This window comes from Streptomyces sp. NPDC012888, assembly GCF_042900645.1.
Lineage (GTDB): Bacteria > Actinomycetota > Actinomycetes > Streptomycetales > Streptomycetaceae > Streptomyces.
Window position 1 is genome coordinate 168,607 of sequence record NZ_JBIBBM010000013.1, and the last position, 57,671, is coordinate 226,277.

45 protein-coding genes and 4 pseudogenes (2 of these 49 only partly in view) are annotated in these 57,671 nt (G+C 73.1%); 28 read left to right on the top strand and 21 right to left on the bottom strand.

All coding sequences use genetic code 11. The features are described from left to right. The 4 genes and pseudogenes from ACFY61_RS22985 to ACFY61_RS23000 all read right to left on the bottom strand — a co-directional run. Positions 1-46, bottom strand: partial view of a YcaO-like family protein gene (locus tag ACFY61_RS22985; protein ID WP_389474617.1) — the start only. Its footprint begins 1,130 nt before the window's first position; the window shows 46 of its 1,176 coding nt (coding positions 1-46); the start codon lies at positions 44-46; its stop codon lies off the left edge, out of view. Between the two features lie 343 nt (positions 47-389). Next, positions 390-809: pseudogene (locus ACFY61_RS22990) on the bottom strand (ABC transporter transmembrane domain-containing protein); the annotation flags it as partial. A gap of 374 nt (positions 810-1,183) precedes the next feature. Further along, entirely contained in the window at positions 1,184-2,326 is a 1,143-nt protein-coding gene (locus tag ACFY61_RS22995; protein WP_389474618.1) for an ABC transporter substrate-binding protein, read from the bottom strand. A gap of 120 nt (positions 2,327-2,446) precedes the next feature. Then, a complete protein-coding gene (locus ACFY61_RS23000; protein ID WP_389474619.1) occupies positions 2,447-5,113 on the bottom strand; it encodes a SpoIIE family protein phosphatase in 2,667 nt (888 codons plus the stop codon). A 389-nt stretch (positions 5,114-5,502) separates the two neighbouring features. On the opposite strand from ACFY61_RS23000, the gene ACFY61_RS23005 reads away from it, so the two are divergent. The 4 genes and pseudogenes from ACFY61_RS23005 to ACFY61_RS23020 all read left to right on the top strand — a co-directional run bounded on the left by ACFY61_RS23005 (position 5,503) and on the right by ACFY61_RS23020 (position 11,085). Next, positions 5,503-7,719, top strand: coding sequence for a SpoIIE family protein phosphatase (locus tag ACFY61_RS23005; protein WP_389474621.1), 2,217 nt, complete (start codon positions 5,503-5,505; stop codon positions 7,717-7,719). A gap of 264 nt (positions 7,720-7,983) precedes the next feature. After that, complete coding sequence (gene panD / locus ACFY61_RS23010; protein ID WP_389474623.1) at positions 7,984-8,412, top strand: aspartate 1-decarboxylase; 429 nt, start codon at positions 7,984-7,986, stop codon at positions 8,410-8,412. Further along, a pseudogene (locus ACFY61_RS23015) lies at positions 8,409-9,026 on the top strand (aspartate/glutamate racemase family protein); the annotation flags it as partial. The gene panD and the pseudogene ACFY61_RS23015, both read left to right, overlap by 4 nt. Before the next feature lie 811 nt (positions 9,027-9,837). Beyond that, complete coding sequence (locus ACFY61_RS23020) at positions 9,838-11,085, top strand: transglycosylase family protein (RefSeq protein WP_389474624.1); 1,248 nt, start codon at positions 9,838-9,840, stop codon at positions 11,083-11,085. A gap of 54 nt (positions 11,086-11,139) precedes the next feature. Here the strand turns inward: ACFY61_RS23020 and ACFY61_RS23025 are convergent. Continuing rightward, a pseudogene (locus ACFY61_RS23025) lies at positions 11,140-11,919 on the bottom strand (DMT family transporter); the annotation flags it as partial. A gap of 251 nt (positions 11,920-12,170) precedes the next feature. Here ACFY61_RS23025 and ACFY61_RS23030 point away from each other — a divergent pair. From ACFY61_RS23030 to ACFY61_RS23040, 3 genes are all read left to right on the top strand, one after another. After that, positions 12,171-13,667, top strand: a complete 1,497-nt coding sequence (locus tag ACFY61_RS23030) for an SDR family NAD(P)-dependent oxidoreductase (RefSeq protein ID WP_389474626.1) — start codon at positions 12,171-12,173, stop codon at positions 13,665-13,667. Between the two features lie 473 nt (positions 13,668-14,140). Then, the gene (locus ACFY61_RS23035; RefSeq protein ID WP_389474628.1) at positions 14,141-14,311 is read left to right on the top strand and encodes a hypothetical protein; all 171 of its coding nucleotides are present in this window, start codon (positions 14,141-14,143) and stop codon (positions 14,309-14,311) included. A 145-nt stretch (positions 14,312-14,456) separates the two neighbouring features. Beyond that, positions 14,457-15,464: an SDR family oxidoreductase gene (locus ACFY61_RS23040; protein ID WP_389474630.1), complete on the top strand. Its 1,008-nt coding sequence runs from the start codon at positions 14,457-14,459 to the stop codon at positions 15,462-15,464. On the opposite strand, the gene ACFY61_RS23045 is transcribed toward ACFY61_RS23040, so the two are convergent. Then, positions 15,453-16,886, bottom strand: a complete 1,434-nt coding sequence (locus tag ACFY61_RS23045; protein WP_389474631.1) for a lipase maturation factor family protein — start codon at positions 16,884-16,886, stop codon at positions 15,453-15,455. The two genes, ACFY61_RS23040 and ACFY61_RS23045, sit on opposite strands and share 12 nt — an antisense overlap. A gap of 146 nt (positions 16,887-17,032) precedes the next feature. Here ACFY61_RS23045 and ACFY61_RS23050 point away from each other — a divergent pair, with 146 nt between their 5' ends. The 6 genes from ACFY61_RS23050 to ACFY61_RS23075 all read left to right on the top strand — a co-directional run bounded on the left by ACFY61_RS23050 (position 17,033) and on the right by ACFY61_RS23075 (position 24,309). Further along, positions 17,033-18,352 (top strand): DUF6777 domain-containing protein, encoded by a 1,320-nt coding sequence (locus ACFY61_RS23050; protein WP_389474633.1) that lies wholly within the window; start codon positions 17,033-17,035, stop codon positions 18,350-18,352. A 7-nt stretch (positions 18,353-18,359) separates the two neighbouring features. Continuing rightward, on the top strand, positions 18,360-20,423 hold the full coding sequence (locus ACFY61_RS23055; protein ID WP_389474635.1) for a SpoIIE family protein phosphatase: 2,064 nt from the start codon (positions 18,360-18,362) through the stop codon (positions 20,421-20,423). A gap of 47 nt (positions 20,424-20,470) precedes the next feature. Next, positions 20,471-21,322 carry an Fpg/Nei family DNA glycosylase gene (locus tag ACFY61_RS23060; RefSeq protein WP_389474637.1) on the top strand — a complete coding sequence of 284 codons (852 nt, stop codon included), beginning with the start codon at positions 20,471-20,473 and terminating at the stop codon, positions 21,320-21,322. A 26-nt stretch (positions 21,323-21,348) separates the two neighbouring features. After that, complete coding sequence (locus ACFY61_RS23065) at positions 21,349-21,747, top strand: hypothetical protein (RefSeq protein WP_389474639.1); 399 nt, start codon at positions 21,349-21,351, stop codon at positions 21,745-21,747. Between the two features lie 453 nt (positions 21,748-22,200). After that, positions 22,201-23,859 (top strand): cell wall-binding repeat-containing protein, encoded by a 1,659-nt coding sequence (locus tag ACFY61_RS23070; RefSeq protein ID WP_389474640.1) that lies wholly within the window; start codon positions 22,201-22,203, stop codon positions 23,857-23,859. 126 nt (positions 23,860-23,985) lie between these two features. Further along, a complete protein-coding gene (locus ACFY61_RS23075; RefSeq protein WP_389474642.1) occupies positions 23,986-24,309 on the top strand; it encodes a hypothetical protein in 324 nt (107 codons plus the stop codon). Between the two features lie 303 nt (positions 24,310-24,612). On the opposite strand, the gene ACFY61_RS23080 is transcribed toward ACFY61_RS23075, so the two are convergent. Both ACFY61_RS23080 and ACFY61_RS23085 read right to left on the bottom strand, forming a co-directional pair. Then, positions 24,613-25,083 (bottom strand): hypothetical protein, encoded by a 471-nt coding sequence (locus ACFY61_RS23080; RefSeq protein WP_389474703.1) that lies wholly within the window; start codon positions 25,081-25,083, stop codon positions 24,613-24,615. Positions 25,084-25,300: 217 nt separating this feature from the next. Continuing rightward, positions 25,301-25,840, bottom strand: a complete 540-nt coding sequence (locus tag ACFY61_RS23085; protein ID WP_389474643.1) for a sigma-70 family RNA polymerase sigma factor — start codon at positions 25,838-25,840, stop codon at positions 25,301-25,303. Positions 25,841-26,096: 256 nt separating this feature from the next. On the opposite strand from ACFY61_RS23085, the gene ACFY61_RS23090 reads away from it, so the two are divergent. Next, on the top strand, positions 26,097-27,335 hold the full coding sequence (locus ACFY61_RS23090) for a CapA family protein (RefSeq protein ID WP_389474645.1): 1,239 nt from the start codon (positions 26,097-26,099) through the stop codon (positions 27,333-27,335). A gap of 122 nt (positions 27,336-27,457) precedes the next feature. Continuing rightward, positions 27,458-30,778 (top strand): bifunctional lysylphosphatidylglycerol synthetase/lysine--tRNA ligase LysX, encoded by a 3,321-nt coding sequence (gene lysX / locus ACFY61_RS23095; protein WP_389474646.1) that lies wholly within the window; start codon positions 27,458-27,460, stop codon positions 30,776-30,778. Between the two features lie 42 nt (positions 30,779-30,820). Here lysX and ACFY61_RS23100 read toward each other — a convergent pair whose 3' ends face one another. Next, positions 30,821-31,243, bottom strand: a complete 423-nt coding sequence (locus ACFY61_RS23100; RefSeq protein ID WP_389474648.1) for a YjbQ family protein — start codon at positions 31,241-31,243, stop codon at positions 30,821-30,823. 140 nt (positions 31,244-31,383) lie between these two features. Here ACFY61_RS23100 and ACFY61_RS23105 point away from each other — a divergent pair, with 140 nt between their 5' ends. Beyond that, a complete protein-coding gene (locus ACFY61_RS23105; protein WP_389474650.1) occupies positions 31,384-32,322 on the top strand; it encodes a polysaccharide deacetylase family protein in 939 nt (312 codons plus the stop codon). Between the two features lie 148 nt (positions 32,323-32,470). Here the strand turns inward: ACFY61_RS23105 and ACFY61_RS23110 are convergent, their stop codons facing one another. Beyond that, positions 32,471-33,133 carry a class F sortase gene (locus ACFY61_RS23110; RefSeq protein WP_389474652.1) on the bottom strand — a complete coding sequence of 221 codons (663 nt, stop codon included), beginning with the start codon at positions 33,131-33,133 and terminating at the stop codon, positions 32,471-32,473. Positions 33,134-33,477: 344 nt separating this feature from the next. On the opposite strand from ACFY61_RS23110, the gene ACFY61_RS23115 reads away from it, so the two are divergent. Further along, positions 33,478-33,984 (top strand): hypothetical protein, encoded by a 507-nt coding sequence (locus tag ACFY61_RS23115; protein ID WP_389474654.1) that lies wholly within the window; start codon positions 33,478-33,480, stop codon positions 33,982-33,984. Positions 33,985-34,110: 126 nt separating this feature from the next. Here the strand turns inward: ACFY61_RS23115 and ACFY61_RS23120 are convergent, their stop codons facing one another. The 3 genes from ACFY61_RS23120 to ACFY61_RS23130 form a co-directional block, all read right to left on the bottom strand. Then, positions 34,111-34,878, bottom strand: coding sequence for a hypothetical protein (locus ACFY61_RS23120; protein ID WP_389474655.1), 768 nt, complete (start codon positions 34,876-34,878; stop codon positions 34,111-34,113). A gap of 181 nt (positions 34,879-35,059) precedes the next feature. Then, entirely contained in the window at positions 35,060-35,830 is a 771-nt protein-coding gene (locus tag ACFY61_RS23125; protein WP_389474656.1) for a hypothetical protein, read from the bottom strand. A gap of 37 nt (positions 35,831-35,867) precedes the next feature. After that, entirely contained in the window at positions 35,868-36,023 is a 156-nt protein-coding gene (locus ACFY61_RS23130; protein ID WP_389474658.1) for a hypothetical protein, read from the bottom strand. Positions 36,024-36,902: 879 nt separating this feature from the next. On the opposite strand from ACFY61_RS23130, the gene ACFY61_RS23135 reads away from it, so the two are divergent. Further along, on the top strand, positions 36,903-37,724 hold the full coding sequence (locus ACFY61_RS23135; protein ID WP_389474660.1) for an SAM-dependent methyltransferase: 822 nt from the start codon (positions 36,903-36,905) through the stop codon (positions 37,722-37,724). 161 nt (positions 37,725-37,885) lie between these two features. Further along, positions 37,886-40,021: a putative bifunctional diguanylate cyclase/phosphodiesterase gene (locus tag ACFY61_RS23140; protein ID WP_389474705.1), complete on the top strand. Its 2,136-nt coding sequence runs from the start codon at positions 37,886-37,888 to the stop codon at positions 40,019-40,021. A 14-nt stretch (positions 40,022-40,035) separates the two neighbouring features. Here the strand turns inward: ACFY61_RS23140 and ACFY61_RS23145 are convergent, their stop codons facing one another. After that, a complete protein-coding gene (locus ACFY61_RS23145; RefSeq protein ID WP_389474662.1) occupies positions 40,036-40,485 on the bottom strand; it encodes a hypothetical protein in 450 nt (149 codons plus the stop codon). Positions 40,486-40,757: 272 nt separating this feature from the next. On the opposite strand from ACFY61_RS23145, the gene ACFY61_RS23150 reads away from it, so the two are divergent. Continuing rightward, a complete protein-coding gene (locus tag ACFY61_RS23150) occupies positions 40,758-42,011 on the top strand; it encodes a serine hydrolase domain-containing protein (RefSeq protein ID WP_389474664.1) in 1,254 nt (417 codons plus the stop codon). Here ACFY61_RS23150 and ACFY61_RS23155 read toward each other — a convergent pair. Beyond that, positions 41,997-42,890 carry a LysR family transcriptional regulator gene (locus tag ACFY61_RS23155; RefSeq protein ID WP_389474666.1) on the bottom strand — a complete coding sequence of 298 codons (894 nt, stop codon included), beginning with the start codon at positions 42,888-42,890 and terminating at the stop codon, positions 41,997-41,999. The two genes, ACFY61_RS23150 and ACFY61_RS23155, sit on opposite strands and share 15 nt — an antisense overlap. A gap of 72 nt (positions 42,891-42,962) precedes the next feature. Here ACFY61_RS23155 and ACFY61_RS23160 point away from each other — a divergent pair, with 72 nt between their 5' ends. The 4 genes from ACFY61_RS23160 (at position 42,963) to ACFY61_RS23175 (ending at position 47,060) form a co-directional block, all read left to right on the top strand. Beyond that, complete coding sequence (locus tag ACFY61_RS23160) at positions 42,963-43,649, top strand: succinate dehydrogenase (RefSeq protein WP_389474668.1); 687 nt, start codon at positions 42,963-42,965, stop codon at positions 43,647-43,649. A 2-nt stretch (positions 43,650-43,651) separates the two neighbouring features. After that, complete coding sequence (locus tag ACFY61_RS23165; protein WP_389474670.1) at positions 43,652-45,604, top strand: fumarate reductase/succinate dehydrogenase flavoprotein subunit; 1,953 nt, start codon at positions 43,652-43,654, stop codon at positions 45,602-45,604. Continuing rightward, complete coding sequence (locus ACFY61_RS23170; protein ID WP_389474672.1) at positions 45,601-46,344, top strand: succinate dehydrogenase/fumarate reductase iron-sulfur subunit; 744 nt, start codon at positions 45,601-45,603, stop codon at positions 46,342-46,344. The genes ACFY61_RS23165 and ACFY61_RS23170 overlap by 4 nt, the downstream gene beginning before the upstream one ends. Positions 46,345-46,427: 83 nt before the next feature. Then, positions 46,428-47,060, top strand: coding sequence for a hypothetical protein (locus ACFY61_RS23175; protein ID WP_389474673.1), 633 nt, complete (start codon positions 46,428-46,430; stop codon positions 47,058-47,060). Positions 47,061-47,177: 117 nt separating this feature from the next. Here the strand turns inward: ACFY61_RS23175 and ACFY61_RS23180 are convergent, their stop codons facing one another. Continuing rightward, a complete protein-coding gene (locus ACFY61_RS23180) occupies positions 47,178-49,592 on the bottom strand; it encodes an ATP-binding cassette domain-containing protein (protein WP_389474675.1) in 2,415 nt (804 codons plus the stop codon). Positions 49,593-49,602: 10 nt separating this feature from the next. Then, entirely contained in the window at positions 49,603-50,724 is a 1,122-nt protein-coding gene (locus ACFY61_RS23185; RefSeq protein ID WP_389474707.1) for an MsnO8 family LLM class oxidoreductase, read from the bottom strand. A 65-nt stretch (positions 50,725-50,789) separates the two neighbouring features. Between ACFY61_RS23185 and ACFY61_RS23190 the strand changes: the two genes are divergently transcribed. Continuing rightward, positions 50,790-51,290 (top strand): hypothetical protein, encoded by a 501-nt coding sequence (locus tag ACFY61_RS23190; RefSeq protein ID WP_389474677.1) that lies wholly within the window; start codon positions 50,790-50,792, stop codon positions 51,288-51,290. 91 nt (positions 51,291-51,381) lie between these two features. On the opposite strand, the gene ACFY61_RS23195 is transcribed toward ACFY61_RS23190, so the two are convergent. Then, positions 51,382-51,597, bottom strand: a complete 216-nt coding sequence (locus ACFY61_RS23195; RefSeq protein WP_389474678.1) for a dodecin — start codon at positions 51,595-51,597, stop codon at positions 51,382-51,384. Between the two features lie 174 nt (positions 51,598-51,771). On the opposite strand from ACFY61_RS23195, the gene ACFY61_RS23200 reads away from it, so the two are divergent. From ACFY61_RS23200 to ACFY61_RS23210, 3 genes and pseudogenes are all read left to right on the top strand, one after another. Then, positions 51,772-53,037 carry an extracellular solute-binding protein gene (locus tag ACFY61_RS23200; RefSeq protein WP_389474679.1) on the top strand — a complete coding sequence of 422 codons (1,266 nt, stop codon included), beginning with the start codon at positions 51,772-51,774 and terminating at the stop codon, positions 53,035-53,037. A gap of 265 nt (positions 53,038-53,302) precedes the next feature. Beyond that, positions 53,303-54,076 carry a GNAT family N-acetyltransferase gene (locus ACFY61_RS23205; protein WP_389474681.1) on the top strand — a complete coding sequence of 258 codons (774 nt, stop codon included), beginning with the start codon at positions 53,303-53,305 and terminating at the stop codon, positions 54,074-54,076. Further along, positions 54,073-54,603, top strand: a pseudogene (locus ACFY61_RS23210) (lysophospholipid acyltransferase family protein); the annotation flags it as partial. The gene ACFY61_RS23205 and the pseudogene ACFY61_RS23210, both read left to right, overlap by 4 nt. Before the next feature lie 272 nt (positions 54,604-54,875). Here the strand turns inward: ACFY61_RS23210 and egtD are convergent. The 3 genes in view from egtD to egtB are tightly spaced (each overlapping or abutting the next) and all read right to left on the bottom strand, a layout consistent with a single transcriptional unit that may run on beyond the window. Further along, positions 54,876-55,859 (bottom strand): L-histidine N(alpha)-methyltransferase, encoded by a 984-nt coding sequence (gene egtD, locus ACFY61_RS23215; protein WP_389474683.1) that lies wholly within the window; start codon positions 55,857-55,859, stop codon positions 54,876-54,878. Next, positions 55,856-56,617: an ergothioneine biosynthesis protein EgtC gene (gene egtC, locus ACFY61_RS23220; protein ID WP_389474684.1), complete on the bottom strand. Its 762-nt coding sequence runs from the start codon at positions 56,615-56,617 to the stop codon at positions 55,856-55,858. The genes egtD and egtC overlap by 4 nt, the downstream gene beginning before the upstream one ends. Beyond that, on the bottom strand, positions 56,617-57,671 hold the 3' portion of the coding sequence (egtB, locus tag ACFY61_RS23225; RefSeq protein ID WP_389474708.1) for an ergothioneine biosynthesis protein EgtB. It continues 208 nt past the right edge of the window; 1,055 of the gene's 1,263 nt are visible here — the last part of the coding sequence; the start codon falls outside the window, past its right edge; it ends in the stop codon at positions 56,617-56,619. Before egtB ends, egtC begins: the two co-directional genes overlap by 1 nt.

Sequence of the window (57,671 nt, forward strand, 5' to 3'; positions counted from 1 at the left end):
TGCCGCGCCGGTAGCCCTTGCCCGTGCGGGCGTTGGTCGCGAGCACCGTTCGAATCCCCCCTGGCTGTGCCGTCGTGCGACGTCTGCGACGCGTGAAGCGGAATGAGAGGCGCGGGGCGGCGTCCCGGTCTATGCCCTGAGGCAGGACGGCGCCCCGCGCCCGGTTCATGTCGGCGGTGCCGATCAGGTGTGGTGGGCGACGCTCACCACGGTCTCGTCCTCGATGTCCTCGACCTCGAAGACCTCAGCCAGCTCCTCGTTGGAGTACGGCATGCTGCACCTCCCTTCCTCCGGTCGGAGGTCCCCCGTTCGGGTCCCTGTTCGACACTCTGCCCACCGATCGCCACTCTTGCAACCAGATTGCAATTGCATGTCAGGTTCAGCAGAAGGAACGCGCCGAAGACCCGCTCCAGGCCGGTGGACATCTCCCCGACCGCAGCCTGGGAGCGCTCGGCGGCCTCCCCGATCCGCGGCATCACCAGGGCGGCGCCCGCGCCGACGACCGCCACCACACCGAGTGTGACGCCGAGCAGGACGACATCCAGGAAGGCCATCACCACGACCGCCGCAATCAGCGTCAACGTCCCGGTCGCGGCGTTGACCACAGCCTGGGTGCTGACCGCCCGCAACAGCGTCGTGTCGGAAGTCACCCGGGACATCAGATCGCCCGGCTGCATCCGGTCCACCGCCGTGAGCCGCAGCCGCAGCAGCCGCCCGATGAGGCTGCGGCGGGCGGCCAGGACCACCGACTCCGCCGTCCGCTCCAGCACGTAGGCGCCGAACGCCTCGGCCACCGTGCTCAGTAGCAGCCACGTCGGCGCGTCGTGACGGCCGCTTTCACGTGGAGCTCCCAGCGTCGGCGACAGTGTGATGTGGCGCTTGATACCGCTGGTCGGCGACATGAACTGCGTATCGGCGCAGGTCAGTTGCAACTGTGCTCCGATCTTGGTCGGGGTAATCTCGTCACCCCCCGAGGCGAGGGACAGCAGCTCGTCGATGACAAGCCGACAGGCGGCTACGGCGTCCTCCCGGGCCCGCTGTCGCGCCTGCTTGCGCACCTCTGCGGACACCCCGATGGGCGGGCGGGTGGCTGGTACGCAGGGCCGGACAGCGGCCGCGAGTGCCGTGGCCACCGGTGTGAGGCCCGGACGGGCGGGTCGCGCCTGGCCAGGAGCCCCCGCCCTCAGCTCGAGACGGCCTCGGCCCAGCCGCGGTTGACGGTCTCTCTGGCCTTCTCCGTCTGCGCCTCCGTCGGAAACGTCGGCGTGCCCTCGACCGTCGGCAGTTTCTCCGCGGCGGCCTTGTCGAGGGTGCCGTCCTTCTCCATGGCGTCCATGAGGACGGGGCGTGCATAGGCGCCGAGCCGGAGGTTCTGGCCCTCCGGGCTGAAGACGTACTCCTGCCACAGACGTGCCGCCGCGGGGTGCGGAGCGTCTTTGTTCACCCCGTTCGCGTAGTACTGAGCGAAGCTGCCGTCGAAGGGGATGGCGGTCCGCCAGTCGACGTCCGTGCCATTCTCGCGGAATTCGTCGGCGTATCCGAGGTTGAGGAAGTCCCAATCGATGCTGATCGGGGTCTGGCCCTTCGCGATCGTGGTCGGGGTGGATTCGACCGGGATGAAGTTGCCGTTCTCGCTGAGCTCGGCGAAGAAGTCGATGCCGGGCTGGACGTCGTCGAAGGAACCCCCGTTCGCCAGGGCCGCCGCGTAGACCCCGGCGAACGCGGAGCCTGACTTGGTGGGGTTGCCGTTGAGCGCGACCTTGCCCTTGTACTCGGGCTTGCGCAGGTCGGCGAAGGTCGCGGGGCAGGTCTTGACGCGCTTGGCGTCACAGCCGATCGAGATGTAACCGCCGTAGTTGTTGTACCAGCGGGCCCGGTCGTCCTTCTGTTCCTTGGGGATCTCGTCGTACGCGGCGACCTCGTACGGAGCCAGCAGGCCCTGCCGTGCCGCGGACTGCGCGAACGAGCCCCCCACGTCGATCACATCGGGGGCGCGGCCTTCGCCCCTGTGCTCCTTCAGGGCGTTGATCTCGTCCTGGCTGGTACCTTCCGGGTTCTCCACGATGACCTTGATCCCGTACTTCTTCTCGAAGCCGTCGATCAGTGCGCCGTAGTTGGCCCAGTCGCTCGGGAGCGCGATCGTGTTGAGCGAGCCCTCCTTCTTCGCCGCTGTGGTCAGTGATGCCATGCCGCCGGCGTCCGCGGCGGAGGTGGCCACCGCGGGTGCACTGGGCGCGGTGGTGGGCTTGTCTCCGCATGCGCCGAGGGGTGCCGCGAGGACGAGGCAGGCGGCGACGAAGGCTGTTCGGAGACGAGGTGCGGGCACAAAGGCTCCAACGGGCGGTCGCGTACTGATCGAGACCAGCGTACGTTCGGCGGCCTCGGCAGCGCAGTCCCAGACGGTGGTGTCCGCTGTCTTCCCTGCGGCTGCCGTACCGGCGCGTTCTCAGAACCCCTCGTCGTCCCACCCGGCCAGGAGCGCCTCCCCGAGATCCATCGCGGGTGGTGCGACCCCGTCGTGGAGGGCCTGCCCGCTCCAGATGATCTTGCCGCGGGCGGTGTAGCGGGTGCCCCAGCGCTCGGCGAACTGCGCGACGAGGAACAGGCCGCGACCGCCCTCGTCGGTGGCCTCGGCCCGGCGCAGGTGCGGGGAGGTGCTGGACCCGTCGGAGACCTCGCAGATCAGGCTGCGGTCGTACAGCAGCCTCACCCGGATGGGCTCGGTGCCGTAGCGGATGGCGTTGGTCAGCAGCTCGCTGAGGATGAGTTCCGTGGTAAAGGCGATGTCCTCCAGGCCCCAGTCCGCCAGTCGGCGGGCGCAGGCGTTGCGCACCCGGGACACCGCCGCGGGGTCGGGGGGTACGTCCCACTCGGCGATCCGCGCGGGGTCCAGTCGGCGGGTGCGCGCCACCAGCAGGGCGACGTCGTCGCTGGGCCTGGTGGGCAGCATCGCGTCGATCGCCACGGTGCAGGTTTCCTCCGGGGTGCGGGCGGGCCCGGCCAGAGCGGCGCCCAGCGCTGCCAGGCCCGCGTCCGGATCACGGTCGCGGCTCTCGATCAGCCCGTCGGTGAAGAGTGCCAGCCGGGAGCCTTCGGGCAGGGTGACCGTCATGGTCTCCATGGGCAGGCCCTCGCCCAGGCCCAGCGGGGGGGAGACCGGCACCTCGGGGAAGGACACGGTTCCGTCGGGAAGGATCAGAGCGGGGCCAGGATGCCCGGCCGTGGCGGCCGTCACCTGCCCCGAGACGGGATCGTAGAGGGCACACAGGCAGGTGGCTCCGGTGATCCCCTGCCACTCCTGCTCGTCGGTGTCAATGTGGGCGACGAGCTCGTCCAGGTGGCTCAGGAGTTCGTCCGGCGGCAGGTCGAGGGTGGAGAAGTTGTACACGGCGGTGCGCAGGCGGCCCATGGTGGCGGCGGCGTGGAGACCGTGGCCGACGACGTCGCCGACCACCAGGGCCACTCGGGCGCCGGGCAGCGGGATGACATCGAACCAGTCACCGCCCACACCGGCCTGGGCGGCCAGATAGCGGTGCGCGACCTCAACGGCGGACTGCTCCGGTACGCCCCGGGGCAACAGACTGCGCTGCAGGGTGACGGCCATGGTGTGCTCGCGGGTGTAGCGGCGGGCATTGTCGACGGACAGCGCCGCCCGGGCGGTCAGCTCCTCGGCGAAGGACACGTCCTCCTCGTCGAACGGCGGGGAGTCCTGCCCCCGCCAGTAGCCGGCCATCCCCAGCACCACGCCCCGGGCCCGCAGGGGCACGGCGATCAAGGAGTGGATGCCGCGGTCCAGGATCTGCAGGGCGTTGGCCGGGTCCTGGGTCCGCCAGCCGTGGGTGGCGCGCAGGTCCGCCTCCAGGACCGCGCGGCTGCCGGCCAGCCCGGCGGCCATGGGGCTGGTGGGAACGAACCGGATCAGCTGGCCGACGGGGTAGAGGGGGTGGTCGCCCTGAAGGCCGACGCGGGCGGTGCGGCGCATCTCGGTGGTTGCTTCGGGCGGCTCCTCGCCGCGCAGCACCGGGTCCAGCAGGTCGACGGTGACGACGTCGGCGAACCGTGGGACCGCCACCTCCGCCAGTTCCTCCGCGGTGCGCTCCACGTTCAGCGTCGTTCCGACCTGCATCCCCGCGTCGTAGAGCAACTTCAGCCGCTCGCGGGCCACCTCGGCCCTGCCGGAGAGCGCCCGCAGCTCGGTGGTGTCCCGCAGCGTGACGACGGTCCCGGCCTGCCCGTAGGGCGCGGTGGGCCGGATGTTCACCGCCAGCAGCCGATCGGCTGCCATGTGCAGCTCGTCGGTCGCGGAACGGCCCGATGCGATCGGATCGGCGATCCCCTCTTCCAGACCAAGGTCCGTGACGGGGAGCCCTTCCGCGTCCACCGGCAGGTCCAGCAGCCGCCGCGCCTCGTCATTGGCCAGCAGCAGCCGTCCGCCGCCGCCGACGATCAGTACGCCCTCTCGCACCGCGTGCAGCACCGCGTCGTGGTGCTCGTACATCCTCGTCATCTCGGCCGGTCCCAGGCCATGCGTCCGGCGCAGCAGCCGACGGCTCACCAGAGCGGTTCCGCCCGCGGACAGGGCGAGCACCGCGGCTGCACTGCCGAGGACGACCGGCAGCTGCCGGTTCACCATGCCCTGCACGTTCTGCACCGTGACCGGGGAGGAGACGATGGCGATGACGCGGCCCTCGGAGTCCTTGACGGGGACCACCGAGACCACGGACTGCCCCAGGGACCCTTCGAAGGTCTCGGTGAAGGATTGGCCGGCCACCGCCTTGGAGAAGGGGCCGACGACGTGCTTCCCGATCTGCCGTGGGTCGCTGTGGGCGAGGGTGACCCCGGAGAGTGTGTACACGTTGATGCCGTCCACCCCGGCGATCTTCCGGGCCGCCTCGGCGCTCGGCTGTAGCACCGCGCTCGGATGGGGGCTGCGCAGGGCCGCGACGATTCCCGGAGATTCCGCGAACGTTCCGGCGGCGGCGAGCGTACGGTGCCGGGCGTCCACCATGCCGGCGCTCCGGGCTTGGACCACGAGCGCCACCACCGCGGCGGCGACGAGCAGCACCACGACCGCCAGCTGCAGGAGGAACACCTCGCCGGCCACGCTGCGCACGCTCAGAAGGGAGGACAGACGCTGCGGCCGCCGCGCCTCTCCCTCGGGGTGCTGGGCGTGCTCCTGACGCTCCTGGTGGCTTCCTGGGCGGGGACGCCGAGAGGAAGAGGAAGAGCTCGTGGTCGAGCCGAGCAGCCGACGTCGGACGCGTCCAAGTAGGTCGCTCATACTCCATCTTCTAACGTCCATGGGCCGTCGGCAGCGGGGAGCGACGGTCGCCGAGCCGGCGATTCGGGCCCTTCCGCGGAGCGAGGGTGTGGCGCGGCGCGTGGGGGCGCGGGCGGGATCCGGGCCGCAGCCGCGCCGATGGGAATCCCACGCCCCCACGCCGTGCGAGAAGTCATGCTGGTCCAGAAAAATGGAGGGGTGGACGGTACGAGTTCAACGACGTGCCGGCCGCCGTTACCGCCCTGCTGCGCCGAGCCGGCCACCGGCGGCCGGGGCGTTTCTCTGGCTCGATCCTCGCCGCGGCGCACTTCGCGCCGCGGAATGCCCATGGTGTCCGGATAATGGATGGAACGGCGAGTGGAAGGGGACATCCCGTGCCATCGGCTCGGCCGGGGGGCGAGAAGATCCACGGCCCGTTCTGGTCCGAGCCAGGGACGCTGCTCGAGCACGTGCCCGTGGCCGTCTTCGGCCTCGATGACGGGGACCTCGTCTGTTACTGGGGGCCCGGCGCGCGGGACCTCTTCGGATACGACGCCACCGCCGTCCTGTCGAGGCCCGGCGCCGTTCTCTTCGCCGACGGCCCCCGGGACGCCCCCGATCCGTGCGCCCGGCTGACCGAGCGAGGCCGGACCCAGGGTTACTGGAGGGGGCGGCTGCCGGCCCGGCATCGTGACAGCACCGTCTTCGACTGCGGCTTCCGGGCCTTCTCCGTGACCGGATCCGGCGGACCCTCGGTGGTGATGGTCCTGGCGAGCCGTAGTGACGAGCTCGATCGGGTCAAGACCAACCTCGCCTTCCTCGACGCCCTCTTCGAGACCTGCCCCATCGGTCTGGTCATGCTCGACCAGGACCTCCGGTACGTCCATCTCAACCAGGCGCTCGCCGACATGGACGGTCTGCCGATCGAGGCCCACCTCGGGCGGCGCATGGACGAAATCATGATCATGTCCGACGATGGTGAATACCAGCGCATGCTCCGCGGCGTCGCCCTGGGCGGAGCACCGGTCGTGGGGACCCTGGTGGGCATGCGTCCGCGGGGGCATCCGGACCGTGACCAGGTGCGGTCGGTGAGTTTCTTCCCCCTCAGCCAGGCGGTCGGCTCGCGCCCCGGAGTGGGCGGGCTGATGTTGGACGTGACCGACCGGGAACAGGCCATCCTGGAAGCCACCGCCAGCCGTCGACGGCTGGATCTGCTGGACGGGGCCTCCACTCGCATCGGGACCACCCTGGACGTGAACGTCACCGCCCAGGAACTGGTCGACGCTGCAATGCCGGACTTCTGCGACGGCGCCGTGGTCGAAGTCGTGGAGTGGATGGACGAGGCAGAGGTCTTTGACCCGGCGCGACCGCTGTTCACCCGCAGAATCGCCTCCGGGACGATCCTGCCCCCTCCGGCCACCGAACTCGTGAGTGGGGTGGAGACGGTGCGGTATCCGCCCGGCTCCGTCATCCACGACATGCTGAGGACCGGTCGCGCCATCTCCGCCGTGGTGAACGAGGAGTTCCTGGCCCGGACCGTCCTCATCGAGTCACGCGCACGGCTCTTCGCCGAGAGTGGGTTGGCCTGCGTCCTCGTTGCCCCGCTCATCGCCAGGGGTACGGTCCAGGGAATCGCCATGTTCGGCCGCTCCACGGGCCGGCCGGCCTTCACCCGGGACGATGTCAGCCTGGCCGGTGAGATCGCCTCACGGGCTGCGATCTGCCTGGACAACGCCCGTCTGTACAGCCGCGTCCAGGACATCGCCCTCACTCTGCAGCGGGCGTTGTTGCCCAGCGCGTTGGCGACCAGCCCGTACGTGGACGTGGCCCACCGGTACGTACCCGGCAGTCGGATCACCGAGGTCGGCGGCGACTGGTACGACGTGATCAGCCTGCCCGACGGTCGAGTCGTTCTCGTGGTGGGCGACGTGATGGGGCACGGTGTGTCGGCCGCCGCCGCCATGGGCCGCCTTCGTATCACCACCAAGGCTCTGGCCAGGCACGACAGCGAGCCCGACGACCTCCTCACCGAGCTCGACGCATGCGCCCAGGAGGCCGGCATCGAGCTGGCGACGTGCCTGTACATCGTCTACGACCCGAAGAGCGGAGTAGCCCGCATCGCCAGCGCCGGCCACCCCCCGCCCCTGGTACTCCGGCCGGACGGCACAGTGGAGACCATCGACGACGTCCTGGGAGTCCCTCTCGGCGTCGGCGGCTGTCCTTTCCGGACGATCGAGATCGAACTTCCCGGGAACGCGAGTCTCGCCCTGTATACCGACGGCCTCGTCGAGACACGAGGCGCGGACCTCGAGGTCGGTCTGAAGGCATTGCGCGCCGAACTGGGCAGGACCTCAGGACCGTTGGAGGCAATGGCGGACCGCATCCTTGCGAGCCTGCTGCCCGCCCCGCCGGCCGACGACGCGGTTCTGGTCCTCGCCCGCGTCCGCCGCGCCCATTGAGGAAATTCTCCGCCCGCCTCCTGGGGCCGGCCCGCCAGGCGGCCACCACCGAGGCGCGCGCCCGGGCCGCGCCCGGCTCACGAACAGGTCCGTGTCCGTGGCGGCGTTGGCGTCGTTGGCGTCGACCAGCAGGTGGCAACCGGTCAGCGTGAGTCCTGCAACACCTTAGGACAGCTGACCGAACACACGAATCGTTGTACGCTCCGAAGACCGCCCTTGACCTGCGCGAAGCAGGCAGGGAGCAGACAAATCGGGAGTTACTTCGTGTTCCGAACAATGTTCAAGTCCAAGATCCATCGTGCCACGGTCACGCAGGCCGACCTGCACTACGTCGGGTCCGTGACCATCGACGCCGACCTGATGGACGCCGCCGACCTGCTGCCCGGCGAGCTCGTCCACATCGTCGACATCGACAACGGGGCCCGGCTGGAGACCTACGTCATCGAGGGCGAGCGCGGCTCCGGGGTGATCGGGATCAACGGTGCCGCCGCGCACCTGGTGCACCCGGGCGACCTGGTCATCCTCATCAGCTACGCCCAGGTCGACGACGCCGAGGCGCGGGCGCTCAAGCCGAAGGTCGTCCACGTCGACGCGGAGAACCGGATCGTGGAGCTGGGCCAGGACCCGTCCGCGCCGGTGCCGGGGACCGACCAGCGGCGGAGCCCGCAGGCGGTGGCGGCCGGCGGCCGGTGAGGCCGTCCCTGACCCTGCTGCACACCTCGCCGGTGCACGTGCCGGTGTTCGACGCGCTTCGCGACCGGCACCATCCGACGGCCGAGCTGCGGCACCTGGTGGCCCCGGAGCTGCTCGAGCGGGCGCGGGCGGACGGCCCGGAGGCGGTCCGTGAGGGGGTGCGGGAGCTCCTGCTGGGCGCCGGGCCGGTGCTGTGCACCTGCTCGACCATCGGGGCGGTCGCGGAGTCCCTCGCGGGTGAGCTGGGGGTGCCGGTGCTGCGGGTGGACCGGCCGATGGCCGCGGAGGCCGTACGGCTGGGGCCGCGGATCGGCGTCCTGGCGGCGGTGGAGAGCACGCTCGGACCCACCGCCGAGCTGATCGAGCAGGAGGCCGCCGCGGCCGGCCGGGTCGTGTCCGTACGGGCCCGGCTGGTCGACGGGGCGTGGGAGCGGTTCGAGGACGGCGACACCGCCGGATACCTGGACCTGGTGCGGCGGGCCGCGGAGGGGATGTCCGGGGTGGACGTGATCGTGCTGGCCCAGGCCTCGATGGCGGACGCCGCCGGGCTGGCGGCCACGAAAGTCCCGGTGCTGGCGAGTCCCGGGCGGGGGCTGGCGGCGGCGCTCGGCGGGCATACCGGGGGCGTGCGGGGGAAGGCGGGAGTCATGGCACTCTTCCTCGATCAGACAGAGCCCCCGCCGGAGCCGCCGGCTCCGGTGCCGCCGCCCGGGCCGGGGCCCGAGCCGGTGCCGCCGCCGGTGCCGCCGACTCCGGGGCCGGTGCCCGAGCCCGACCCCATTCCGCCGCCGCCGGGGCCGGCGCCGTTGCCGCAGCCGGGGCCCTGGAGCTGAGCGGTTGCGGCTTGGCCGCCGCCGTCTGGGCTGGGCGCGGGGTGGCCAGGGCCGGCCCGCGGTGCCGTCCGCTGCGCGGGGCCGTCCCCTCCCCGCCCCTTCCCCAAACCGGGGCTCCGCCCCGGACCCCGGTCCTCAAACGCCGGACCGGCTGGATCGGTGCCCGCCCGGTGCCCGGTGGTGGGGCGAAGGTGTTGCCGGGCTGGCGGGGCCCCGCCCCTGGATCCCCGGTCCTCAAGCGCCGGACGGGCTGAGTTGGGGCCGGATGTGCTGAGGTGCCGGACGGCGGATGGCGCCGCTTCTCACTGATGCCGCCGGGACGGGCTGATTCCGCGTCGGGACGGGCTGGTGCGGCCGGACGGGCCGCTACCCCAGGGACGGCCTGGTGTGGCCGGACGGGCTGGTGCCGCCGGAACGGGCTGGTGGGGCCGGGTGGGCTTGCGGCGCACCGGCGCGGTGTCGGGGCGCCGGGGCGGGGGGTGCGCCGGTCGGAGCGTCAACTTCCTCTTGTATGCGCCTGGTTGAGCCCCTTGTCGCCCTGCGGCGCCCACGTTAGTTTGTGGGGTTCCTGATGTTCCTAAGGGGGGCTCCCATGGCCGTACGCGGCCGGCACCGCCGGTACCAGCCGAGCAGCATCAACCGCGCCTCGCTCGTGGTCACCGCGGGTGGCGCCGGGATCGCGCTGCCCCTCGTCGGCGCCGGCGCCGGACACGCGGCCACCGTCTCCACCTGGGAGAAGGTCGCGGCCTGCGAGTCCAACAACAACTGGCGCATCAACACCGGCAACGGCTACTACGGCGGGCTCCAGTTCAGCCAGAGCACCTGGCGCGCCTTCGGCGGCACCGAGTTCGCCGCGCGCGCCGACCTCGCCACCAAGGCCCAGCAGATAGCGGTCGCCGAGAAGGTGCTCAGGGGCCAGGGCCCGCAGGCCTGGCCGCACTGCGGCAAGCAGGCCGGTCTCACCCGTGCCGGACAGGCGCCGAAGACCGCCCCCGCCGCGCCGCAGGCCAAACCGCAGGTGCGGGTGCAGGTCAAGGCCGCCCCGGGGGTCAAGGCGCAGGCCAAGCCGGCGGTGCCCAGCGCGACCGGGACCAGCGTGCTCCCCAACCCGTACGTCGTCGCCCCCGGCGACTCGCTGTCCGCGATCGCCCAGGAGCAGCACGTCGAGGGCGGGTGGCAGGCCCTCTACGAGACCAACCGGGCCACGGTCGGCGCCGACCCCGACCTGATCTTCCCCGGGCAGCGCCTCACCCTGCGGGTCACCGTCGCCCCGCCCGGCCCCAAGCCGCCGCCGCAGGCCAAGCCGCCGGCCGCCAAGCCGCCGTCGCAGACGAAGCCGCCGACGAAGCCGCAGACCAAGCCTCCGACGAAGCCCCCGGCTCCCAAGCCGCCGGCCCAGAGCAAGCCCAAGCCGCCCGCCGAGCAGATCGGCACGGGCTCGTACAGCGCGCCCGTGGACGCGGGCATCGGTACCGCCTACCGGGTGTCCGGCTCCTCATGGTCGAGCGGCTACCACACGGGCGTCGACTTCCCGGTGCCGACGGGCACCTCGGTCAAGTCCGTCGGCCCCGGCAAGGTCGTCTCGGCCGGCTGGTCCGGCGCCTACGGGTACGAGATCGTCATCCGGCACACCGACGGCAAGTTCTCCCAGTACGCGCACCTCTCGGCGCTCTCCGTCAAGCAGGGCGAGGAGGTCCGCGGCGGCCAGCGGATCGGCCGCTCCGGCTCCACCGGCAACAGCACCGGCCCCCACCTGCACTTCGAGATGCGCACCGGCCCCGGCTACGGCTCCGACATCGACCCGCTGAAGTACCTCCGCGGCCGCGGCGTCGACATCTGACACCCGCTCGTGCGGCGGCACGGCCGTGAGCATCACCAGGCCGGCCGCCGCGAGCGCACCGCTCGCCAGCGCCGCCGTGGCGCCCGCCGCCCCGTACCGGAAGCCCTCGTCGAAGAGGGAGATGCCGACGGCCGCCGCGACCACGGGGTTCACCACGGTCAGCGTGGCCAGCGGGGCCGCCAGCCCGGCGCCCCGGTAGGCCGCCTGGGAGAGCAGCAGACCGCCGGCGGCGAGCACCGCGACCGCCGCCAGGTCGGGCCCCTGCGCGGCTAGGCCCTCCGGGGACAGTCCCTCGGCCACGGACTTGGTGAACACCGAGGCCATGCCGAACGCCCCGCCCGCCGCCGTGGCCAGCAGCACACTGCGGGCCACCCGCCGCCGCATCCGCAGCGAGGCGGCGAACAGGACCGCCACCCCGGCGGCGGTGACTGTCAGGAGCAGTACCTGCTCCGGGCCGGCCAGGGTCTGGTCCCGCCCGTCGCCGCCCGTCAGCGCCAGCAGCCCGGCCAGGCCGGCGGTCGCCAGCAGGGCGCCCCGCCAGGCCGCGGCGCCGGCCCGGCGCCGTACGAAGACCGCCGCCATCGGCAGCGCGAAGACGATGGTCAGGGCGCCGAGCGGCTGCACCAGGCTCAGTGGGCCGTAGGCCAGCGCCACCACGTGCAGCAGCGCCCCCAGCCCGTTCAGCCCCACCGCCAGCCACCACCGGGGCTGCCGCAGCGGCGCGTAGGGACGGTCCGGGGTGTCGACGGCGACCTGCTCCTGGACGATCGCGCCGCCCGCGTAGGCGAGGGACGACACCAGACAGAGCAGCACCGACAGTGCTAGGGCGCTCATGTTCACCACAATGCCGGGACGATCTACGGAATTCCTCGGCCTGGGGTCGCGGTCCGCTCTACTCCCGGTGGAGTAGGGGTGTAGGGGTGTCGGGGTGCAGGAGGGCGGCGCCTTCGGTTCCGGTGTGTGAGCGGGGCGTCGCTCCCGGTGGGTGTGGGCCGTCCGGGTTTGGTTCCGGGGCCGGGGGATCCGTACGATTCCCCCTTTGGGGACTTCCGCAGGACACGAGTGATCGAGGAACGGCAGCGGCCATGACGGCGACCGAGGCGACCGCGCACGAGACCGAAGACGACCAGGCGTACGGGCCGGGCATCGACCCCGAGCGGCTGGCGGTCTGCCTGAGCGTGCTCGAAGAGCTGGACAAGATCGAGGTCGACCACCCCGACGCGATCACCGTGCGACGGGCCACCGCCGGCATCTACCGCACGGTCAAGCAGCGCCGCCGGCAGGAGCGCCGGGCCGCCAAGACCGCCAACGACAAGGCCGTCACCGAGGCCACCGCCACCGGCTCCGCGCAGCGCATCGACGACGAGACCGAGGGCATCCTGCCCTCCTCGGTCACCGAGGCCGGCCGGATCGCCGGCATACTCCAGCGCCCGCGTTCCTGCTACGTCTGCAAGACGCGCTACGTCGAGGTCGACTACTTCTACCACCAGCTCTGCCCGGGCTGCGCCAACGAGAACCGCGCCCGCCGCGAGGCGCGCGCCGACCTCACCGGCAAGCGCGCGCTGCTCACCGGCGGCCGGGCCAAGATCGGCATGTACATCGCGCTGCGGCTGCTGCGCGACGGCGCCCACACCACGATCACCACCCGGTTCCCCAAGGACGCCATCCGCCGCTTCAAGGCGATGGAGGACTCGGCGGACTGGATGCACCGCCTGGAGGTCGTCGGCATCGACCTGCGCGACCCCGCCCAGGCCGTCGCCCTCGCCGACCAGGTGACCGGGGCCGGCCCGCTGGACATCCTCATCAACAACGCGACGCAGACCGTGCGCCGCCTGCCCACCGCGTACGCCGCGCTGGTCGAGGGCGAGACTGCCCCGCTGCCGGCCGGCGAGCTGCCCGCCCACCACGTGATCGGCGCCTTCAACTCGGGTGCGGTCGACGGCCTGGCGGCGCTGCCCGTCGGCGTGAGCGGGCTGGAGGCGCAGAAGGTCGCCGACCTCGCCCTCGTTGCCGGGAACGCCAGCCTCGCCCGGCACCTCGACGGCACCGCCATCGACGCGGGCGGCCTGCTGCCGGACGTGGTCGACACCAACACCTGGGTGCAGACCATCGACCAGATCTCCCCGGTCGAGCTGCTCGAAACCCAGCTGTGCAACTACACCTCGCCGTTCATCCTGATCAGCAAGCTGCGGCCGGTGATGGCCGAAGCGGCGCGGAAGGCGGCCAGCGGACGGGCGTACGTCGTCAACGTCTCGGCGATGGAAGGCGTGTTCAGCCGCGGCTACAAGGGCGCGGGCCACCCGAACACCAACGCCGCCAAGGCCGCGATGAACATGGTGACGCGGACCAGCGGCCAGGAGATGTTCCAGACCGACCGCATCCTCATGACCTCGGTCGACACCGGCTGGATCACCGACGAGCGCCCGCACTACGACAAGCTGCGCCTCGCCGAGGAGGGCTTCCACGCGCCCCTCGACCTGGTGGACGGCGCGGCCCGGGTCTACGACCCGATCGTCCGGGGCGAGGACGGCGAGGACCTGTACGGCGTCTTCCTCAAGGACTACTCGCCCGCCAACTGGTAAACCCGGGCGGCAGTACGCACTTTGTCAAGGCCGGCGACCCGGAAGGGTGGCCGGCCTCGACGCGTTCCCGGGCCCGTCGGGCCGCCCCGACGGCCTCCCGCGCGCCGGGCGTCACCCGGACGGAGCAGGTGACGCGGCGCGCCCGTCGGGCCCGCCACCTGGACTTACGTACGCCGCGGGGCTGTTGTCCGGGGCTTTCGGCCACCCGGCCCAGTGGTGCGCGCGACACGCCGGTCGCACACACTCGGCAGCAGCGCGGGAAAGCCCGGGAGCCACGAATGTCGAGAAGTCGAGAAGTATTCGAGTTTCTCTTGAGCGGATCCCTGCTCATATGTGTAGTCTGAGGCACACGGACGGCCCCACCGGGCAAGGCTCCGTACGAGAACCACGGCGCCACCGCGACCGGATGCCCCTTACTCTCCCTGCCCGGAGTGGCGAGTCCCCCCGGGTTACGCGACACAAAGGAGTGCGCGGTGACACCAGAACTGACGAAGCGCGACCAAGGCCTGACGGAGACCACGGAGCGGCGCACCCGCTCCGACGAACTCGGCAGCCTCGAGGTGTGGGCCCGCTCCGCACCCATCCGGCTGGCCGGCTACGAGGACGACCTGGCGGAGCCGCACATCCTGCCCGGCATCGACTGACGGCCCCCGCCCGGCCCCCGGGTCCCCGGACCCGGCCCGACCGCCCCCGTGCCCACCGGCAACGGGGGCGGCGTACGCCCTGAGCGTCATCGCTGTGGGCGATCATCCCTACCGGACCGCCCGCGACCGGCGCAGGCTGGCCCGCATGAACCTACTCATGCTCGGCGGTACCGAGTTCGTCGGCCGGGCCGTCGTCGAGGACGCCCTCGCCCGCGGCTGGCAGGTCACCGTCTTCCACCGCGGCCGCCACCCCGCCCCGCCCGGAACCCGCTCCCTGCTCGGCGACCGCACCGCCCCCGACGGCCTGGCGGCCCTCGAGACCGGCGAATGGGACCTGGTCGTCGACACCTGGAGCGGCGCGCCCACCGCCGTCCGCGACAGCGCCCGGCTGCTCCGCGACCGCACCGGCCACTACACGTACGTCTCCAGCCGGTCGGTGTACGCCGACCCGCCGGCCCGCCCCGCCGCGGACCCCTCACCGCCCACCGGCTCCGACGAGGACGCCCCGGTCGTCGAGGGCTCGCCCGACGCCGGCTCCACCTCCTACGCCGAGGACAAGCGCGGCGGGGAACTCGCCGCGACCGCCGCCTACGGCGACCGCGCCCTGCTCGTCCGGGCCGGCCTGATCCTCGGCCCGTACGAGAACATCGGCCGGCTGCCCTGGTGGCTCGGCCGGATGGCCCGCGGCGGACCGGTCCTCGCCCCCGGCCCCCGCGAACTCCCCCTCCAGTACATCGACGTCCGCGACCTCGCCCGGTGGACCCTGGACGCGGCCGCCGCCGGCCGCGGCGGCCCGTACAACCTGGTCTCGCCCTCCGGGCACGCCACCATGGACAGCTTCCTGACGGCCTGCGCCGAGGTCACGGGAGGCACCGCCGAACTCCGCTGGACCGACCCGCAGCGGATCCTCGAGGCCGGCATCCAGCCCTGGACCGAACTGCCCGTCTGGCTCCCCCCGGGCGACGACCACACCTTCATGCACGGCGGCGACGTCACCCGGGCCGTCCGGGCCGGACTGACCTGCCGGCCCGTGACCGAGACCGTCGCCGACACCTGGGCCTGGCTGCGGACCACCGGCGGCACCGCCCCCCAGCGGCCCGACCGGCCGGCCCCCGGCCTCGACCCGGAACGGGAGGCCCGGCTACTCGCGTAGCAGCGGGTCCGCGAGACGGGTCGGCGGCAGGTACTCGCGCACCAGCGTGCGGTGCCACCAGGCGCCCGTCTCGCGCAACTCCCGCCACGTCGTGAACCGGTACCGGTACAGCCGGGCCCGCACGAACACCGGCGGCGCGTCCGGGAACGGGTTGTGGCGCAGCAGCCGCAACGTGTCCCGGTCGCCCGCCAGCAGCCGCTCCACGAACGGCCCGAACCAGTCCCGCGCATAGCCCGGCGAGAGCGCGGCGAACCACATCAGCCAGTCCAGCCGGAGGTGGTACGGGGCGAACTGGCGGGGCAGCCGACGCGGGTCACCCGGTTTGCCCTTGAACCCGTACTCCCGCCACTCCCCGTCCTCGCGCGGCACCGCGTCCGCGGTGCCCTCCACCACCACCTCGTCCCGGATCCGCCCCACCGTCCCGAACGCCCCGTACGTGTTGACCAGGTGCAACGAGTCGAAGGACCGGTTCATCACCTGCCGCCGCGACAGCATGTTCCGCACCGGGTGGCGGCTGAGCGCCAGCACCAGCACCGTCACCGCGCACACCAGCACCACGAACCACACCGGAGCCGCGCGGTGGGCGGCCGCCGGCGGCGCACCCGCGACGTGGGTGAAGTCCACCGCGGACAGCGCCACGGTGATCGTGATCCAGTTGAGCCACGCGAAGTTCCCGGACACCACCAGCCACAGCTGCGTGGCGACGATCGCCACGGCCGCGACCGAGGCCACCGGCTGCGGAGTGAACAGCAGGACCGGGACCACCAGTTGGGTCACGTGGTTGGCCGCGCACTCCACCCGGTGCACCGGCCCCGGCAGGTGGTGGAAGAACCAGCTCAGCGGCCCCGGCATCGGCTGGGTCTCGTGGTGGTAGTGCAGGCAGGTCAGCTTCCGCCAGCAGGCGTCCCCGCGCATCTTGATCAGGCCGGCGCCGAACTCCACCCGGAAGAGCACCCACCGCAGCAGCCACAGCACCAGCACCGGCGGGCCCACGTCGGCGTTCCCCAGGAACACCGCCAGGAACCCGACCTCCAGCAGCAGCGACTCCCACCCGAAGGAGTACCAGGTCTGCCCGACGTTCACGATCGACAGGTACAGCACCCACAGCGCCGCCCACATCGCCATCGCCGCACCCAGCGGCACCGCGTCCCCCGCCCCGGCGGCCAGCGCACCCGCCAGCACCACCCCGGACCAGGCGCAGCAGGAGAAGAGACGGTCCGAGTAGCGCCACTGGAAGAGGCTCGGCGCCCGCCGGAACGGCACCCACCGCACGTACTCCGGGACCGGCAGCATCCCCCGCGCCCCGATCAGGGCCCGGAACTGCAGCGCGGCCGTCAGGAAGGCGAAGAGGTAGACGCCGGCCAGAGCCCGCTGGAAGACCAGCCGGCCGAGCCAGTACCCGGGCGCCGTGAACCAGTCCATCCCCTCCAGTATCGCCCCGCCGCTCCGGCGACGACCGGGGTGAACGCTCCGCCCCGGCGGAGCAACGGGGCCGATCCCCGGCTTGCGACACCCCCGGGCATGCGGCACACAGGGAAGGGACATCCGGGGCGAAAGGGGATAACCGCGTGAATCGCGTGAGGCCGCAGCACGGGCATGCACGACCCACACCACCTCAGGCGCCGCGCCGTCACGCACCGGCCGCCGCCGTCCTCTTCGCGCTCCTCGGGCTGCTCGCCACGGCCTGCGGCGGCAAGGAGGAGCCCCCCGCCCGGCCCGCCGAGAGCCAGGAACTCTTCCTGCAGCCCGTCGGCGCCGCCGAACCCGACCCCTTCACCCAGTCGACCGCCACCCGGGAGTCCGCGCCACTGCAGGCACCGGTCCCCAACGCCAGCGGCCAGGGCATCCGCACCGTCAGCGGCGCCACCCCGGGCCTGTACGGGGGCACCCTCCGGCTCGGCAGCTGCGACGTCGAGCAGCAGGTCAGATCGGTCACCGACAACAAGGCCAAGGGCAAGGCCGAGGCCTTCGCCGAGGCCGCCGGCATCGCCCCCGAGGGCATCCCCGACTTCCTGCGCGCCCTCACCCCCGTGGTGCTGCGCGCCGACGCCCGGGTCACCAGCCACGGCTTCCGCGACGGCCGCCCCACCACCTTCCAGTCGGTCCTCCAGGCCGGCACCGCCGTCCTCGTCGACGACCGCGGCACGCCCCGCGTCCGCTGCGCCTGCGGCAACCCGCTCGCCCCGCCGCGCGCGGCCCGCGGCGAACCCGTGCAGCAGGGCCGGCCGTGGACCGGCTACCACCCCAACCAGGTCGTCGTCATCGAGCCCACCGCCCAGCCGGTGAGCAAGCTGATCATCGCCAACCTCGCCGACAACACCTGGATCGAACGGCCCTCCGGCGACGACGGTGCCCAGGACCGCGCCCCCGCGGTCCCGCCCGCCTACAACCCGCAGGACGGCCTGCCCGCCAACGCCGCCGCCCCCCACCCCGCCCCCGCCGACCCCTGCGCCACCCCCGGCGCGGGCCGCGCCCCCCGTACGGCGCCCCCGGCCGCCGGCGCCCCGCAGAACCCCGGCGCCCCGCAGAACCCCGGCGTCCCCGGACCCACCGCCGCACCCTGCGCCCCGGCGGCCCAGGACCCGCACCAGACCCGGCCCATCGACCCGGGGCCGACGCCGCCGCCGAACCCGCGGCCGCCGTCCCGGCCCGCCGTCCCCGACCCGCTCGCCGGTGACGGCACCCTCGTGGACCCGTACGGCTCCGACCTGCAGACCGACCCCTACGGCTCGGGGGACCAGAACCAGGAGTACCTGCCCGCCGAGCCGGACGGGGTCGACGAGGTCCCCGCCGTCCCCGACACCTCCGCGGAGCTCACCGACCCGTACGCGGTGCCGGAGGACGCCGGAACCGCCGCCGACGAGAACGTCCGGTTGGAGAGCGCCTGACCCGCCGGTGTGTCATGGTGGACCGGTGCCGACCACCGTATCCCTGCCGGACGACTGGCCCGCACACCCGGACCGCTCGCTCGCGCTGAACCGGATGGGCAGCTTCGACTGGGACCTGGTCACCGGGCTCATGCACATGGACGCGCCGGCACTCGACGTCTTCGACACGGCCCCCGAGGAATACGACGGCCGGCCCGAGTCGCTCTCGGCCCGTGTCCCGCGCGACGAGTCGCACCGCCTCGACGCCATGGTCTCCAGCGCCCTCAAGAGCGGGGCCGAGAGCTACGGCGCCTACTTCCGCATCCGCTGCCGCGACGGCCGCCTCCGCTGGACCCACACCCAGGGCCGGGTGCTGCGGGACGGCGGCGGCCGCCCGTACCGGATCATCGGCATCGTCCGGGACGCGACCGAGGAGCTCGACCACTCCGCGGAGCGGCTCGGACTGGACGAGGAGCGGCGCCGGCAGACCTCCGTGGTCGAGGCCACCACGGCCGCGCTCGCCCACGCGCGCACCGTGCAGGACGTCATCGACGCGCTCCGCGACGCCCACGGGCTGGAGCGGCTCGGCTCCATGGGCATGGTGATGGGCCTGGTCGAGGCGGGCCGGATCCACCTCGTCGCCGAAGGCCCCGAGGGGAGCTTCGTGCCCGGGACCCGGTTCACCCGGGTCGACGAGGAGTTCCCGATGAGCGAGGTGGTCCGCACCCTCCGGCCCAAGTTCATCCACAACCCCGAGGAGTTCGCCGAGGGCTACCCCTACCTGTGGTCGAAGGTCTCCCACATGGAGATCTCGGCGGCCGCCTACCTGCCGCTGATCGCCCAGGCCCGCCCGATCGGCGCGATCGGACTGCTCTACCAGGACAAGGACGGCTTCACCCAGGAGGAGCGCAACCTGCTCGTGGCCCTCGGCAGCAGCATCGCGCAGAGCCTCCAGCGCGCCATGCTCCTGGAGCAGGAGCACGACCTCGCCGAAGGGCTCCAGCAGGCCATGCTGCCCCGCCGGATACCCACCGTCCCCGGGGCGGAGGTCGCCGTCCGCTACCGCGCCGCCCGGATGGGCCGGGACATCGGCGGCGACTGGTACGACGTGATCCTCCTGCCGGGCGGCCGGGTCGGCGCGGTCATCGGCGACGTACAGGGGCACGACACCCACGCCTCCGCGGTCATGGGCCAGCTGCGCATCGTGCTGCGCGCCTACGCCTCCGAGGGCCACGCGCCGGCCACCGTCATGGCCCGGGCCTCGGCCTTCCTGCACGAGCTGGACACCGACCGCTTCGCCACCTGCACCTACGCCGAGGCCGACCTGTCCACGGGAGTGCTCCAGATCGTCCGGGCCGGGCACATCGACCCGCTGGTCAGATCCCGGGAGGGCGGCTTCCGGCGGCTGTCGGTGGACGGGGGCATGCCGCTGGGCCTGTCGGCGGAGTTCGGGCGGCTGGAGTATCCCGTCACCACGGTGGAACTGGACCAGGGGGAAACGCTTCTGCTGTGCACCGACGGACTGGTCGAGCACCCCGGCTCCGACCTGGACGACGGCATCCGGGCGCTCGGCGCGCTGATCCGAGGCGGCCCGGACGACCTCCAGCGCCTCGCCGACCGGCTCTGCGAGCTCGTGGACGTACGCGGCGGGGACGACGACGTGGCCCTGCTGCTGCTCCGCCGCGACGTCGACGAGTCCGCGCCCGGCGGCGGCCGCCTCCAGCAGCACGTCGCGCAGGGGGACCCGGAGGCGCTGGTCTCGGCCCGCCACATGATCGGCGCGGCCGTCCGCGCCTGGGGGGCGGGGGAGCGGGCCGACGAGATCGAGCTCGCCGCCGACGAGCTGATCGTCAACGCCCTCATGCACACGGACGGCCCGGCCATCGTCACCCTGCGCGTGCTGCCCGGACCCGCCCGGCGGCTCCGGGTGGAGGTCGAGGACCGCAGCAGCGCCCTGCCGCGCCGGCGCGACGCGGGGGAGGCCGGGGTGTCGGGACGCGGCCTGATGCTGGTGGACCGGCTGGCGGAGGTGTGGGGCGTGGAGTCCCGGGGCGGCGGCAAGTGCGTCTGGTGCGAGTTCGACCTGACCTGAGGGTGCTCCGGGTCGCGTCCGGCGGCGGGCCGGGGGAGGCTGGGAGCATGCCCGAGCTGCCGGAGGTGGAGGCGCTGCGGGAGTTCCTCGACGGGCGACTCGCCGGACGGACGGTCACCCGCGTGCTCCCGCTCGCCGTCAGCGTGCTCAAGACCTACGACCCGCCGCTGTCGGCGCTGGAGGGCCTGCCCGCCGCCCGCCACGGCAAGTTCCTCGACCTCCGCGTGGGCGAGCTGCACCTCGTCACCCACCTCGCCCGCGCCGGCTGGCTGCACTGGCGCGACACCCTGCCCGACCGGCCGCCCCGCCCCGGCAAGGGCCCGCTCGCGCTGCGCGCCGTACTCGACGACGGCTCCGGCTTCGACCTGACCGAGGCGGGCACCCAGAAGCGCCTCGCCGTGTACGTCGTGCACGACCCGCAGGAGGTGCCGGGCATCGCCCGGCTCGGGCCCGACCCCCTCGCCGCGGAATTCGACCGGGAGGCCTTCGCGGCGCTGCTCACGGGGGAGCGGCGGCAGATCAAGGGCCTGCTGCGCGACCAGGGGGTCATCGCCGGGATCGGCAACGCGTACAGCGACGAGATCCTGCACGCGGCCCGCATGTCCCCGTTCCTGCTGGCCTCCGCCCTGGACGAGGAGCAGGTCACGCGGCTGTACACCGCCGCCCGGGAGACCCTGCGGGACGCCGTGGAACGTTCACGGGGGCTCGCCGCGGGCCTGCTGAAGGCGGAGAAGAAGACCGGGCTGAGGGTGCACGGGCGGACCGGCGAGCCCTGTCCGGTGTGCGGGGACACGGTCCGCGAGGTGTCCTTCGCCGACTCCGCCCTCCAGTACTGCCCCACCTGCCAGACCGGCGGCAAGCCGCTGGCCGACCGGCGGCTGTCCCGGCTCCTCAAGTAGCCCGCGCGCGCATAGACTCCCTCGCCATGTCGGAGTCCGAGGATCAGCGACCCGTTCCGCGCCGGGAGGTCGTCACGGGGGTGCCGCGCGGGGCCCGGCGGCGGCCGGCGGTGCCGTCGGTGCACCCTCCGGCCCGTTCGGAGATCTGCGAGCAGACCAGCCTCGGTACCACCTACGTCCGCGCCCTGATGCGCAGCCAGCTGCGGGCCGCTCTGGGGGCGCTGGCCGCGCTGGCCCTTCTGGTCGGCACCCTGCCGCTGCTGTTCGTGCTGCCGGGGATCCGGTCGGGGCCGCTGCCGTGGGCGGCCCTCGCGGTGGGGGCGTACCCGGTGATGTGGGGGATCGCCCGCTGCTACGTGCGCCGGGCGGAGCGCAACGAGTCCGACTTCAGCGGGCTGATCGCCGATCCGAAGGACGCCTCCTGACCGGTCAGCGCGAGCCCGTCGCGTCGGCCTCGACGTTGGCCTCCATCCTGCGCAGGACCTTGAGCGCGGTCACGTACTCCTCGTCGCCGATGCCGCGGTGGACCACGACCGGCTACGCCGGAGGCGAGCTCGCGCAGCCGCGCCCTGGGGCCTCGCCGGCCTCCGTGAGTGCAGGCGCCCTTCGCCGTCGGTCCGGAGCGATTCCGGGTGAGGCAACTGGTGGCGCATGGTCTCGAGAGAAGAAACGCAGCACGGCCGCCACCGATGCCGCCACCGGGCCGAGTGCCAAGGCGTCACCGCCCGCCAGCCGGCTTAAATGCCTTCTGCTTCGCAAACCGCTACCAAATGAAAGAATCTGGATATACCGGAATAATTGAATAGCTTATCTGGCGCTCGAGAGAGTCCTTACCGTGGGGTATTGTTGCGCCGGGGGAGGGGAGGCCCTGCCTTTTCATGGGTTTTTTGGGGGTTGCTTTGAACGGCGGAACAAAAGCATTCGCCAGGGGTATAGTCATTGGCGGATTGCTCGCAGGGCAACTGGTGGCAGCCTCTGTTGCGACTGCCACTCCCGTATTGGATCCGATTCCCGGCAAGCAGATGCAGGACGCCGCAACTTCGGGTTCCGAGGCGGCTTTGCAACGCCTCCAGGGATCGGATGCGGTGGGGACGTCTATCGAAACTTCACGCGCCCACTGGAAGGGTGTCTCGGAGAGCTCTGGGTTTGCCGCCCAGTCCGTGGTGATAGCCCGAGTCGATGCCTATTACGACGGCATCGCTGCCATACCTCTGGCGAAGGCCAAGAAGGCGCCGCTGTTGCTGACCGGCACCGGGGCGTTGGATGTGCGCGTCGCCACAGAAATAAAAAGAATTCTGCCCGCCGGGAAGACGATCTACATCGTCGGCGGAACAATCGCCGTGAGCGCCGCCACCGAACAAAGTCTCAAGGGGTTGGGGTATCAGGTTGTCCGGTTCTCGGGGGCGGACGCCTCAGCGACCGCCCTGAGCATCGCAAAGAACGTGCCGTCTCCGAAGCACGTCACCATCGCCACCCACACCAGTTGGTACGACGCCGTCACTGCCTCGACGGCCGCCGCGGTCACCGGCGGAGCTTTTGTCTACAGCACCGACAAGACCATCAGCCCCGCGGTGAAGGCCTGGCTCGACGCACTTCCGGCCGGCGTGACCAAGACGACGGTCGGCGGTCCGGCACGCGAGTCATACGCGAGCACCCACGGGGCCCTGGTGGGACAGGATGCCTTCGAGACCGCCGCGCTCACTGCGGAGAAGTTCACCCCTCAGCCGGTGCGTGTGGGAGTCGCCACGTCCAAGGGGTTCTACGACGCGATGAGCGGAGGTGCCTTCGCCGCCACGGTCGGCATGCCTCTGTTGTTGAACCCGCCAGAGACCATCAACTTTGCAACCAATTGGTCAGCCGAGGACCACAGCGCCACCACCAAGTCCGTCACCATATTCGGCGGCAAGCTCGCCCTCTCGGAGAAGGTCGGCGAACAGGCGCAGGATGCTGCCACCGAGAAATTCATCTCTGGCGAGATAGTGCCCGCAGGGGAAAAGCAGACGGTAACGCACGAACAACTGGCAAAAATCGCCATCCAGCCTGACTGGGTAGAGAGCGGAGCCCCCACGTCCTTCGTTTACAATGGGCGCATGAACGATGCCGAATGGGAGTTCTGTGCCTGGCCCAGTCGGTGGAACATATGCGAGAACGCCTCTATGGCGGCTTTGAACGCGCGGGAGGTATCGGACCGAGAGAAGCAGCCGGGCGGAATATGGCCCGGTAGCAACTCCAATGGCGGAAAGGTTGACGCTTATCGCCACTGCTCTTGGAACGCCTATATGGCGTGGCAGATGGGGTCGAAGACGGCGAAGGGGTTCGCCGATCGCCATGAAATGGGCCCTAAGCCGCCGAATATGTCCGACGAACTCGCCAATCGCCACCATGCCATGGACTATCACAACAACGCTCTTGGCAGGTTCTTCGGACAGCATGCACGGGATCAAGGACTGACTGGCCCTGAGGCGACCAAGAGCTTCAACACCTGGTGCAAGATCGATCTGGTCCCCGGTGGCGCCCTTCAACACCTGTGGTACTAGAATCCCCGCAACTCGTGAAGGAGAGTTATGAGCCGATCCCGTAGGTGGCTGCTGATAACGGAGTCGGCTCTGGTCCTTCTCCAAGCGGTTCTGGTTGCCGGACTATGCTTTATTTTCGCTCCGCTGATGATCGCTGGCCTCGGTCCGCACGCCTACGAGGCGGAGGATCCCGGAACCGGCATGGGAGCCGGCTACCTGGCCGTGGCCGTGCTCGGGGGCCTTGTCTTCGTCATCGCGAGCACCGTGCATGTGATCGGCCTGATTCGCTCGATTCTCAAGAGAGTTCAGCCGGGCCGCCGGGCCCAGGCGGCGGCTGCTCTCCAGGCCCTTCTGCTCGCGGCCGCCATCATGGTGGAGTTGTGGCCGCTGACCATCATCGCCGCACCGCTGCTTCTGATCATGATTGCCGCCCGGGTGGCCGGTCGAGGCAGCAGGACAGTAGCGGCCTGACAGGTGGGTCCCGGACGTATCGTCCGGGACCCACGTGCGTGTGCGGTCCCGGCCTGGCACCGCCACACGGCCTTGGCCATGGCGGCATGTGGTTCGACCCCCTACGACACGCGGCGGAGGCCGCAGTTCGAGAAAATCGACAAGCGCGGGCACGCCGCGGGAAGGACGCAGATCCCGACTACGCACGGCGCTGAGGCCAGGCCGACCGCCTTCACGGGTGGCCGAGTCGGCCAGCTCGCCTTGGAACGCGCCGCTACCGGGCCAGTAGCCGGAAAGGTGGCCGGACGTGCAGTGAACCTCGTGCTAGAAGAGGTGCATGGCCAGGTGGCCGAGGGGGAGGCCGAGCTGCCAGGCCGGGGTCCAGACGCGGGCGTTCTCGTCCAGGGGAACCGGGGTCGTGGGGTCGGCGGGCAGGGGGTGGGCCGGGTCGAGGTCGGTGGCGAACAGCTCGGTGCGGTCCAGCCAGTTCCAGGCGGCCCGGGCGAGTTCGAGGTCGGGGTCGTCCTCCCGGCCGCGCTCGCGGAGCTCCTCGCCGAGCTGGAGGAACCGGGTGTGGACCCAGTCCCGCCAGGGGTGTCCGTAGGCGGTGAGGGAGAGCCATTCGTCCAGCTGGGAGACCACGCGGATGCCGGACAGCTCGCCCGCGGCGTCGGAGAGGTAGATGGTGAGGGCGAGGGTGTCGCGGCCCGCGCGGAACTCCAGGGTGCCGACCGGGATCAGCCGGCCGCTGCGGAGCAGTTCGTCCGCGATGTACTCCGCGTAGAGCCAGGCCATGGGCACCGCGAGCCCGCCGCCACTGGTGCCGTTAGAACCCTCGGGCCGCACCGTCCCACCTTCTCCCGTTCGAAACCGTCCGCCGTTCCCGACGAGCCTTCCGTCCGCGGCTCTCCAAACGGGGCTCGTTTACTCAACTTGAACGGTCTGGGGCCGATTTCGATGCAGTCTCGACACCTTCAGGACATTTCGAGGACGATTCGCGCCGTTCCTGCGGTCAGGCGCCGAGCCCGTACCCGTACCCGCAGAGGTCGCGCCTGAGGGCCCGCAGGGCGTAGTGGGTGCGCGACTTGACGGTCCCGGCCGGGATGCCGAGCTCGCGGGCGGCCTCGGCCACGGAACGGTCGCGGAAGTAGACCTGGACGAGCACCTCCCGGTGCTCCGGTCCGAGGCTGCCCACCGCCCGCCGCACGTCGATGGCGGTGACCGCGCAGCCGACCGGGTCGGCCGCGACGGGAGCCTGGTCCAGCTCCTCCTGGGCCACTTCCTGCGGGCGTGAGAGCCGGGCCCGGCGGGCGTCGATGGCCAGTCGGCGGCCGACGGTGAACAGCCAGGGCCGTATGGAGGCGTGGGCGCTCTCCAGGGCTTCCGGGTGCTGCCAGGCCCGCACCAGCGTCTCCTGGACGAGGTCCTCGGCCCGCTGCGCGTCGCCGTGGGTGAGGCCGAGCAGGAAACCGAACAGGGCCCGGCCGTGTTCGCGCTGGAGTTCGGCCAATGCCTCGGCGTCCGTGTGCTGGAGGGTGGGGGAGAGGGTCACCGGGATGGCTCCTTCCGGGTCCGTACGGCTCGATGAATTCACCCTGACCTGCGGGGAGACCTCCGTGAAGCACCGGGCGGCGCCATTGCGCCCAACCACCCGGGTGATCGGTTGGACGGCGCTGCTCCGCGACGAACGGTCGAACGGCGCGGCGAACGGGTGGGTGCGGGCCCCCTCGCCGTGGCGGTGCTTGACGAGGAGCGTCTCACCCAGTGAATTCAGACAATACGAAAGTCATATGAACGGGAGTCGGGCGATGAGCACACGCACGCAGCACCCGCGGCGCACCCCCCGCGGCACCGCCCGCCTCCGCACCCGTGGCGCCGGCCTGCTCTGCGCCGCCGTCCTCCTCGCGGCCGCCGCCGGTTGCTCCGCGCCCGGCACCGCCACCGGCCGCCTCGGCGAACCGGGGCCCGGCAGTGGCGACGCGCCCGCGCCCGCACCGGCCCGGGAAGCCGGCTTCACCCTGGTCGCCACCGGAGACGTGCTCCCGCACACCTCGGTCATCGACCGGGCCGCCGCCGACGCCCCCGGCGCCGGCTACGACTTCCGGCCGATGTTCGCCGGGGTCGCGCCCGTCGTCTCGGCGGCCGACCTCGCGCTGTGCCACATGGAGACCGTCTTCGGCGAGGAGGACGGCCCCTTCTCCGGCTACCCGGCCTTCGTCTCACCGCCCCAGGTCGCCGACGGGGTCAAGGACACCGGCTACGACGGCTGCTCGACCGCCTCCAACCACACCCTGGACGACGGCGCGGCCGGTCTGCGCCGCACCCTGGACCGGTTCGACGCGGTCGGCCTGGGACACGCGGGATCGGCCCGCACCGCCAAGGAGGCGGCCACGCCGGCGACCTACCGCGCCGGCACCGCGAAGGTCGCCCATCTGGCCTACACCTACGGCACCAACGGTCACCCCATGCCGGAGGGCATGCCCTGGGCGGTGAACCTGACGGAGCGGGACCGGATCGTCGCGGACGCCCGCGCGGCCCGCCGGGCCGGCGCCGACGTCGTACTGGTCAGCCTGCACTGGGGCACCGAATGGCAGACCGAGCCGGACGAAGGGCAGATCACCCTCGGACGGGCGCTGACCGCCTCGGACACCGGGGGCCGGCCGGACGTCGACCTGATCCTGGGCACCCACGCACACGTCCCGCAGGCCTCCGAGAAGGTCAACGGCACCTGGATCGTCTACGGCATGGGCGACCAGGTCGCCGGCACCATGTTCAACCACTCCGGTGCCTTCGACGCGCGCGGCAACCACAGTTCCATCGCCCGGTTCCGCTTCGAACCGCCCGGGAGCCCGGGACAGCGGTGGCGGGTCACCAGGGCCGAGTTCATCCCACAGCGCTGGGACCTCCGCGCCGGGCGGGTGGTCAACCTGCCGGCCGCGCTCGCCGCGGACCCCGGCCGGGCCGACCACGAGTCCGCCCAGGAGTCCATCACCGAGGCGGTGCTGTCCCGCGGAGCCGCCAAGGACGGCCTGACCATGGGCCGCTGACCGACCCGGACACCGTCGGCCACACCCGGGCCCGCACCCCGGGCCGGCACCCCGGCCGCGCCCCTCCGGCCCCGGACCGGCTCGACGGGCGGAGCACAGCGCCGCTCCCTACAGTGCGAGACATGAGCGCCAGCGCACCGCCCGTACCACCGCAGCAGGAGACGCACGGCACCGGGAGCCCCTTCCTGGGCCGCGTCCCCGACGGGTTCGGGGCGTTCTTCGGCGCGCTGGGCGTGCTGTGCGCGCTGCTGGCGCTCTCGCCCACCCTGCGGCGGCTGCTCCGCCCGGCCGTGCGCGTCCTCGACCTCGCCCTCGTCCCGGTCAGCGCCAACCTCGCCTACGCCGTGTTCCTCTTCCTGCTCGCCGCCGCCCTCGGCACCCGCAAGAAGATCGCCTGGTGGATCGTCGTCACCTATCTGGCCCTGCTGATCCTCGCCGACCTGCTGATCCTCCTCGACGGCGGCTATCCGCTGGTCGAGTCCGTGCCCTCCGGGCTCGTGGGCGTCGCCGCCGTCACCCTGCTCGTCCTCGCCCGCAAGGAGTTCTACGCCGCCTCCCGGCCCGGCGCCGTCTGGCGGGCGCTGCTCGTGCTCGGCCTCGGGCTGCTCGCCGCCGTCCTCGTCGGCTGGGCGCTGGTCGCGCTGTTCCCGGGCACCCTGCCGCGCGGCCAGTGGCTGGACTGGGCGGCCGCGCAGGTGTTCGGCGGACTGTTCTCGGCCCGCCAGTTCGACGGGCGGCCGCCCCGCTGGCTCTACTTCCTGCTGGGCCTGTTCGGCGCCCTGGCCCTGCTCAACGCCGCCGCCGTCCTGTTCCGCTCGCAGCGGATGACGGCCGCCCTGCACGGCGACGAGGAACCCCGCATCCGCGCCCTGCTCGGCGCGTACGGGCGCAACGACTCGCTGGGCTACTTCGCGACCCGGCGCGACAAGGCGGTGGTGTTCGCGCCGAGCGGCAAGGCCGCCGTCACCTACCGGGTCGAGACGGGCGTCTGCCTGGCCAGCGGTGACCCGGTCGGCGACCCCGGTGCCTGGACCCCCGCGATCGAGGCGTGGCTGGCCGTGGCCCGCCGGCACGGCTGGCAGCCGGCCGTCATGGGCGCGTCTGAGGACGGCGCCACCGCGTACGCACGCTCCGGGCTGAGCGCCCTGCAGCTCGGCGACGAGGCGATCCTGCACGTGGCCCGGTTCGACCTCGACGGGCGGGACATGCGGGTCACCCGGCAGGCCGTCCACCGGGTCAGGCGCACCGGCGCCACCACGCGGATCCGCCGCCACTCGGCCCTCACCGACGAGGAGATGGGGCGGATCGTCGACCGGGCGGACCGCTGGCGGGACACCGAGACCGAACGCGGCTTCTCCATGGCCCTGGACCGGCTGGGCGACCCCGCCGACGGGGACTGCCTGCTGGTCGAGGCCCTCGACGCGGAGGGCGAGCTGATCGCCCTGCTGTCCTTCGTGCCCTGGGGCCGGGACGGGATCTCCCTGGACCTGATGCGCCGCGACCGCGCGGCCCCCAACGGGGTGATGGAGTTCATGGTGGCCGAACTCTGCGCGGCCGCCCCCCGGCTCGGGGTGCGGCGCGTCTCCCTCAACTTCGCCGTGTTCCGCTCCGCGTTCGAGGAGGGCGGCCGGATCGGCGCCGGCCCGGTGCTCAAGCTGTGGCGCAGGCTGCTGCTGTTCTTCTCCCGTTGGTGGCAGCTGGAGGCCCTGTACCGGTCCAACGTCAAGTACGGGCCGGAGTGGTATCCGCGGTTCCTCTGCTACCAGGACGCGGGCTCGCTCGCCCGGGTCTCCCTGGCCTCCGGCATCGCCGAGGGCTTCGTCTCCGTCCCGAGCCTGCGCAGGCGGTGGGGCAACGGGCACGCCAAGGGGGTGACGGCCCCCGCCACCACGGCCGACCTGCCCTCCATCGACGCGCTCGGCCTGGGGGAGGAGGGCGTCGCCGGGCCTCCCGCGCAGCGGCTGCCCGAGCAGGTCCGGGTGCGGCACGCCAAGCTCGACCGCCTCGTCGCGGCCGGCACCGACCCCTACCCCGTGGTGGTCCCGCGGCGCACGCACACGGTGGCTGAGCTGCGCGCGGCGATCCCCGGGCGTCCGGGCGGCACGCGCACCGGGGAGCGGGTCACCGTGGCCGGCCGGGTGATGGTGGTGCGCGACCTGGGCGGTGTGGTGTTCGCCGTGCTGCGCGACTGGTCGGGGGACGTCCAGCTGCTGTTCGCCCGGGACGAGTCCGGGCCCGCCGCGCTGGACTCCTTCACCTCCCAGGTCGACATCGGCGACCACGTGGTGGCGACCGGGGAGATCGGGACCTCCAAGGGCGGCGAACTGTCGGTGGTGGTGTCCTCCTGGCAGCTCACCGGCAAGTGCCTGCGCCCGCTGCCGGACAAGCGCAAGGGCCTCGCCGACCCCGAGGCCAGGGTGCGCCGCCGCTACCTCGACCTGGTCTCAGGCCCGGAGGCCCGTGAGGTGGTCCGGGCCCGCTCCACGGCCGTGCAGGCGCTGCGGCAGGGGCTGCTGGACCGCGGCTACCTGGAGGTCGAGACCCCGATGCTCCAGCAGATCCACGGCGGCGCCAACGCGCGGCCCTTCCGCACCCACATCAACGCCTACCACCTGGACCTGTACCTGCGGATCGCGCCCGAGCTGTACCTGAAGCGGCTGTGCGTGGGAGGCATGGAGAAGGTCTTCGAGATGGGCCGGACCTTCCGCAACGAGGGCGTCTCCTACAAGCACAACCCCGAGTTCACGATGCTGGAGGCCTACCAGGCGTACGCCGACTACGACGTGATGCTCGACCTCACCCGAGAGCTGATCCAGGGTGCCGCCACCGCCGCGTTCGGCTCGCCGGTGGCCCGCAAGGCGGGGCCGGACGGCAGGCTGGTGGAGCACGACATCTCCGGGCCCTGGCCGGTGAAGACGCTGTACGGCGCGGTCAGCGAGGCCCTCGGCGAGGAGGTGGACGCCGACACGGACGAGCGCGTGCTGCGCCGGCTGTGCGACCGGGCCGGCGTCCCGCACACCCCGGAGGACACCCGTGGCGACGTGGTGCTGGAGATGTACGAGCGGCTGGTGGAGGAGCGGACCCAGCTGCCCACCTTCTACAAGGACTTCCCCACGGACGTCTCCCCGCTGACCCGCCAGCACCGCCGGGACCCCAGGCTCGCCGAGCGCTGGGACCTGGTCGCGTTCGGCACCGAACTGGGCACGGCGTACTCGGAGCTGACCGACCCCGTCGAGCAGCGCCGCCGGCTGACCGCCCAGTCCCTGCTCGCGGCGGGCGGCGACCCGGAGGCCATGGAGCTCGACGAGGACTTCCTGGACGCCCTGGAGTACGCCATGCCGCCCACCGGCGGGCTCGGCATCGGCGTGGACCGCCTGGTCATGTTCCTGACCGGGCTCACGATCCGCGAGACGCTGCCGTTCCCGCTGGTGCGCCGGGGCTGAGGGCCGCCCGGCGAGCCGGCGACCGCTTTCCGGCCGGCGGCCTCAGCCCAGGAAGGACAGGCGCACCTGGCGCCGCGGGTTGTCCTTGTTGGTGTCCACCAGGCACACCGACTGCCAGGTCCCGAGGGCCAGTTCACCGCCGATCACCGGCAGCGTGGCGTGCGGGGCGACCAGCGCGGGCAGGACGTGGTCCCGGCCGTGGCCGGGGCTGCCGTGCCGGTGCCGCCAGCGGTCGTCGGCGGGCAGCAGCTCCGTCAGGGCGGCCAGCAGGTCGTCGTCGCTGCCGGAACCCGTCTCGATCACCGCCACGCCAGCGGTGGCGTGCGGGACGAACACGTTCAGCAGGCCGTCGCCGCCTGCGGCGGCCGTGTCGAGGAAGGCCGCGCAGGCGGCGGTCAGGTCGTGCACGCGCTCGCCGGTGCCGGTGGTGATGTCGAGGACCTGGGTGCGGAAGTTCCCGTTCATGTCCCCATGGTGCCGTCCGCCGCGGTCGCGGTGCCGGGGGCCCGCCCCCGGCGGGCGGGTCTGGGCCGATCGGATGAGGAGGTGGTGGGCACGTCCGCGCCTCTCGACATCCGCGGCGATCTCGTTGATACGTAGTACTAATGAAAAATGATGAGCTGTCTGCGGGGAGGCGGTTCGTACTGCGGACCGCCGTGTTCCTGGGGGTCGCGACCGCCGCCGGACTGATCGGCGGGGAACGGGCGGGCACCCCGGGCGGCACCACCGCCGGGGGGACGGCCGCGGCCGGCCCCGCGCCCGGCCCGGGAGGGGCGGCGGGCCCCGGATACGGGCCCGGAGCGGGCCCCGGGGCCGGGGCCGGCGGAGCCCCCGGCGTACGGGCCCTGGGGCCGCCCGCCCGCTCGTACCGGCTCGACCCCAGCCTCGGCGGGGCCCCGCCGCGCTACCGGCCCTCCCGGCCCCCCGTACGCACCCGGCCCATCCTGGAGATGCCCCCCGGCCCCACCGCCACCGGCCGCAGCATGGTGCTCACCTTCGACGACGGGCCGGACCCCCGCTACACCCCCGGCATCCTGGACACCCTCGCCCAGTACCGCACCCGGGCCATGTTCTTCGTCTGCGGGGAGATGGTCACCGAACACCGCGACCTGGTGCGCCGGATGGCCGCCGAAGGCCACGTCATCGGCAACCACACCTGGACCCACCCGCTGATCCCCCGGCTCTCCAGGCCCGCCCTCGCCGCCGAGATCAGCCGCACCAGCGACATCGTCCACACGATCACCGGAGAACCACCGCTGTGGTTCCGCGCCCCGTTCGGGGCCTGGAACCGGGCCGCGTTCGAGATCGGCGCCGAGCTCGGCATGGAGCCGCTCGCCTGGACCGTGGACACCCTGGACTGGAAGGAGCCGGGCACCGCCACCATCGTCTCCCGGGTGCTCGGCGGGGCCGGACCCGGAGTGATCGTGCTCTCCCACGACGCGGGCGGCAACCGCTCGCAGAGCGTCACCGCCCTGCGCACCTACCTCCCGCAACTCCTCGCCCAGGGGTACGAGATGGCGCTGCCTTCGTTCCCGCCGCGCTGACGGGCGGCCGCGGGCCCGTGCCGCGCGCGGCCGCCCCGCACGCACGACCGCCCCGCACGCACGACCGCCCCGGGCGCCGGACCGTGGAGTCCGGTTCCCGGGGCGGCGTGCGCGCGGAGCCCGGCGCGGCCGGCGGCCCGGCGGGCGCTCAGCGCGTGGCGATCATGCGCGCGAAGACCACCACGTTGCCGTCGTAGCCGCGCGCCTTGGAGTACGCCCCGCCGCAGGTGATCACCCGCAGCTCGGCGTGACCGGTGTCGCCGTACACCCGGGCGCCGGGGAAGGCGTCCTTGGCGAACACCTCCACGCCGTACACCTCGAACACCGCGGTGCGCCCGTCGTACCGCTCCACCTCGACGCGGCTGCCCTTGCGGACCGACCCCAGGCCGTAGAAGACCGCCGGGCCCTGCGCGTTGTCGACGTGACCGACGATGACCGAAGAGCCCTGCTGGCCGGGCGAGATGCCGTTGACGTACCAGCCGGCCAGGTTCGGGTCCTGCGCCGGAGGGGCGTCGATCCAGCCCTCGTTGTCCAGCCCGACCGTCATCACCGGCGCGTCCACGCCGATCGACGGGATCCGGATGCGCTGGACCGACGAGTGGCCCAGCACCTCCATGTCCGGCTGCGCCTGCGGGGGGTCGGCGGGCATCTGGTCCGGGCGCACGGACACCGCCGCGGCGGCGGCGGGCTGCGGCGGCCCGCCCTCGACGTCCGATCCGTTGCGCATCATGGCGAGGCCGCTGAGCAAGACCAGGGCGATCACGCCCCAGGGAGAGCGCCTGCGAGGTGGCGGCTCGTCCTCGATGATCATTGTTCCCTTCCCGACGCGGGGGTCCCGGCCCGCGTCCGACCTTCACCACGCACGCTAGGGCCGTCCGCGCGGGACGGCGATCGCTGGAGGGCGAACGGGTGGCACCCCGGGGCGGCGACCGGAAGGGGTGCGCCCATCCAGGTATTCGTCATACAAGAAGCTGACTGGCTGTGACCTGCGGCTCCGTCAGATCGGCGGGCCGTCACACGGCGTGTCGCTCAACCGGGCGGCCCAAAGGCGGACATGCGCCGGTTGCGGCCCGACCCGAGTGTTCTTGCTGGGAGGCGTTCTCGTCGATCATCCCGGGCGACCGCTCCGGGGCGCTTCCCGCTGGAGGTTCCACCATGCGTGCCTTTCGCGCTCTCACCATGACGGCGGCGGCCTTCGCGGCCATCGCGCTCAGCGCCCCATTCGCACACGCGGACCCGCCGGGGACGGGCATCGGGGGCAACGGGCCGGGCAACGTCTCGGTCAACCCGTTCTCCGTGCACCAGGGCTCCACGATGCAGGTGAGCGCGACCGGCTGCGGCCACGGCGGGACGGTCTCCTCGCCGGGGAACTTCTCCCCGTCCAACCTCTCGGCCGGCACGGTCGGCTTCGCCACCGTCCGCATCTTCAACCACGCCTCGCCCGGCACCCACACGCTCCAGGTCCGGTGCAACGACAGCAACCTGGTGGCCACCCACCGTTTCCAGGTGCTCCTCGGCCGGGGCGCCCAGGGCGGTATCGGCGGCTCCTTCGGCCCGTCGGCCACCGAGACCGTCATCGGGGCGGGCCTCGTCGGCACCGCCGCCCTCGGCGCGGGCATCCACCTGATGCGCCGTCGCCGCCCGGCCCGCGGCCGGGCCTGACCGGACGGACCTCCCCGGTCACGGCTCGCGGCCCGTGGAAACCCGTCGCCCCCTGTCCCGGCCACGACAGGGGGCGACGGGCGGTCACGGCGGGCACGGTCCGGCCGGGTCCACGGTCCGGCCGGGTCAGGGCCCGTCCCCCCGGCCGGCCGCGGAGCGGCGGCGGGCGGCGTACACCGTGCCGGCCATGGCGGCCAGTACGAGGGCGGCACCGGCTGCGACCTCGGCCGCGTCCAGCCCGGCGACACTGCCGCCGAGCCCGCCGCGCACCCCGAGACTGGCCGAGGGAGTGGCACGGGGCACGGCCGCGGTGGCGGTGGTCCGGGGCACGGCCGCGGTGGCGGTCGTGGCGGGCGCCTCGGGGCGGGCGCGGGGCGGCAGCGTGGTCTGGGGGAGCGGCAGCAGGCTGGGGGTGGGAGTGGGCCGCGCCACGGCGGTGGACCGGGCGGTGGGCGTTCTCGTACCGCCGGCGATGGTCAGGTCCGCCGAGCCGTTCTCGCCGGCGCAGGTGAAGGTGACGGAGTACTGCGCTCCGCGGCGCGCGTCCCGGTCGACGCTCACCCGGGCGGTCTGGCCGCGCGGAATGCTCACGGAGTCGAAGACCCCGGAGGAGGCGGTGGCGAAGGCGGCGTCGCAGCCGGTGACGGAGAGGACGACGCTGCCGCCGGGTTCCACCGTCGAGGGGGTGAGGGAGAAGCCGAACGAGGTGACGCGGGCGACGGCCGGTCCCTCCGTGGCGGTCGCGGCCGGGCCGCCGAGGGCGAACGTGCCGGCCAGCAGGGCGGCGGCAGCGGCCGCGCGGGCCGCGGTGGCGCGGGGGGCCCTGGTGGGGGAAGGGGCCGCGGTGGGGCGGGCGGCCGCGGATCCGGCCGCCGAGGTGCGTATCTCACCCATGGTTGAACCTCCGGATCTCCGAGGGGCAACAGCGGAACCGTTTCCGCCCGTGGAGGGGCGTGCACCTCGATGTCCGCCACGCTAGGCGCGGGGGCCCGGAGCCGCGATCAGGATCGGGCGAATGGGGCATCGGCGTCCGCCGAACCGGGGACGGGTGGGCCGTCCCCGGTTTGGGCGCCGGTCAGCCGTCCAGCGAGAGGTGCGGGAACTGCTGGAAGAACGGTTCGGCGGTCGCGGCGATCCCCCGGCTGAACGGGGCGTCGAAGTCCCAGATCAGGAAGAGCAGGAAGGCGATCAGCGCGCTGAACAGTCCGGCCAGCAGCAACTCCCGGAACGAGCGCCGGATCTGGAGGGCGAAGACCATCCCCACGGTGACCAGGGCGCCGGCGATCAGCCCGAACCACACCACCCCCGGCATGGTGGCGCCCGCGCTCAGCGCCCGGGCGCCGCGGGCGTCGTCCGCGATGGCGACCTGGTCGACCAGCGGCTGGTAGGCCTGCCCCTCGTGGTCGGTCTGCGGCTGGTAGTCGGTGACGTCGCGGCGGACGCGTTCCAGCAGCTCGCCGCCCTTGTCGGTGACCTCGCCGCGGTCGGCCATCACCGGCCACTCCTCGTTCACCACGTACGTCACGTACGCGTCGACGTCCGCGCGGATCCGGGCCCGTACCTGGGCCGGGTAGACCTCCGAGCGGACCCGCACCTCGTGCATGGCCTGGGCTTCCTGGCGGACCGTCTCCTGGGCGGACCCGCGGGCCTCCCAGACCCCCGCGATGGCCAGGCCCAGCACGATCGCGTAGATCACGCCGATCATCATCGTCATGTACTCGATGACGTCGGGGGTCTCGTTGGGGTCGTCGTCCTCGCCGATCCGGCGGTGGTGGAGGAAGGCGATGGAGAGCACCACGGCGCAGGCCGCGGCCATCGCGAGGGTCAGGACGAGCCATTCCGACAACTGGACTCCAAGGGGTTCGGGCTCGGGCCCCGCGCGGCTAGCGCGGGCGCAGCGCGGCGAGCGCGAGCACCGCGGGCGCGGTGGCCAGCAGGGTGAAGGTGACCGGGGAGATCTGGTGCCGGGCCGGTTTGCGGGTCTGCGCGCGGTACGCCGGCCTGGCCACCGCGACCGGCGCGGGCGGCGGGGAGGCCACCGGCGGCGGGGGCGGAGTCGCCTTCGGGCGCGGCGGCGCCGGACGGGGCGGGGGCAAAGGAGGCGCGGGCGCCCGGGGGACCGGGGCCGCCGCGGGCGGCGCGGGCGCGGGCGGCGCCGGCTTGGGCGGCGGGGGCTTCGGCACGGGCTTCGGCGGCGGAGGCGGCGTGGGCTTCGGCGTCGGCTTCGGCGTCGGCGCCGGAGTGGGCGGGGGTGTGGGTTTCGGCGGGGGCGTCGGCTTCGGCGGGGGCGTCGGCTTCGGCGGAGGCGTCGGCTTCGGCGGGGGACAGGGCGGTGGCGGCGGCGGGCAGTGGTGGCCGCCGTGGCCCCGGTGGTGGCCGGGCCCGCACTTGTGCCCACCGTGATGTCCGCCACCATGGCCGCGGCCGGGGCCACCGCCGCGCCCCCCGTTTCCGGCGGTCGCGACCAGCACGCCGGCCGTCGTGCCGCCCCGGGCGTCGATCGTCGCGTAGGCGCAGCTATCGGCCACGGCGGGTGCGGTGGACAGGGCCGCCCACAACAGGACCGGGACCGCCAGCAGGTGCCTGGCAGAGGCTCTCTTCACCCGGGGAGCATGGGCGCGCGGGCCGCGGCACACGCTCCCGTCCGTTCCGGTTCGCCTGAACGGGCGATCTGGAGACCGTAGAGGTTTGAGCCAGCGTTTGAAACTGATCCGATCACATGATGTGCATTCCCAAAAGGTATTTGTCGGTTTCGGTCATACAGGTGGGCGGGGCGATCCGGCTCACCCGGCCGGGCTTCACCGTGTGAGGAAGAACGGACCGCCAATTTCCGCTTTTGCTCGCCCTGTTGGGCAATGATCAGTACATTCGGCTCGGACAACCGTCTGATACCCCACCCGGACCAGCTTGGAGACCCGATGGAGCGCCCCGCCTGGGCCCCGCCAGGCATCGACATATCGGTGCCGAGCGTGTCGCGCATCTACGACTACTACCTCGGCGGCTCGCACAATTTCGAGGTCGACAGGCAGGCCGCCCGCCGGGCCATGGAATTCATCCCGGGCCTCCCGAAGATCATGCAGGCCAACCGGGCGTTCATGCGCCGCGCCGTCCGGCACGCCGTGGCCGAGGGGATCACCCAGTTCCTGGACATCGGCTCCGGGATCCCGACCTTCGGCAACGTCCACGAGATCGCCCAGGCCGCCACCCCCGAGGCCCGCGTGGTCTACGTCGACCACGACCCGGTGGCCGTCGCGCACAGCCGGGCCGTCCTGGAGGGCGACCCGCGCACCGCGATCACCGCCGCCGACCTCCGCAAGCCCGCGGACATCCTGGGCGGGCCCGAGGTCGCCGGCCTCCTCGACCTGGACCGGCCGGTGGCCCTGCTGCTGGTCGCGGTCCTGCACTTCCTGGAGGACCAGGACGACCCGTACAGCGCGGTCGCCGAGCTCCGCGACGCACTCGCGCCGGGCAGCCTGCTGGTGCTCACCCACGCCTCCTACGAGGGCATCCCGGTCTCCGAGGAGGTCGCCGGCGGGGCCGTCGGCGTCTACCGGGACATCCGCAACCCCCTCGTCATGCGCGGCGCCGAGCAGATCCGCAGGTTCTTCGACGGCTTCGAACTCGTCGAGCCCGGGCTCGTGCCGATGCCCGACTGGCGGCCGGACGGCCCCGTCGAGGGCGACCCGGAGGAGGACCCGTACGCGTTCTCCGGCTACGGCGGCGTGGGGCGCAAGGCGTGAGACTTCCGGCGCAGGCCGCGGACCGGCCCACCGGCCCCCGCCCGGACCGCCGGGCGGGGGCCCGGCGCGAACCGGTGGACCACACGGGCTCCGAGCAGCCGGAGGCCCCCGAAGCCCCGGAGGCTCCGGCCGGCCGGCAGCGGGAGGGGGACCCCGACCGCCTGCCGTCCGGGGTCAGCGAGGACCGGGTGGGGCGCTTCGCCACCATCTGGAGCCGGGCCATCTTCCCGGTCACGGCCACCTCCCTGACCCGGCCGGAGTTCGAGCAGCACCTGCTGCCGCTCGCCCGTACCCTGGCCCGCGCCCTGTACGCCCGCCCCTTCGACCCGGCCGTCGGCCAGCGGATCGGCTCCGAACTCGTCGCCGTCCACTGCACCGACCCCGAGGCGCTCGCCGGCACCCTCGGCGTCGTCGAGTCCTACCTGCTCCTGTACTGCGGCCCGCAGGGCCCGAACGCGGAGGAGGCCGAGGAGTTCCGCGCCCGCTGCGCCCGGCTCCAGCACGGCATCGCGGCCGGGTTCGCCCGGGCCCTGCGCGAGCGCACCCTGTGCGAGCAGGAGGCCATCGCCCGGTCCGCGCTGACCGCCCGTACGGACGCCCAGCAGGCCCTGCACGCCAGCGAGGCACGCTTCCGGGCGGTCTTCGAGGGGGCCGCCATCGGCATCGGCATCGCCGACCTGGACGGCAACGTGCTGGAGGTCAACGACACCCTGCTGCGGATGTTCGGCGGCCTGGAGGGCCACGTCCGCAGCCGCAACGTCAGTGAGTGGGGCCACCCCGACGACGCCCCCAGCGTCTGGAAGATGTACGGCGAGCTGGTCCGGGGAGAGCGCGACCACTACCGCATAGAGAAGCCCTACTACCGGCACGACGGCACAGTGCTGTGGACCAACCTGACGGTCTCGCTGCTGCGCGACGCCGAGGGCCGCCCGCAGTACCAGCTCGCGCTGATGGAGGACACCACCGAGCGGCGGCTGCTCAACCTGCGGCTCCGCTACGAGGCCACCCACGACGCCCTCACCGGCCTGCCCAACCGGACCCTGTTCTTCGAACGGCTGGAGAAGGCCCTGAGCGCGGGCTCCGGCAACCGTTTCGGTCTGTGCTACTTGGACCTCGACGGGTTCAAGGCGGTCAACGACAGCCTCGGGCACTCGGCCGGCGACCGGCTGCTGGTGGAGGTCGCCGACCGGCTGCAGAGCTGCGCCACCGGGGCCGGCGAGGTGGTCGCCCGGCTCGGCGGGGACGAGTTCGTCGCCCTGACCACCGGCCCGGACACCGAGCGCAAGGCCTCGGAGCTGGCCGTGCGGATCCTGTCCGCGCTGTCCGTGCCGATCCGGCTGGAGGGCCGGGAGCTGTCCGTCCGCGGCAGCATCGGCATCGTGGAGGGCGCGGCGGGGGAGCGCACCCCCGCGGAGGTGCTGCGCAGCGCCGACATCACCATGTACCGGGCCAAGGCGGCCGGCGGCAACCGCTTCGAGTTCGCCGACGCCGAGGCCGACGCCCGCGCCATCACCCGGCACGGCCTGACCACCGCCCTGCCCGCCGCCCTCGAACGCGGCGAGTTCTTCATCGAGTACCAGCCGCTGGTGCACCTCCACGACGGCAGCGTGCACGGTGCGGAGGCCCTGGTCCGCTGGTCCCACCCGCAGTACGGGGTGCTGGGCCCCGACCGGTTCATCCCGCTCGCCGAACGCACCGGGCTGATCGTGCCGCTGGGCCGCTGGGTGCTCGAGGAGGCCGTGCGCCAGGCCCGCACCTGGCAGCGCGAGCACGGCGGTCCGCTGCGGATCAACGTCAACCTCTCGCCGACCCAGCTCCACCACCCCGGCCTGGTCGCCGACACGGTGGCGGTCCTGGAGAAGTCGGGCCTGGAGCCCGGAGCCCTCTGCCTGGAGGTCACCGAATCGGCCCTGATCGGCGCCGACGACGAACTCCTCGAACCGCTGCGCCGGCTGGCCGCCCTGGGCGTGGACATCGCACTCGACGACTTCGGCACCGGCTACTCGAACCTGGCGAACCTGCGCCGCCTCCCGGTGAGCGTCCTGAAGCTGGACCGCTCCTTCACCCAGGGCATGCAGCAGCAGCCGGCCGACCCGGTGGACGTGAAGATCGTCGAGGGGATCGTCGCCCTCGCCCACAGCCTGGAACTGGCCGTGACCGTGGAGGGGGTGGAGACCAGGGCGCAGGCCACCCAGCTCCGCGACCTCGGCTGCGACACGGCCCAGGGCTGGTACTACGCCCGCCCGGGCTCCCCGGACCGCATCCACGCCCTGTCCCTCTCCGACGCGGCGCCCTGAGGCGGCCGGGCCGTTCACTCGGCCGCGAAGGCGACCTCCAGGGTGGTCGGCGTGGTCGTGACGACCACCTGGAGGGCGTCCTTGCTGGCCACCACGCCTCCTTCGTGCGGGTCCACGGTGTACCCGCCCGCCTCCAGGGCCGCGCCGTACGCCGCGACCGCGGCCGCCGGGTCGGCAACGGTGTAGACCAGCCGGTACGCGCCGGCGGTCCCGTCGACCGAGGCCAGCGTGCCCTGGGGCAGCGGCATCCCCTCGGGCAGGTCGTCCGGCTGGGGCGCGGCACTGGGGGCGGCGGGGGGCTCCGGTGACGCGGCGGAGGCCGGTGCCGTGCTCTGCCCGCCGGACCGCAGCCCGCCCGGGCCGCGGGAGGCGTCGGAGCCGGAGTCCTGGCATCCGGTGAGTCCGGCACCGGCGAGGACGACGGCGGCGGTCAGGACCGAAGCGCGCTGCGCGACCGTGAGCATGGTGGCGACCAATCTCGTGGGGGGGACGGGGACGAGACCGCCCCATCCAATCCCACCGCACGCGTGTACGGAACCCGCTGCGGACCGTCCGCTTCCGCCCCAGCGCCGGCCGCGCCCGGCCCAGGCCCACCTCCGTGCCCGTCCCGCTGGTCCGCCGTGCGGGGGTGCACGGCCGCGCCTAGCCTGATACGAGGGCTTTCGTCCCCTTATGGCGGGAGGCTGCCGTGAGCTGTTCGCGAAAGAGCCGACGCAGGGCAGGGCGCAGGGCGTGCGTGACCGTGGTCGCCGCCGGACTGCTGGCCGTTCCACTGGGCGGCGGCGTCGGGTACGCGCAGCCGCACCTGACCGCGGCCGTGGTCGCCGCACCCACCCCCACCCCCTCCGGGGACTTCCCCGTGCTCGACCAGGAGGTGGCCCGCCGACTGGACGCCGCCGTGCGGGAGGTGCTGCGCAAGACCGGGGTCCCGGGCGTGGTCGTGGGACTCTCGGCCCCCGGCAAGGGCGAATACACCAGGGCCTTCGGCGTGGCCGACAAGGCCACGGGCGCGCCGATGCGCACCGACTTCTACTCGCGGATCGGCAGCGAGACCAAGACCTTCACGGTGTCCGCCCTGCTCCAGCTCGCCGGCCAGGGCAAGGTCGGTCTGGACGACCCGATCGGCAAGTACGTCGACGGCGTCCCCAACGGTGACCGGGTCACCCTGCGGCAGCTCGCCGGCATGCGGAGCGGTCTGCTCAGCTACACCGTGACCCCCGCCTTCTACAAGGCGCTCACCGAGGACCCCGACCGCCCGTTCACGCCGCGGGAGTTGCTGGACTACGCCTTCAAGGCGCCGAAGCCCGTCATCTTCGAGCCGGGTGCCGAGTTCAACTACTCCAACACCAACCTGATCCTGCTCGGGCTGGTGGTCGAGCAGGTCTCGGGGCAGCCGCTCGGCGACTACTTCCGCGAACACGTCCTCGGGCCCGCCGGGATGGACCGTACGGACTTCCCCTCGAACGCCGACTTCCCCACCCCGCACGCCCAGGGCTACACCCAGCAGACCGCCTCCGGGAAGACCGAGATCTCCACCGACTGGAACCCCTCCTGGGGCTGGGCCGCCGGTGCGATGATCTCCGACCTGCGGGACCTGCGGACCTGGGCGAAGACCGTGGCCACCGGCGTCTTCCCCAGCGGCGAGCGCATGATCACCCCCGAGATGCAGCGGCAGCGGCTCATCACCCCGCCCACCGCCATCCCCGGCGCGGGCTACGGCCTCGGCATCTTCGACGTCCAGGGCTGGATCGGCCACAACGGCTCGCTGCCGGGCTACCAGTCCCTCACCATGTACCTGCCCGAGGAACAGGCCACCCTCGTGGTGCTGCTCAACACCGACATCCCGTACGGCCCCGACCAGGAGGAGCCCAGCACCGTCTTCGGGCAGGCCATCACCGAGGTCGTCACCCCGGACCACGTCTACGACCTGCCGCCGGTGACGGCGAAGAGCCCCGCGCCGTCGACGCCCGCCCCCTCACCCGCTTCCTGAGCCGGCCAGCAGCATCCGCCTCAGCTCGCGCGCCGCGCGTGGCGGCGCGACGTCCGTACGGTGCGCGAGCGCGATGGTGCGCCGCAGCGGTGACCCGGCCAGCCGGGTCACCCGTACGCCGGGCCCGGCGTGCTCGGCGACCATCGCCGGGACCACCGCCAGTCCCAGGCCCGCCCGGACGAAGCCCAGCACCGCGTCCATCTCCCCGCCCTCCACCGTGAACACCGGCTCGAAGCCCTCGGCCCGGCAGGCGGCCACCGTCAGCTCGCGCAGGTCGTAGCCGTGCCGGAACATCACCATCGGCTCCTCCCGGAGCGCGGCGATGTCGAGCGGCCCCCCGCCCCCCGGCGCCGGCACGTCCCGCGACGACACCACCACCAGGTCCTCCGTCAGCAGCTCGACCGTGGTGAGGGCCGGCGCGGCCGGCGGCAGCGGCAGGGCGATCAGCGCCAGGTCCAGCGCACCCCGGGCCAGCTCGCGCACCAGGTCGTGCGAACCGCTCTCCTCGATCAGCAGCTGGATCCCCGGATGCGCGGTGTGGAACGCGCGCAGCACCTCGGGCAGCAGGCCCGTGCACAGGCTCGGCGTGGCCCCCAGCCGCACCCGGCCCCGCTGGAGCTGCGCCAGCTCCTGCACCTCCAGCCGCGCCGTCTCGGCGTCCGCGAGGATCCGCCGGGCCAGCGGAAGCAGCGCCTCACCCGCGTCGGTGAGCGCGATGTTCCCCCGGGCACGGCTGAACAGCTCCGCGCCCAGCTCCCGCTCCAGTGCCTTGATCTGCTGGGACAGGGAAGGCTGTGCCACGTGGACCCGCTCGGCGGCCCGGGTGAAGTGCCGGGTCTCGGCGACGGCCACGAAGTAGACGAGCTGCTGGAATTGCATAGATCCTTCCTATCAAGATGACCGGCATCATGTCTTGGACCTTTCAGGGCCCAGGTCCCTACCGTCGACGTCATGGCTCTGGCAACGCGAACGCCGCCCTCACTCTGGAACTCCACCCTCGGCAAGAAGGCCGTGATGGCGGTCTCCGGGCTCATCATGCTCGGCTACCTGGTCGTGCACATGCTCGGCAACCTCAAGATCTTCTTCGGGGCGGAGGAGTTCAACGGCTACGCGCACTGGCTGCGCACCCTCGGCTCGCCCTTCCTGCACCACGAGTGGGCCCTGTGGATCGTCCGGGTGGTCCTGCTCGCCGCCGTCGTCGCGCACGCCGTGTCCGCGTACCAGCTCAGCCGCCGCGACATCAAGGCCCGCCCGGTGAAGTACGCCCACAAGCGGCGCCGCGCGAGCTACGCGACCCGCACCATGCGCTGGGGTGGCGTGATCGTCGGCCTCTTCGTCGTCTGGCACGTCCTCGACCTCACCACCCTCACCGTGAACGAGCGCGCCTGGGCCGGCCACCCCTACGAGAACGTCCTCTCCACGTTCTCCACCTGGTACGGCAACACCATCTACATCGTCGCCATGGCCGCCATCGGCCTGCACGTCCGGCACGGCTTCTGGAGCGCCGCCCAGACCCTCGGAGCCGGCAACGCCCGCCGCGACAAGGCCCTCAAGGCCATCGCCAACGCCCTCGCGCTGGTCCTGTTCGCGGGCTTCGTCTCCGTCCCCGTCGCCGTCATGACCGGAGTGGTGAGCTGACCATGACCAGCACCTACGTGAACTACACCACCGGCGAGCCCATCGCCGACAGCAAGGCCCCCCAGGGCCCCATCGCCGACCGCTGGGACCGCCGCCGCTTCGAGGCGAAGCTGGTCAACCCGGCCAACCGGCGCAAGCACACCGTGATCGTCGTCGGCACCGGCCTGGCGGGCGGTGCCGCCGGCGCGACCCTCGCCGAGCAGGGCTACCACGTGGTCCAGTTCTGCTACAGCGACTCCCCGCGCCGCGCCCACTCCATCGCCGCCCAGGGCGGCATCAACGCCGCGAAGAACTACCGCAACGACGGTGACTCCGTCCACCGCCTCTTCTACGACACCGTCAAGGGCGGCGACTTCCGCGCCCGCGAGTCCAACGTCCACCGCCTCGCCCAGATATCCGTCGAGATCATCGACCAGTGCGTGGCCCAGGGCGTCCCCTTCGCCCGCGAGTACGGCGGCCTCCTCGACACCCGCTCCTTCGGCGGCGTCCAGGTCTCCCGCACCTTCTACGCCCGCGGCCAGACGGGCCAGCAGCTCCTCCTCGGCGCCTACCAGGCGCTGTCGCGGCAGATCGCCGCCGGCAACGTCGAGATGCACGCCCGCACCGAGATGCTCGACCTGATCACCGTCGACGGCCGCGCCCGCGGCATCGTCGCCCGCGACCTGATCACCGGTGAGATCAGCACCCACTTCGCGGACGCCGTCGTCCTCGCCTCCGGCGGCTACGGCAACGTCTTCTACCTGTCCACCAACGCCATGAACTCCAACGCGACCGCCGTCTGGCGGGCACACCGGCGCGGCGCGTACTTCGGCAACCCCTGCTTCACCCAGATCCACCCCACCTGCATCCCTCGCACCGGCGACCACCAGTCCAAGCTGACCCTGATGAGCGAGTCGCTCCGCAACGACGGCCGGATCTGGGTCCCCAAGGCCAAGGGCGACACCCGCCCCGCCGCCGAGATCCCCGAGGACGAGCGCGACTACTACCTGGAGCGCATCTACCCCTCCTTCGGCAACCTCGTGCCCCGCGACATCGCCTCCCGCGCCGCCAAGAACGTCTGCGACGAGGGCCGTGGCGTCGGCCCCGGCGGACAGGGCGTCTACCTCGACTTCGCCGACGCCATCCGCCGCATGGGCCGGGACGAGGTCGCCGAGAAGTACGGCAACCTCTTCGACATGTACGAGCGGATCACCGCGGAGAACCCCTACGAGGTCCCGATGCGGATCTACCCCGCCGTGCACTACACGATGGGCGGACTGTGGGTCGACTACGACCTCCAGACCACCGTCCCCGGCCTGTTCGCCATCGGCGAGGCCAACTTCTCCGACCACGGCGCCAACCGCCTCGGCGCCTCCGCCCTCATGCAGGGCCTCGCCGACGGCTACTTCGTCCTGCCCTCCACCATCAACGACTTCCTCGCCCGCAACCCCCGCCACGACACCGTCGACGCCACCCACCCCGAGGCCGTCGCCGCCGTACGCGAGACCCGCGACCGCATCGAACGGCTCCTCGCCGTCGACGGCGACCGCACCCCGGACTCCTTCCACCGCGAGATCGGCGAACTCATGTGGGAGTACTGCGGCATGGCCCGCACCGACGCCGGCCTTCGCAAGGCCCTCGCCCGCATCCCCGAGATCCGCGAGGAGTTCTGGAAGCGGATCAAGGTCCCCGGCAGCGGCGAGGAGTTCAACCAGTCGCTGGAGAAGGCCAACCGCGTCGTCGACTACCTGGAACTCGCCGAGCTGATGTGCCTCGACGCACTGCACCGCGAGGAGTCCTGCGGCGGCCACTTCCGCGAGGAGTCCCAGACCCCCGACGGCGAGGCCGCCCGCCGGGACGACTCCTTCGCCTACGCCGCCGCCTGGCAGTTCACCGGCACCGGCAGCGCCCCCGTGCTGCACAAGGAAGACCTCGTCTTCGAGTACGTCCACCCCACCCAGCGGAGCTACGCATGAGGCTCAACCTGCGCGTCTGGCGCCAGAAGAACGGCGACGCCCCCGGTGCCATGGTCACCTACCAGGTCGACGGGATCTCGCCCGACATGTCCTTCCTGGAGATGCTCGACACCCTCAACGAGGACCTCATCCTGCGCGGCGAGGAGCCCGTCGCCTTCGACCACGACTGCCGCGAGGGCATCTGCGGCGCGTGCAGCCTCGTCATCAACGGCGACGCGCACGGCCCCGAACGCACCACCACCTGCCAGCTCCACATGCGGTCCTTCGCCGACGGCGACACCATCGACGTCGAACCCTGGCGGGCCGCCGCCTTCCCCGTGGTCAAGGACCTCGTCGTGGACCGCGGCTCCTTCGACCGGATCATCCAGGCCGGCGGCTACATCACCGCGCCCACCGGCTCCGCGCCGGAGGCGCACGCCACCGCCGTGCCCAAGGCCGACGCCGACCACGCGTTCGAACACGCCGAGTGCATCGGCTGCGGCGCCTGCGTCGCGGCCTGCCCCAACGGCTCGGCCATGCTGTTCACCTCCGCCAAGGTCAACCACCTCAACGTGCTGCCCCAGGGCTCCCCGGAACGCGAGACCCGCGTCCTGAACATGGTCGCCACCATGGACGACGAGGGCTTCGGCGGCTGCACCCTCACCGGCGAGTGCGCCACCGCCTGCCCGAAGGGCATCCCCTTGCCCTCGATCGCCGCCATGAACCGCGAGTGGCTGCGCGCGCTCCGCAAGCAGGGCTGACGCCTGCGCCGATCGGCTGACCGGCAACCCGGCCCCCGCGCCGCGCCCGGCCCGGCCACCGCCCATCGGCGACAGTGTCGCCCATGGCACAGACACGCAGAACCGTGCTGGCGGCGGCCCTCGGGCCACTGGCGGCCGGGGCGGCGGGCCTGACGGGCTGCTCCGCCGAGGAACCGGACCCCGGACCGGCACCCGGGCCGGAGCGCCCCGCCGACGCCCTGATCATGCTGATCCGGCACGCGGAGAAGCCGTACGCGGGCGACGTCGGCGAGGACGACGAGGGGAACGACGACCCCGGCTCCCTCGCCGGCCGCGGCCGCCGCCGCGCCGAGGCCCTGCCCGGGCTCTTCCCGCCGGCCCGCCGGGCCGCCCTGCCCGCCCCCGCCACCCTCTTCGCCCCGGCCGGGCCGCTCGCCCGCTCCCGCCAGACCCTGGCCCCGCTGGCCGAGGAACTGGGCCTGCCGATCCGCGCCGAGATCCCGCCCGGCCGCGAGGCCGCGCTGGCCCGGGCCGCGCTGGCCGCCCGCACCCCGGTCCTGATCTGCTGGGAGCACACCGGCTTCCCCCGCCTCGTCCGGGCCCTGGGCGCCGCCGGCGTCACCTCCGTGCCGGCCGGCTGGCCCGACCGCTACGACCTGGTGTGGATCCTGACCCGCCGACGGGCCGTCTGGTCCTTCCGCGAGATGGGCCAGCACCTGCTGCCCGGCGACGCCTGACCCCCGCCGCGCCGTCGAAGCTGTGCCGAAGCCCCGCCGAAGCGTGGCCGAAGCGTGGGCGAAGCCCCGCCGAAGCTCCCCGGAGCCCCGCCGCCCGGGCCCGCCGTACGAGGAGGCTCAGGCCCGAGCCGCGCCGGCCGCCACCGCCCGCGCCAGGTACGGCGCCGTACGGCTGTCCGGCGCCGCGGCCACCGCGGCCGGCGGGCCCGCCGCCACCACCCGGCCACCCGCCGCACCACCCGCCGGGCCCAGGTCGATCACCCAGTCGGCGCCCGCCACCACCGACATGTCGTGCTCCACGACCACCACCGAATGCCCCGCGTCCACCAGCCCGTGCAACTGGCGCAGCAACAGCTCCACGTCCGCCGGGTGCAGCCCCGTCGTCGGCTCGTCCAGCAGGTAGAGCGTGTGGTCCCGGCGAACCCGCTGGAGCTCCGACGCCAGCTTGATCCGCTGCGCCTCGCCGCCCGACAGCTCCGTCGCCGGCTGCCCGAGCCGCAGGTAACCCAGCCCGATCTCCCGCAGCGCCCCCAGGCTGCGCGCCGCCGCCGGCACGTCCGCGAAGAACCCGGTGGCCGCCTCCACCGTCAGCCCCAGCACCTCCGCGATGTCCAGCCCGCCGTACCGCACCCGCAGGGTCTCCTCCCGGTACCGGGCCCCCGCACACTCCGGGCACGGCGCGTACGTACTCGGCAGGAACAGCAGCTCCACCGAGACGAACCCCTCGCCCTGGCAGGCCTCGCAGCGCCCGCCCGGCACGTTGAACGAGAACCGGCCCGCCTTCCAGCCCCGCTCCCGGGCCCCCTCGGTGTCCGCGAACAACCGCCGCACCACGTCGAACAACCCCGTGTACGTCGCCAGGTTCGACCGCGGCGTCCGACCGATCGGCTTCTGGTCCACCTCCACCAGCCGGCGCACCGCGAAGTCCTCCCCGGCCGCGATCCGCCCGGCCACCTCCTCCGCCAGCGCGCTCCCCACCAGCGTGGACTTCCCCGAACCGGAGACCCCGGTGACCGCCGTGAACACCCCCAGGGGGAACTCCACCGAAAGCTCCCGCAGGTTGTTCCGGTTCACCCCGGACAGCCGCACCGAGGCCCCGGAGCCGGCCCGCACCGCACGCGGCTCCCGGACGTCCCCACCGCCACCGCCACCGAAGAGGAAGCGGGCCGTCGCCGACTCCGCCACGCCGGCCAGCGCGGCCGGCGGCCCGCTGTGCAGCACCCGCCCGCCGCGTTCCCCGGCCAGCGGGCCCAGCTCCACCAGCCAGTCCGCGTGCCGCACCACGTCCAGGTCGTGCTCCACCACGAACACCGTGTTCCCGGCCTCCTTCAGCCGGTCCAGCACGCCGAGCAGCGCCTCGGTGTCCGCCGGGTGCAGCCCCGCCGACGGCTCGTCCAGCACGTACACCACCCCGAACAGCCCCGACCGCAGCTGGGTCGCCAGCCGGAGCCGCTGCAGCTCGCCCGCCGACAGCGTCGGCGCGGTCCGGTCCAGGCTCAGGTAACCCAGCCCCAGCTCCACCACCGGGGCGATCCGGGACCGCAGGTCCGCCGTGAGCACCCGCCCCGCCCCGCCGGCCCCGGCCGCCTCGCCCGCTCCGGCCAGGACCCGGTCCAGCGCGGTCAGCGGCAGCGCGGCCAGCTCGGCGATGGTCCGCCCCGCGAACGTCACCGCCAGCGCCTCGGAACGCAGCCGGCTCCCACCGCAGGCCGGGCACGGCGCGTCGGTGAGGAACCGCTCGGCACGCGCCCGCAGCGTCGCGCTCCTGCTGTCCGCGAACGTCTTCATCACCCACCGGTGGGCGCTCATGTACGTGCCCTGGTAAGGGCGTTGGATGCGGTCCGCGTCCCGCACCGGGTGCACCGTCACCACCGGCTGCTCCTCGGTGAACAGGATCCACTCCCGCTCCGCCGGGTCCAACTCCCGCCACGGCCGGTCCACATCGTGCCCGAGCGCTTCCAGCACGTCCCGCAGGTTCTTGCCCTGCCACGCACCCGGCCAGGCCGCGATCGCGCCCTGACGGATCGACAGGCCCGGGTCGGGCACGAGCAGTTCCTCGCTCGTCCGGTGGATCCGTCCGATCCCGTGGCAGGACGGGCACGCCCCGGCCGCCGTGTTCGGCGAGAACGCGTCCGAGTCCAGCCGCTCCGCCCCCGCCGGATAGCTGCCCGCCCGCGAGAACAGCATCCGCAGGGAGTTCGACAGCAGGGTCACCGTCCCGACCGACGACCGCGCCCCCGGCGCGGAGCGCCGCTGCTCCAGCGACACCGCCGGCGGCAGACCGGTGATCGAGTCCACCGCGGGCGCGCCGATCTGGTGGATCAGCCGTCGCGCGTACGGTGCGACCGACTCGAAGTACCGCCGCTGGGCCTCGGCGTAGACGGTTCCGAAGGCGAGCGAGGACTTCCCGGAGCCGGACACCCCGGTGAACACGGTGAGCGCGTCCCGGGGGACGTCCACGTCCACCCCGCGCAGGTTGTGCTCCCGGGCGCCCCGGACGCGAATGGACGGATCGGCAGTCGGCTGGTGCATTCGCCCCAGTTTAGGCGCCGGTCCGCCCCCGGGCCGGACGGGGGCCGGCCACCCCCGCCCCCGGCCCCCCGCCCACCCCCGCCGCGCCCGCCCCCGCCGCGCCCACCGCCGCCGCGGTCGCGGTCGCCCGGTCGCGTACCGCCGCCAGCCGGGCAAGGGAGTCCAGCAGCGCCTCCCGGTCGAAGGTGGAGGTGGTGACGAGCAGCTCGTCCGCGCCGGTGGCGGCCGCGACCCGGTCCAGTTCCGCCGCCACCTGGTCCTCCGTGCCGTGGACATGGCCCTCCAGCGCCCGCTCGAACCGCTCGCGCTCCTTCGCGCTCATGGTGGTCCGCGCTGCCTCGGCGACCTCTTCGGCGGGCGCCAGCGGCGGGAAGCTGCCATGCGTGCGTGCGTACGCCGCCGACCAGGCCTCCGGCACCAGCAGCAGCCGGGCGGCCTCCTCCGTGGCCGCCACGGCCACCGTGCCGGAGGCGATCACGTACGGCCGTTCGCCCCACGCCGTCGGCCGGAACGCCGCCCGGTAGCGCTCGATGACCTCCACCACCCGGGCCGGGTCGCGGAGGTCGCCCACCACCAGCGGCAGCCCCGCCCGCCCCGCGATGCCCGCGCCCTCGCCGGTGGCCAGGACGAACGCCGGGACGCGCAGCGCCCCGTCCGGGTGCGCGCGGACCCCGGGGTGGGTCTCCTGGGTGCCGTCGATCCAGCCGAGCAGCTCGTGCAGCCGCTCCTCGAAGGCATCGGCGTCGGCGGCGTCCCGGCCCAGGGCCCGCCGTACGCCGCCGGTGAAGCCGACGGACCGGCCCAGCCCCATGTCGATCCGGCCGGGGAAGAGCGACTCCAGCACCGCGAACTGCTCGGCCACCACCAGCGGCTGGTGGTTGGGCAGCATGACACCACCGGTGCCGACCCGGATCCGGCCGGTCGCCGAGGCGACCGCGGCCGCCAGCACCGTCGGAGCGGAACCGGCGACACCGGGCACGCCGTGGTGCTCGGACACCCAGAAGCGGTGGTAACCCAGCTCCTCGGCGCGGCGGGCCAGCGCCACCGTGTCGCGGAGCGCCCGCGCACCGCCCTGCCCGCGGCGCACGCGGGACCGGTCGAGGACCGACAGCTTCCGGATCATCGGGTTCATACGCATGTCAACGCCGTCCGGCTGCCGGGATTCCCCGCAGCCGGACGGCGCCTAGGCTGACCCGTATGAGCGACGCCCGAACTCCCGCACGCCGGCCGCTGGCCGTCTTCGACCTGGACAACACCCTCGCCGACACCGCCCACCGGCAGCACTTCCTGGAGCGGCGGCCGCGGGACTGGAACGGCTTCTTCAAGGCCGCGCCGGCGGACCCGCCGCTGTCCCGGGGGATCGAGCTGGTCCTCCGGAGCGCCGACGACTGCGAGGTGGTGTACCTGACCGGCCGTCCGGAACGGTGCCGGGCCGACACGCTGGAGTGGCTGGAACGCCACGGTCTGCCCGAGGGCCGCGTCTGGATGCGCGGCAACGCCGACCGCCGGCCCGCCCGGGTCACCAAGCTGGAGGTACTGGGCAGGATCTCCCGCGGCCGCCGGGTACGGATGCTGGTCGACGACGACGAGCTGGTCTGCGAGGCGGCACGCGCGGCCGGGTTCACGGTGGTGCGCGCCGACTGGGCGCAGGAGGCACCGGAGCTGCACCGCGCGCAGGAGGGCGAGGGCCGGACCTGACGGCCGGGCGGGGAATGCCGGGGCGCGAGGGCCGGGCGCCCGGGCCGGGCGCGAGAACCGGGCCTGACGCCGGAGCCCGGGCGGCGGGGCCTCAGTCCTCGCCGTCGAGCCGGAAGCCGACCTTCAGCCCCACCTGGTAGTGCGCGATCCGGCCGTCCTCGATGTGCCCGCGCATCTGGGTGACCTCGAACCAGTCGAGGTTGCGCAGGGTCTGGCCGGCCCGGGCGATGCCGTTGCGGATCGCCTGGTCGAGGCCCTCGTGGGAGGTGCCGACGATCTCGGTCACGCGGTAGGTGTGGTTCGACATGGGCTCTCCCGGCGGTGCGGAACGTGGTGGCTTGGTGCCTTGTTCCACCGTGCCCCAGTGCAGTCGGTTACGCGAGATTTGCGAAGAGAATCCCTGGCCGAAGCCTCTTGATCCGGCACTTGGTCTATGCCAATTTCAAGCCATCTCGAGTTCGACACCAGAAGGTGGCCTTCCGTGAAGATCCGCTTCCCCGCCGTGTGCGCCGCTCTGGCCGCGGCCGTCGCCCTGACGGCCTGCGGCACCCTGCCCGGCTCCGACGGAGGCGACCCCGAGAAGGTCACCCTGTGGCTGATGAAGGGCAGCGCCTCGGAAGGGTTCATCACCCGCTTCACCGAGACCTTCGAACGGGAACACCCCGGCCTGGACCTGGAGGTGAAGGTCCAGGAGTGGACCGGCATCGGCGAGCGCGTCAACGGCGTCCTCAAGGGCACCTCCACCGAGACCGCCGACGTCATCGAGGTCGGCAACACCCAGGTCGCCCAGTACATCGAGACCGGCGGCCTGTCCGAACTCACCCTCGAAGGCCTGCGCGACTGGGGCGGCAAGGACTGGCTGAAGGGCCTCTCCGACCCCGGCAGCGTCAACGGCGCCCAGTACGGCATCCCCTGGTACGCCGCCAACCGGGTGGTCATCTACCGCAAGGACCTCTTCGAGGCGGCCGGCGTCAAGGACGCCCCGAAGACCCGCCAGGAGTGGCTCGCCGCCACCCAGAGACTCGACAAGGGCGCCCAGCAGGGCATCTACCTCGCCGGCCAGAACTGGTACGTACTCGCCGGCTTCATCTGGGACGAGGGCGGCGACCTCGCCGTCGAGGGCGGCGGCGCCTGGAGCGGCACCCTCGACACCGACCAGGCCCTGGCCGGAATGGCCTTCTACAAGCAGCTCCACGCCCTCGGCGAGGGCCCGGAGGACGCCGACGAGGAGACGCCCCCGCAGGCCGAGGTCTTCGCCCGCGGCCAGGTCGCCCAGATCATCGGCCCGCCCGGCCAGGTCGCCCAGATCGAGCAGCACAACCCCGCCCTCAAGGGCAAGCTCGGATACTTCGCCATCCCCGGCAAGACCGCCGACAGGCCGGGCGCCGTCCTCACCGGCGGCTCCGACCTGATCATCCCGCAGAAGACCGGCAACAGGCGCGCCGCGATCGAGGTCATCAGCGCCCTCGTCAGCGAGAAGTGGCAGACCGAACTCGCCCGGACGATGAGCTACGTGCCCAACAAGACGACCCTCGCCCACGTCGTCCAGGGCAACGACGGCGCCACCGCCATGACCCTCGGTGCCGCCCAGGGCCGGGCCACCCCCAAGTCCGCCCGGTGGGCCGACGTCGAGGCCGAGAACCCGATCAAGCCCTACATGACGGCCGTCCTGAACGGCCAGGACCCCAGGCGGGCCGCGAAGACGGCCTCGGACCGGATCAGCCAGGTGCTCAGCTCCGACCGCTGACCGCCCGCGGAGCCACGGCCCGGCCGCCACCGGCGGCCCCGCGGCGTCACCCACGGCCCGGCGCCGTCACCCACCCCGCGGCGTCACCCACGGCCCGGCCGCCACCGGAGGCCCCGCGGCTTCACCGGCGATCCCCGGCATTCAGCGACCGCACATCCGGGGGCCGCCGACCGGTCATGTCGAGTCCAGCCGGTCACGGAAGAAGTAGGGAGAGCCAGGCCACACACCTCCGGCCTGGCCGCCCGCGTCCGGACCAGGAGCCGCCATGACCATCGCCCCCCTCTCGCCCGTCCAGCCGCTCGCCCCCACCGCCCCCCGCTACGCCGTCCGCCTCGCCCGCGACGAGCGCGAGGTACGGGCCGCCCAGCGGCTCCGCCACCAGGTCTTCGCCGGCGAGATGGGCGCCCGCCTCGACGGCCCCGAGCCCGGCCTGGACGCCGACCCCTTCGACGCCTACTGCGACCACCTCCTCGTCGTCGAGGAGCACACCGAACAGGTCGTCGGCACCTACCGGCTGCTGCCGCCCGAACGCGCCGCCGTCGCCGGCCGCCTCTACTCCGAAGGCGAGTTCGACCTCTCCGCCCTCGCCCCCATCCGTCCCGACCTCGTCGAGGTCGGCCGCTCCTGCGTCCACCCCGACCACCGCAACGGCGCCGTCATCGCCCTCATCTGGGCCGGCCTCGCCCGCTACATGGAGCGCTCCGGCCACAACTGGCTCGCCGGCTGCTGCTCGATACCGCTCGCTGACGGCGGCGCCCTCGCCGCCGCCACCCGCGAGACCGTCCTCGCCCGCAACCTCGCCCCCGCCGAGTACCGCGTCACCCCCCACCTCCCGTGGAAACCCCAGGGGACCGCCGTCACCGGCCGCACCGAACTGCCCCCGCTGCTCCGCGGCTACCTGCGGCTCGGCGCCTGGGTCTGCGGAGAGCCCGCCCTGGACGCCGGTTTCGGCTGCGCCGACCTGTACGTCCTGCTGTCGCTGCGCCGCACCAACCCCCGCTACCTCAAGCACTTCCTCTCGCTCGCCCCGGTCGCATGAGCACCTGGCTGCCCACCGCGCCCTGCACCCCCGCGGCCTGCGCCACCCACACCGGACGGGCCGCGGGAGTCCCGCGCGCCGTGCTGCGGCTGGCCGCGGTCCTCGTCCTGGTGCTGCTCGGGATCCTCGGCGCACCCCCCACCAGGCTGCTGCCGGACGCGCCGCGACGCGCAGTCGTCCGCGCCTGGTGCGCCGCGCTCGTCCGCGCCTTCGGGATCCGGACCACCGTGCACGGCAGCCCCGGCCCCGAAGGCGGCCGGCTGGTCGTCGCCAACCACATCTCCTGGATCGACGTCCCCCTGGTCGCGACCGCCCTGCCCAGCCGGATGCTCGCCAAGGCCGAGATCGGCCGCTGGCCCGTCCTCGGCCGCCTGGCCGCCCGGGCGGGCACCCTGTTCATCGAACGCGACCGGATACGCGCCCTGCCCGGGACCGTCGGCACCCTCACCGCCGCCCTCCTCGGCGGCGACCGGGTGACCGTGTTCCCCGAGGGCAGCACCTGGTGCGGCCGCGCCCAGGGCGCCTTCCGCCGGGCCGCCTTCCAGGCCGCCCTCGACGCCCGGGTCCCCGTCCAGCCCGTACGCATCGCCTACCGGCTGCCCGACGGCTCCCCGGCCACCGCTCCCGCCTTCGTCGGCGACGACCCCCTGACCTCCTCGCTCTGGCGGATCGCCCGCGCCCGCGGCGTCCACGCCGAACTCACCCTGCTGCCCCGCATCCCGCCCGGCCGGCACCCCGACCGGCGCGCGCTGGCCCACGCCGCCCGCGCGGCCGTCATTGGCGGGCCCGCGGACACCGGTCAGCCGTCCGCCGCACGCGGCCCGTCCGCCACCGACAGCGACAGCGCGAACCGCCCCTCCGCATCGGTCCACCAGTGCACCAGGTCCAGCCCGGCCGCCGCCAGTTCCTCCCGCACACCTTCCTGACGGAACTTCGCCGAGACCTCCGTGAGGATCTCCTCACCCGCCCCGAACGGCACCACCAGGTCCAGGGCCCGGATCTTCACCGTCAGCTCCGTCCGGGCCCGCAGCCGCATCTCGATCCACTCCTCCTCCCGGTTCCACAGCGCCACGTGCTCGAAGTCGGCCGCCCGGAAGTCCGCGTCCAGCTCCCGGTCGATCACCGCCAGCACGTTCCGGTTGAACTCCGCCGTCACGCCACGCGCGTCGTCGTACGCCGCCACCAGCACCGACTCCTCCTTCACCAGGTCGGTACCCAGCAACAGCGCGTCCCCCGGCGACAGCATCGCCCGCACCGCCCGCAGGAACTCCGCCCGCTGAGCCGGCAGCAGGTTCCCGATCGTCCCGCCCAGGAACACCACCAGCCGCGGCCCCGGAGTGTCCGGCAGCCGCAGCGGCGCCGTGAAATCCGCCAGCAACCCGTGCACGCGCAGCCCCGGGTGCCCTGCCAGCAGCGTCCGCGCCGCCCCCGCCAGCGCGCTCTCGCTGACGTCCACCGGCACGTACACCTCCAGCGCGGGCAGCGCCTCGATCAGGTGCCGCGTCTTCTCCGAGGACCCCGACCCCAGCTCCACCAGCGTCCGGGCACCACTGGCCGCCGCGATCTCCCGCGCCCGTTCCAGCAGGATCTCCCGCTCGGCACGCGTCGGGTAGTACTCCGGCAGCCGGGTGATCTCCTCGAACAGCTCGCTGCCCCGCGCGTCGTAGAACCACTTGGGCGGCAGCACCTTCGGCATCCGGGTCAGCCCGTGCAGCACGTCCGCGCGCAGTGCCGCCCCGGCGGCGTGCTCGTCCAGGGTCCGGGTCAGCTGGAAGTCGTTCACGGCAGGATCTCCTTCAGCGGGGTGCAGGCCACCCCGGAACGGGAAACGGTCAGCAGGGTCCGGTCCGGCACCTCGACCCAGCGCGGGTCGTCGTCGTACGGCTCGGACGCCACCACCGTGCGGTGCCCCTCCCCGTCGGCCAGGTACCACAACGAATCCCCCCACGCGGTGGCGGCGATCCCCACCCCGTCGGTGAGCAGCAGGTTCAGCCGGGAACCCGGCGCGGCCGCGGCCACCTCCCGCACCGGCTCGGCCAGCGCCGTCCCCAGCCCGTCGCCCGCCCGCAGCCGCCGCAGCACCAGCGCCCACACCAGCGCCGAGTCCGTACGCGCCGCCAGCCCCAGCAGCGCCCGCGGCGGCAACTCCTCCACGGCCAGCGCCGCCACCGCGTCCGGCCAGTCCCGCACCGCCCCGTTGTGGCTGAACAGCCACGGCCCGTCCGTGAACGGAGCCGCGGCCGCCTCCCCTTCGCCGGTCACCACCGTCGCGTCCCGTACGGCCGCCAGCAGCGCCCGGCTGCGCACCACCCGGGTGATGTCGGCCAGCCCCGGATCCCCCCAGATCGGGCCGGGACGCCGGTACCGCGCCGGAACCGGATCGCCCTCCGCGTACCAGCCGATCCCGAAGCCGTCCGCGTTGACCGTGCCGTGCCGCTGCCGGCGCGGCGCGTACGACTGCCGCACCAGAGACCACACCGGATCCACCAGAACCCGCCCGAGGGCCACCTCGGGCCCCAGGTAAGCGATATGACGGCACATCAGGCAGCGTCCCGGACGGTCCGGAACCCGGCGAAGATCTGCCGGCGCACCGGCAGGTCCCAGTTGCGGAACGTCCCCCGGCACGCCACCGGATCCACCGCGAACGACCCGCCCCGCAGCACCTTGTGCCCCGGCCCGAAGAACACCTCCGAGTACTCCCGGTAGGGGAACGCCCGGAACCCCGGATAGGGCAGGAAATCGCTCGCCGTCCACTCCCACACGTCGCCGATCAGCTGCCTCGCGCCGGCGGGTGACGCCCCCGCCGGATAGCTGCCCGCCCGGGCCGGCCGCAGGTGGCGCTGGCCCAGGTTCGCACGCTCCGGTGTCGGATCCGCGTCACCCCACGGGTACCGCCTCGACCGCCCCGACGCCGGGTCGAACCGGGCCGCCTTCTCCCACTCCGCCTCCGTCGGCAGCCGCCGCCCGGCCCAGCGCGCCCAGGCGTCCGCCTCGTACCAGCTGACGTGCATCACCGGCTCCTCCGCCGGCACCGGCTCCACCACCCCGAACCGGCGGCGCAGCCACTGCCCGGCCTCCCGCCGCCAGAACAACGGAGCACCGATACCGTGCCGGCGGACCTGCTCCCAGCCCTCCGGCGCCCACCAGCGGGGCTCCCGGTAGCCGCCGTCCTCCACGAACGCCAGGAACGCCGCGTTCGTCACGGGCGTCGTGTCCACGAAGAACGCCCCCGTCTCGCGGACGTGCGCGGGCCGCTCGTTGTCCAGCGCCCATGGCTCGGTGGAGGTCCCCATGATGAACTCACCCGCCGCCACCAGCACTTCGGAGACGGCCGGGGGCGGGTCGTACGGCGCCCCGGGATCCGGTGCGCCGAGCACCGGCGGCCCCTGCCGCAGCTGATGCGTGATCAGCATCGTCTCGTCGTGCTGCTGTTCGTGCTGGGCGATCATCCCGAACGCGAAACCGTCGTCGAGCAGCGCGCTGCCCTCCAGCGGAACCCGGTCCAGCAGGTCGAACACCCGGCCCCGGACCTCGGCCGCGTACCGGCGCGCCTGGGCCGGCCCCAGCAGGGGGAGCGAGGGCCGCTCGGCTCTGG

Bases quoted from the DNA above. Each gene is read 5' to 3' on its own strand.
- ACFY61_RS23190 (WP_389474677.1), top strand. From the start codon at position 50,790: ATGAGCGACGCCCGAACTCCCGCACGCCGGCCGCTGGCCGTCTTCGAC.
- ACFY61_RS23165 (WP_389474670.1), top strand. From the start codon at position 43,652: ATGACCAGCACCTACGTGAACTACACCACCGGCGAGCCCATCGCCGAC.
- ACFY61_RS23205 (WP_389474681.1), top strand. From the start codon at position 53,303: ATGACCATCGCCCCCCTCTCGCCCGTCCAGCCGCTCGCCCCCACCGCC.
- ACFY61_RS23100 (WP_389474648.1), bottom strand. From the start codon at position 31,243: ATGAACGGGAACTTCCGCACCCAGGTCCTCGACATCACCACCGGCACC.
- ACFY61_RS23175 (WP_389474673.1), top strand. From the start codon at position 46,428: ATGGCACAGACACGCAGAACCGTGCTGGCGGCGGCCCTCGGGCCACTG.
- ACFY61_RS23170 (WP_389474672.1), top strand. From the start codon at position 45,601: ATGAGGCTCAACCTGCGCGTCTGGCGCCAGAAGAACGGCGACGCCCCC.
- ACFY61_RS23115 (WP_389474654.1), top strand. From the start codon at position 33,478: ATGCGTGCCTTTCGCGCTCTCACCATGACGGCGGCGGCCTTCGCGGCC.
- ACFY61_RS23145 (WP_389474662.1), bottom strand. From the start codon at position 40,485: ATGCTCACGGTCGCGCAGCGCGCTTCGGTCCTGACCGCCGCCGTCGTC.
- ACFY61_RS23105 (WP_389474650.1), top strand. From the start codon at position 31,384: ATGAAAAATGATGAGCTGTCTGCGGGGAGGCGGTTCGTACTGCGGACC.
- ACFY61_RS23195 (WP_389474678.1), bottom strand. From the start codon at position 51,597: ATGTCGAACCACACCTACCGCGTGACCGAGATCGTCGGCACCTCCCAC.
- ACFY61_RS23065 (WP_389474639.1), top strand. From the start codon at position 21,349: ATGTCGGAGTCCGAGGATCAGCGACCCGTTCCGCGCCGGGAGGTCGTC.
- lysX (WP_389474646.1), top strand. From the start codon at position 27,458: ATGAGCGCCAGCGCACCGCCCGTACCACCGCAGCAGGAGACGCACGGC.
- ACFY61_RS23160 (WP_389474668.1), top strand. From the start codon at position 42,963: ATGGCTCTGGCAACGCGAACGCCGCCCTCACTCTGGAACTCCACCCTC.
- ACFY61_RS23060 (WP_389474637.1), top strand. From the start codon at position 20,471: ATGCCCGAGCTGCCGGAGGTGGAGGCGCTGCGGGAGTTCCTCGACGGG.
- ACFY61_RS23080 (WP_389474703.1), bottom strand. From the start codon at position 25,083: ATGGCCTGGCTCTACGCGGAGTACATCGCGGACGAACTGCTCCGCAGC.
- ACFY61_RS23045 (WP_389474631.1), bottom strand. From the start codon at position 16,886: ATGGACTGGTTCACGGCGCCCGGGTACTGGCTCGGCCGGCTGGTCTTC.
- ACFY61_RS23090 (WP_389474645.1), top strand. From the start codon at position 26,097: ATGAGCACACGCACGCAGCACCCGCGGCGCACCCCCCGCGGCACCGCC.
- ACFY61_RS23040 (WP_389474630.1), top strand. From the start codon at position 14,457: ATGAACCTACTCATGCTCGGCGGTACCGAGTTCGTCGGCCGGGCCGTC.
- ACFY61_RS23030 (WP_389474626.1), top strand. From the start codon at position 12,171: ATGACGGCGACCGAGGCGACCGCGCACGAGACCGAAGACGACCAGGCG.
- ACFY61_RS23180 (WP_389474675.1), bottom strand. From the start codon at position 49,592: ATGCACCAGCCGACTGCCGATCCGTCCATTCGCGTCCGGGGCGCCCGG.
- ACFY61_RS23075 (WP_389474642.1), top strand. From the start codon at position 23,986: ATGATCGCTGGCCTCGGTCCGCACGCCTACGAGGCGGAGGATCCCGGA.
- ACFY61_RS23110 (WP_389474652.1), bottom strand. From the start codon at position 33,133: ATGATCATCGAGGACGAGCCGCCACCTCGCAGGCGCTCTCCCTGGGGC.
- ACFY61_RS23155 (WP_389474666.1), bottom strand. From the start codon at position 42,890: ATGCAATTCCAGCAGCTCGTCTACTTCGTGGCCGTCGCCGAGACCCGG.
- ACFY61_RS23020 (WP_389474624.1), top strand. From the start codon at position 9,838: ATGGCCGTACGCGGCCGGCACCGCCGGTACCAGCCGAGCAGCATCAAC.
- ACFY61_RS23070 (WP_389474640.1), top strand. From the start codon at position 22,201: ATGGGTTTTTTGGGGGTTGCTTTGAACGGCGGAACAAAAGCATTCGCC.
- ACFY61_RS23120 (WP_389474655.1), bottom strand. From the start codon at position 34,878: ATGGGTGAGATACGCACCTCGGCGGCCGGATCCGCGGCCGCCCGCCCC.
- ACFY61_RS23135 (WP_389474660.1), top strand. From the start codon at position 36,903: ATGGAGCGCCCCGCCTGGGCCCCGCCAGGCATCGACATATCGGTGCCG.
- egtC (WP_389474684.1), bottom strand. From the start codon at position 56,617: ATGTGCCGTCATATCGCTTACCTGGGGCCCGAGGTGGCCCTCGGGCGG.
- ACFY61_RS23185 (WP_389474707.1), bottom strand. From the start codon at position 50,724: ATGAACCCGATGATCCGGAAGCTGTCGGTCCTCGACCGGTCCCGCGTG.